The organism is uncultured Barnesiella sp. (assembly GCF_946496565.1).
Taxonomy (GTDB): Bacteria; Bacteroidota; Bacteroidia; order Bacteroidales; family Barnesiellaceae; genus Barnesiella; species Barnesiella merdigallinarum.
The window spans coordinates 1-57,671 of record NZ_CAMMHD010000006.1 but is presented as its reverse complement, the minus strand read 5'-3'; the positions used below and the strand labels follow the sequence as shown (position 1 = coordinate 57,671).

General features: G+C 54.3%; 49 protein-coding genes and 1 tRNA gene (1 of these 50 running past the window's edge). 23 read left to right on the top strand and 27 right to left on the bottom strand.

The window, feature by feature from the left end; translation table 11 throughout:
* Nucleotides 1–163, top strand: the 3' portion of a protein-coding gene (locus Q1K76_RS04590; RefSeq protein WP_300131370.1) for a glycerate kinase. Its footprint begins 983 nt before the window's first position; 163 of the gene's 1,146 nt are visible here — the last part of the coding sequence; its start codon lies beyond the left edge, outside the window; the stop codon is at nucleotides 161–163.
* 164 nt (nucleotides 164–327) lie between these two features.
* On the opposite strand, the gene Q1K76_RS04585 is transcribed toward Q1K76_RS04590, so the two are convergent.
* Together Q1K76_RS04585 and Q1K76_RS04580 are read right to left on the bottom strand one after the other, a co-directional pair.
* The gene (locus tag Q1K76_RS04585; protein ID WP_087409313.1) at nucleotides 328–525 is read right to left on the bottom strand and encodes a hypothetical protein; all 198 of its coding nucleotides are present in this window, start codon (nucleotides 523–525) and stop codon (nucleotides 328–330) included.
* Between the two features lie 143 nt (nucleotides 526–668).
* Complete coding sequence (locus Q1K76_RS04580) at nucleotides 669–2,330, bottom strand: AMP-binding protein (protein ID WP_087409269.1); 1,662 nt, start codon at nucleotides 2,328–2,330, stop codon at nucleotides 669–671.
* 148 nt (nucleotides 2,331–2,478) lie between these two features.
* On the opposite strand from Q1K76_RS04580, the gene mtaB reads away from it, so the two are divergent.
* From mtaB to Q1K76_RS04565, 3 genes are read left to right on the top strand one after another with little or no spacing between them, the layout of a single operon-like run.
* On the top strand, nucleotides 2,479–3,798 hold the full coding sequence (gene mtaB / locus Q1K76_RS04575; protein WP_087409268.1) for a tRNA (N(6)-L-threonylcarbamoyladenosine(37)-C(2))-methylthiotransferase MtaB: 1,320 nt from the start codon (nucleotides 2,479–2,481) through the stop codon (nucleotides 3,796–3,798).
* Nucleotides 3,799–3,808: 10 nt separating this feature from the next.
* Nucleotides 3,809–4,720, top strand: a complete 912-nt coding sequence (locus tag Q1K76_RS04570; protein WP_300131366.1) for a lysophospholipid acyltransferase family protein — start codon at nucleotides 3,809–3,811, stop codon at nucleotides 4,718–4,720.
* A 1-nt stretch (nucleotide 4,721) separates the two neighbouring features.
* Complete coding sequence (locus Q1K76_RS04565) at nucleotides 4,722–5,717, top strand: glycosyltransferase family 2 protein (protein WP_087409266.1); 996 nt, start codon at nucleotides 4,722–4,724, stop codon at nucleotides 5,715–5,717.
* A gap of 50 nt (nucleotides 5,718–5,767) precedes the next feature.
* On the opposite strand, the gene Q1K76_RS04560 is transcribed toward Q1K76_RS04565, so the two are convergent.
* The 9 genes from Q1K76_RS04560 to Q1K76_RS04520 all read right to left on the bottom strand — a co-directional run bounded on the left by Q1K76_RS04560 (nucleotide 5,768) and on the right by Q1K76_RS04520 (nucleotide 17,029).
* A complete protein-coding gene (locus Q1K76_RS04560; RefSeq protein WP_087409265.1) occupies nucleotides 5,768–6,985 on the bottom strand; it encodes a cysteine desulfurase in 1,218 nt (405 codons plus the stop codon).
* Between the two features lie 29 nt (nucleotides 6,986–7,014).
* The gene (gene sufD / locus Q1K76_RS04555) at nucleotides 7,015–8,364 is read right to left on the bottom strand and encodes a Fe-S cluster assembly protein SufD (RefSeq protein WP_300131361.1); all 1,350 of its coding nucleotides are present in this window, start codon (nucleotides 8,362–8,364) and stop codon (nucleotides 7,015–7,017) included.
* A gap of 9 nt (nucleotides 8,365–8,373) precedes the next feature.
* Complete coding sequence (sufC, locus tag Q1K76_RS04550; protein ID WP_087409263.1) at nucleotides 8,374–9,129, bottom strand: Fe-S cluster assembly ATPase SufC; 756 nt, start codon at nucleotides 9,127–9,129, stop codon at nucleotides 8,374–8,376.
* Between the two features lie 71 nt (nucleotides 9,130–9,200).
* On the bottom strand, nucleotides 9,201–10,652 hold the full coding sequence (gene sufB, locus Q1K76_RS04545) for a Fe-S cluster assembly protein SufB (RefSeq protein ID WP_258326721.1): 1,452 nt from the start codon (nucleotides 10,650–10,652) through the stop codon (nucleotides 9,201–9,203).
* A gap of 2 nt (nucleotides 10,653–10,654) precedes the next feature.
* The gene (locus tag Q1K76_RS04540; protein ID WP_300131358.1) at nucleotides 10,655–11,230 is read right to left on the bottom strand and encodes a CvpA family protein; all 576 of its coding nucleotides are present in this window, start codon (nucleotides 11,228–11,230) and stop codon (nucleotides 10,655–10,657) included.
* A 173-nt stretch (nucleotides 11,231–11,403) separates the two neighbouring features.
* On the bottom strand, nucleotides 11,404–14,328 hold the full coding sequence (infB, locus tag Q1K76_RS04535; protein ID WP_258326722.1) for a translation initiation factor IF-2: 2,925 nt from the start codon (nucleotides 14,326–14,328) through the stop codon (nucleotides 11,404–11,406).
* A gap of 92 nt (nucleotides 14,329–14,420) precedes the next feature.
* A complete protein-coding gene (gene nusA / locus Q1K76_RS04530) occupies nucleotides 14,421–15,674 on the bottom strand; it encodes a transcription termination factor NusA (protein WP_087409259.1) in 1,254 nt (417 codons plus the stop codon).
* 1 nt (nucleotide 15,675) lies between these two features.
* Entirely contained in the window at nucleotides 15,676–16,143 is a 468-nt protein-coding gene (gene rimP / locus Q1K76_RS04525; protein WP_087409258.1) for a ribosome assembly cofactor RimP, read from the bottom strand.
* Between the two features lie 175 nt (nucleotides 16,144–16,318).
* Nucleotides 16,319–17,029 (bottom strand): M48 family metallopeptidase, encoded by a 711-nt coding sequence (locus Q1K76_RS04520; protein WP_258326723.1) that lies wholly within the window; start codon nucleotides 17,027–17,029, stop codon nucleotides 16,319–16,321.
* Between the two features lie 434 nt (nucleotides 17,030–17,463).
* Here Q1K76_RS04520 and Q1K76_RS04515 point away from each other — a divergent pair, with 434 nt between their 5' ends.
* Both Q1K76_RS04515 and Q1K76_RS04510 read left to right on the top strand, forming a co-directional pair.
* Nucleotides 17,464–17,790, top strand: a complete 327-nt coding sequence (locus Q1K76_RS04515; protein ID WP_087409256.1) for a PadR family transcriptional regulator — start codon at nucleotides 17,464–17,466, stop codon at nucleotides 17,788–17,790.
* A 15-nt stretch (nucleotides 17,791–17,805) separates the two neighbouring features.
* Entirely contained in the window at nucleotides 17,806–18,879 is a 1,074-nt protein-coding gene (locus Q1K76_RS04510) for a PspC domain-containing protein (protein ID WP_300131354.1), read from the top strand.
* Nucleotides 18,880–18,980: 101 nt separating this feature from the next.
* Here the strand turns inward: Q1K76_RS04510 and Q1K76_RS04505 are convergent, their stop codons facing one another.
* Nucleotides 18,981–19,856, bottom strand: a complete 876-nt coding sequence (locus tag Q1K76_RS04505; RefSeq protein WP_087409312.1) for an NAD kinase — start codon at nucleotides 19,854–19,856, stop codon at nucleotides 18,981–18,983.
* An 8-nt stretch (nucleotides 19,857–19,864) separates the two neighbouring features.
* Nucleotides 19,865–20,521, bottom strand: a complete 657-nt coding sequence (locus Q1K76_RS04500) for a CBS domain-containing protein (RefSeq protein WP_300131352.1) — start codon at nucleotides 20,519–20,521, stop codon at nucleotides 19,865–19,867.
* Between the two features lie 154 nt (nucleotides 20,522–20,675).
* Here Q1K76_RS04500 and Q1K76_RS04495 point away from each other — a divergent pair, with 154 nt between their 5' ends.
* Genes Q1K76_RS04495 through Q1K76_RS04480 form a run of 4 tightly spaced genes read left to right on the top strand, consistent with a single transcriptional unit; the run spans nucleotide 20,676 to nucleotide 23,340 of the window.
* Nucleotides 20,676–21,389, top strand: a complete 714-nt coding sequence (locus Q1K76_RS04495) for a pyridoxine 5'-phosphate synthase (protein ID WP_087409253.1) — start codon at nucleotides 20,676–20,678, stop codon at nucleotides 21,387–21,389.
* Between the two features lie 18 nt (nucleotides 21,390–21,407).
* Nucleotides 21,408–22,109: a MotA/TolQ/ExbB proton channel family protein gene (locus tag Q1K76_RS04490; protein WP_300131350.1), complete on the top strand. Its 702-nt coding sequence runs from the start codon at nucleotides 21,408–21,410 to the stop codon at nucleotides 22,107–22,109.
* A gap of 18 nt (nucleotides 22,110–22,127) precedes the next feature.
* Nucleotides 22,128–22,544 carry a biopolymer transporter ExbD gene (locus tag Q1K76_RS04485; protein ID WP_087409251.1) on the top strand — a complete coding sequence of 139 codons (417 nt, stop codon included), beginning with the start codon at nucleotides 22,128–22,130 and terminating at the stop codon, nucleotides 22,542–22,544.
* Nucleotides 22,545–22,584: 40 nt separating this feature from the next.
* On the top strand, nucleotides 22,585–23,340 hold the full coding sequence (locus Q1K76_RS04480) for an energy transducer TonB (protein WP_300131347.1): 756 nt from the start codon (nucleotides 22,585–22,587) through the stop codon (nucleotides 23,338–23,340).
* Nucleotides 23,341–23,408: 68 nt separating this feature from the next.
* On the opposite strand, the gene Q1K76_RS04475 is transcribed toward Q1K76_RS04480, so the two are convergent.
* The gene (locus Q1K76_RS04475; RefSeq protein WP_300131488.1) at nucleotides 23,409–24,371 is read right to left on the bottom strand and encodes a PCMD domain-containing protein; all 963 of its coding nucleotides are present in this window, start codon (nucleotides 24,369–24,371) and stop codon (nucleotides 23,409–23,411) included.
* A 361-nt stretch (nucleotides 24,372–24,732) separates the two neighbouring features.
* Here Q1K76_RS04475 and Q1K76_RS04470 point away from each other — a divergent pair, with 361 nt between their 5' ends.
* From Q1K76_RS04470 to Q1K76_RS04455, 4 genes are read left to right on the top strand one after another with little or no spacing between them, the layout of a single operon-like run.
* Complete coding sequence (locus Q1K76_RS04470; protein WP_087409249.1) at nucleotides 24,733–25,506, top strand: DUF1295 domain-containing protein; 774 nt, start codon at nucleotides 24,733–24,735, stop codon at nucleotides 25,504–25,506.
* A gap of 4 nt (nucleotides 25,507–25,510) precedes the next feature.
* Nucleotides 25,511–26,761 carry an NADH:flavin oxidoreductase gene (locus Q1K76_RS04465; protein WP_298662785.1) on the top strand — a complete coding sequence of 417 codons (1,251 nt, stop codon included), beginning with the start codon at nucleotides 25,511–25,513 and terminating at the stop codon, nucleotides 26,759–26,761.
* Nucleotides 26,748–27,545, top strand: coding sequence for an SDR family NAD(P)-dependent oxidoreductase (locus tag Q1K76_RS04460; protein WP_300131343.1), 798 nt, complete (start codon nucleotides 26,748–26,750; stop codon nucleotides 27,543–27,545). Before Q1K76_RS04465 ends, Q1K76_RS04460 begins: the two co-directional genes overlap by 14 nt.
* Complete coding sequence (locus Q1K76_RS04455; RefSeq protein ID WP_087409246.1) at nucleotides 27,538–28,407, top strand: SDR family NAD(P)-dependent oxidoreductase; 870 nt, start codon at nucleotides 27,538–27,540, stop codon at nucleotides 28,405–28,407. The genes Q1K76_RS04460 and Q1K76_RS04455 overlap by 8 nt, the downstream gene beginning before the upstream one ends.
* 575 nt (nucleotides 28,408–28,982) lie before the next feature.
* On the opposite strand, the gene Q1K76_RS04450 is transcribed toward Q1K76_RS04455, so the two are convergent.
* The 9 genes from Q1K76_RS04450 to Q1K76_RS04410 all read right to left on the bottom strand — a co-directional run bounded on the left by Q1K76_RS04450 (nucleotide 28,983) and on the right by Q1K76_RS04410 (nucleotide 43,555).
* Entirely contained in the window at nucleotides 28,983–29,981 is a 999-nt protein-coding gene (locus Q1K76_RS04450; RefSeq protein ID WP_087409245.1) for a class II fructose-bisphosphate aldolase, read from the bottom strand.
* A 162-nt stretch (nucleotides 29,982–30,143) separates the two neighbouring features.
* Nucleotides 30,144–31,298, bottom strand: coding sequence for a DUF5009 domain-containing protein (locus tag Q1K76_RS04445; RefSeq protein ID WP_300131339.1), 1,155 nt, complete (start codon nucleotides 31,296–31,298; stop codon nucleotides 30,144–30,146).
* A 27-nt stretch (nucleotides 31,299–31,325) separates the two neighbouring features.
* Nucleotides 31,326–32,945 carry a beta-N-acetylhexosaminidase gene (locus Q1K76_RS04440; RefSeq protein ID WP_300131337.1) on the bottom strand — a complete coding sequence of 540 codons (1,620 nt, stop codon included), beginning with the start codon at nucleotides 32,943–32,945 and terminating at the stop codon, nucleotides 31,326–31,328.
* A gap of 13 nt (nucleotides 32,946–32,958) precedes the next feature.
* Nucleotides 32,959–35,445 (bottom strand): family 20 glycosylhydrolase, encoded by a 2,487-nt coding sequence (locus Q1K76_RS04435; protein WP_300131335.1) that lies wholly within the window; start codon nucleotides 35,443–35,445, stop codon nucleotides 32,959–32,961.
* A gap of 151 nt (nucleotides 35,446–35,596) precedes the next feature.
* A complete protein-coding gene (locus tag Q1K76_RS04430; protein WP_300131332.1) occupies nucleotides 35,597–36,964 on the bottom strand; it encodes a DUF5016 domain-containing protein in 1,368 nt (455 codons plus the stop codon).
* A gap of 33 nt (nucleotides 36,965–36,997) precedes the next feature.
* Nucleotides 36,998–38,479 (bottom strand): RagB/SusD family nutrient uptake outer membrane protein, encoded by a 1,482-nt coding sequence (locus Q1K76_RS04425; RefSeq protein WP_087409240.1) that lies wholly within the window; start codon nucleotides 38,477–38,479, stop codon nucleotides 36,998–37,000.
* A 13-nt stretch (nucleotides 38,480–38,492) separates the two neighbouring features.
* Nucleotides 38,493–41,666, bottom strand: coding sequence for a TonB-dependent receptor (locus tag Q1K76_RS04420; protein WP_343210776.1), 3,174 nt, complete (start codon nucleotides 41,664–41,666; stop codon nucleotides 38,493–38,495).
* A gap of 267 nt (nucleotides 41,667–41,933) precedes the next feature.
* Entirely contained in the window at nucleotides 41,934–42,941 is a 1,008-nt protein-coding gene (locus Q1K76_RS04415) for a FecR family protein (protein WP_300131329.1), read from the bottom strand.
* A gap of 2 nt (nucleotides 42,942–42,943) precedes the next feature.
* Complete coding sequence (locus tag Q1K76_RS04410) at nucleotides 42,944–43,555, bottom strand: RNA polymerase sigma-70 factor (RefSeq protein ID WP_300131327.1); 612 nt, start codon at nucleotides 43,553–43,555, stop codon at nucleotides 42,944–42,946.
* A gap of 405 nt (nucleotides 43,556–43,960) precedes the next feature.
* On the opposite strand from Q1K76_RS04410, the gene speA reads away from it, so the two are divergent.
* The 3 genes from speA to Q1K76_RS04395 all read left to right on the top strand — a co-directional run bounded on the left by speA (nucleotide 43,961) and on the right by Q1K76_RS04395 (nucleotide 47,181).
* Nucleotides 43,961–45,859, top strand: a complete 1,899-nt coding sequence (gene speA / locus Q1K76_RS04405; protein WP_087409236.1) for a biosynthetic arginine decarboxylase — start codon at nucleotides 43,961–43,963, stop codon at nucleotides 45,857–45,859.
* A gap of 114 nt (nucleotides 45,860–45,973) precedes the next feature.
* Nucleotides 45,974–46,729: a tRNA pseudouridine(38-40) synthase TruA gene (gene truA / locus Q1K76_RS04400; protein WP_087409235.1), complete on the top strand. Its 756-nt coding sequence runs from the start codon at nucleotides 45,974–45,976 to the stop codon at nucleotides 46,727–46,729.
* A gap of 11 nt (nucleotides 46,730–46,740) precedes the next feature.
* Nucleotides 46,741–47,181, top strand: coding sequence for an N-acetyltransferase (locus Q1K76_RS04395; RefSeq protein WP_300131325.1), 441 nt, complete (start codon nucleotides 46,741–46,743; stop codon nucleotides 47,179–47,181).
* Nucleotides 47,182–47,184: 3 nt separating this feature from the next.
* Here the strand turns inward: Q1K76_RS04395 and lgt are convergent, their stop codons facing one another.
* Complete coding sequence (gene lgt / locus Q1K76_RS04390) at nucleotides 47,185–48,048, bottom strand: prolipoprotein diacylglyceryl transferase (RefSeq protein ID WP_087409233.1); 864 nt, start codon at nucleotides 48,046–48,048, stop codon at nucleotides 47,185–47,187.
* Between the two features lie 214 nt (nucleotides 48,049–48,262).
* On the opposite strand from lgt, the gene Q1K76_RS04385 reads away from it, so the two are divergent.
* From Q1K76_RS04385 to Q1K76_RS04365, 5 genes are all read left to right on the top strand, one after another.
* Nucleotides 48,263–49,165: a DMT family transporter gene (locus Q1K76_RS04385; protein ID WP_289540001.1), complete on the top strand. Its 903-nt coding sequence runs from the start codon at nucleotides 48,263–48,265 to the stop codon at nucleotides 49,163–49,165.
* Nucleotides 49,166–49,292: 127 nt separating this feature from the next.
* Nucleotides 49,293–49,925, top strand: a complete 633-nt coding sequence (locus Q1K76_RS04380) for a DUF3256 family protein (RefSeq protein ID WP_300131322.1) — start codon at nucleotides 49,293–49,295, stop codon at nucleotides 49,923–49,925.
* Nucleotides 49,926–50,228: 303 nt separating this feature from the next.
* Complete coding sequence (locus Q1K76_RS04375) at nucleotides 50,229–50,546, top strand: helix-turn-helix transcriptional regulator (protein WP_258326737.1); 318 nt, start codon at nucleotides 50,229–50,231, stop codon at nucleotides 50,544–50,546.
* Between the two features lie 297 nt (nucleotides 50,547–50,843).
* Complete coding sequence (locus Q1K76_RS04370) at nucleotides 50,844–51,845, top strand: hypothetical protein (RefSeq protein WP_300131318.1); 1,002 nt, start codon at nucleotides 50,844–50,846, stop codon at nucleotides 51,843–51,845.
* Between the two features lie 125 nt (nucleotides 51,846–51,970).
* Entirely contained in the window at nucleotides 51,971–52,687 is a 717-nt protein-coding gene (locus Q1K76_RS04365) for a hypothetical protein (protein WP_300131316.1), read from the top strand.
* A gap of 197 nt (nucleotides 52,688–52,884) precedes the next feature.
* On the opposite strand, the gene asnS is transcribed toward Q1K76_RS04365, so the two are convergent.
* The 3 genes from asnS to purB all read right to left on the bottom strand — a co-directional run bounded on the left by asnS (nucleotide 52,885) and on the right by purB (nucleotide 57,321).
* Nucleotides 52,885–54,282: an asparagine--tRNA ligase gene (gene asnS, locus Q1K76_RS04360; RefSeq protein ID WP_087409230.1), complete on the bottom strand. Its 1,398-nt coding sequence runs from the start codon at nucleotides 54,280–54,282 to the stop codon at nucleotides 52,885–52,887.
* An 82-nt stretch (nucleotides 54,283–54,364) separates the two neighbouring features.
* Entirely contained in the window at nucleotides 54,365–55,639 is a 1,275-nt protein-coding gene (locus tag Q1K76_RS04355; RefSeq protein WP_087409229.1) for a pseudouridine synthase, read from the bottom strand.
* Between the two features lie 338 nt (nucleotides 55,640–55,977).
* Nucleotides 55,978–57,321 carry an adenylosuccinate lyase gene (gene purB, locus Q1K76_RS04350; protein WP_087409228.1) on the bottom strand — a complete coding sequence of 448 codons (1,344 nt, stop codon included), beginning with the start codon at nucleotides 57,319–57,321 and terminating at the stop codon, nucleotides 55,978–55,980.
* Nucleotides 57,322–57,451: 130 nt separating this feature from the next.
* Here purB and Q1K76_RS04345 point away from each other — a divergent pair.
* Nucleotides 57,452–57,529 (top strand) — tRNA-Val (locus Q1K76_RS04345).
* The last annotated feature ends 142 nt before the right edge of the window (nucleotides 57,530–57,671 follow it).

Sequence of the window (57,671 nt, the reverse complement as noted above, 5' to 3'; positions counted from 1 at the left end):
GGTCGAAGACCGCGATACCCTGCTCCAGGCCGGGTTCCGGGGCATCTTCTGCATACAGTCATCGGCCATGCCGCTCAAGAGAGCCCTGCAGCCACATATTGCCGCCGAGAACCTCAAGCAGACAACCGCACAAATTATTCGCCTGCTTTACCCGCAAGGATAAACTCTCCGCCTCTCCTTCAGAGACTCCCCTTCAACGCAATCTATTGATAAAATAAAAAATTGTTTATCAATAGATTAAATACAAAACTCACCTTAAATTTAAAACAAAAAAAGAGCTAACCCTCACCGAGGGATAGCCCCAATTCTTTTAGTCTTTGCTGTAAATTATTCAGCAACAGCAGCAGCTTCAACTACAGTGTCAGCAGCAGCAGAGTCAACAGCAGCAGAGTCAACAGTTTCAACTGCAACTTCTTCTACAACGGCAGTGCTATCAACAGCTTCAGTAGATTCAGCAGCTTTATTGCCGCAAGAAGCGAAAGACATTGCAAATGCAACAGCGAAGAACAAAACTAACTTTTTCATTTCCTTCAAATTAAAGATAAAACAATATTTTTTTGCTTCAAAAACGCTACAAAGGTATACATTCTTTTTATATGTTGTACTCCTAATCTTATTTTTTTTTCAGAATATTTTGATTTTTCTGGGAAAAATCAACCCCAAAAAACTCAATTATCATATAAATAGCGTTTTATGCTTCGCTTCGGGGTCTTTTCAAACTCATTCGGATAGAGTTGGATACGGGTTATTTGCTCATAGGGAGCCAACATCTTGTTCAGGTTGCACCGCACCTCCTCCATGGTCATGGGCAAATCGTGATTCGAAACGCCGTAACTGTCCATCGCCTCGTAGTCGGGACAGACGAGAGCCACCAGTTTGCCATCACGTTCGACCACCAGGCTCTCCATCACGAAAGGCATGTTGTTCAACTTGGCCTCAATCTCCTCGGGATAGATGTTCTGGCCGTTCGAGGTGAGAATCATCGTCTTGCTGCGCCCCTTGATGTAGATGGTACCGTCGGGGGTCATGGTTCCCATGTCGCCGGTGTGCAGCCAACCCTCTTCGTCGAGCACGGCTTTGGTGGCCTCTTCGTTTTTGTAGTAACCCTTCATCACATGTTCGCCCCGCACACAGATTTCGCCCGGGATATTCTCGGGGTCGAGCGAGTCGATTTTGGTCTCGACATAGCCGAAGAGCGTGCGGCCGGCCGAACCGGGACGGAACTCACGGTGCGACGTGTAGCTCACCAGCGGAGCACACTCGGTCATGCCATAGCCCACGGTAAAGGGGAATTTGATTTTGTGCAGAAACTCCTCGACCTCACGATTGATGGGAGCACCACCCACAATCACCTCTTCGAAGCGGCCGCCGAAGGCATCGATCAGTTTCTTGCGCACCTGCCCGTAGATACGGGTGTCGAGAATGGGAATATTCAAGGCCCAACGCATGGGCGTCTTGTTGAGCAAGGGTTGTATCTGTTTCTTGTAAATCTTCTCGAGAATCAGCGGCACGCAAATAATGAGATTGGGCCGCACCTCCCCGAGCGCCTTCAACAGGATTTTGGGCGAAGGAATCTTACCCAGCAGCGTGATGTGCGTACCCACGGCCAGCGGCGTGAGCAGGTCGAAGGCACACCCGTAGGCATGGGCCAACGGCAGGAACGAGATGCACTTACTCCCCTTGTAGTGCAGGTGCGAACGCACGCCGAACATCACATTGCCCGCCAGGTTGTTGCCCGTGAGCATCACCCCTTTGCTGAAACCCGTGGTTCCCGAGGTGTAGTTGATCAGTATCACCTTGTCGTTGTCGAGGTCGGCATAGCGGATGTCCGACCGGCTGAAGCCGTTGGGATAGGTATTTTTGAACCGGCGCTTCATGTCGCGCAGGCACCGGGCTATCTCTTCGCCGTCGCGCTGTACGAGGCACGAGAAGTCTTGCAGCGAAATGGCGGCACGCACCTCGGGCAACTTCTCCATCTCGATATTCTCCCAGATGTTTTCGCCCACAAAGAGCATCACCGAGTCGGAGTGGTTGATAATGTGGTGTATATCGTGCGGATTGAACTCCTGCAGAATGGGTACCAGTATGGCGCCATAGGTAACCGTAGCCATGAAGGCGATGCACCAGTTGGGGGTGTTTTTCCCCACGAGAGCGATTTTGTCGCCCCGTCTGATTTGGCAATGGCGGAAAAGAATGTGCAGCTTGGCGATTTCGCGCGCCATATCCTGATAGGTATATGTGCGCTGTTCGTTATAGTCGGTCAACGCAGGTAAGTCCCAGTTTTCCCGAAAGCTCGACTCATATATCTTGATGAAATTTTCAGAAATCATATCCCGAATTTAATTAGTTCGGTAGCAAATATACGACTTTGTTTGTAAAATCATTCATTCTTATACAACTATTAAAATAGAGGGGCTACACATTTTTAAATGAAATGAGTAACTTTGTCGCCTATATTGGCATTTCGACCCACCGATTATGATAGACGTCAACACATTCCAGAATAAGACCGCAGCCTACTACACACTGGGCTGCAAACTCAACTTTGCCGAGACTTCCACCATCGGGAAGACCCTCGAGGCTCACGGCATTCGCAAGGCACGACCCGGCGAAAAGGCCGACATCTGCGTAATCAACACCTGCTCGGTGACCGAACTGGCCGACAAGAAATGCCGGCAGACCATCCGTCGCATCGCCCGGCAACACCCGCAGGCCTTTATTGTAGTGACCGGCTGCTATGCGCAGCTCAAACCCGACGAGATTGCCCACATCCCCGACGTGGACCTGATTCTGGGTGCCGAACAGAAGCTCGACATCCTGCAATACCTGGGCGACCTGCACAAGCGACAGGAGGTGGGCGAGGTGATTACCACCCCCACCCGCGACATCCGCAAGTTCTCGCCCTCGTGTTCGCGGGGCGACCGCACCCGCTACTTCCTCAAGGTACAGGACGGCTGCGACTACTTCTGCACCTACTGCACCATACCCTTTGCCCGGGGCCGGAGCCGCAGCGGCACCATCGAACAGCTCACCGCACAGGCCCGCGAAGTGGCTGCCGCCGGGGGTAAGGAGATTGTCATCACGGGGGTGAACATCGGCGACTTCGGCAAACAGACGGGAGAGACCTTCCTCGACCTCATCCGCTCGCTCGACCAGGTCGAGGGCATCGCGCACTACCGCATCTCCTCGATTGAGCCCAACCTGCTCACCGACGAGATTATCGCCTTCGTAGCCCAGTCGCAGCGGTTTGCCCCGCACTTCCACATACCCCTGCAATCGGGCAGCGACACGGTGCTGAAGCTGATGCACCGTCACTACGACACGGCTCTCTTCGCCCACAAGATAGAGACCATACGCCGTCTCATTCCCGACGCCTTCATCGGGGTCGACCTCATCACCGGCGTACGGGGCGAGACCGAAGAGCTGTTCGAGGAGAGCCGCCGGTTTGTCGAGGGGCTCGACATTTCGCAGCTGCACGTCTTCACCTACTCCGAGCGACCGGGTACCCAGGCCTTGAAGATAGAGCCAGTCGTGCCCATACCCGAGCGGCACGAGCGTTGCCGCCGCATGCTCGAGATTTCGGAGCGGAAACTGCACGATTTCTATACCCGGTTCCAGGGCACCACGCGCCCCGTACTGTTCGAGCAACCGCGCAAGGGTGCCCCCATGCACGGCTTCACCGACAACTACATACGGGTAGAGATGCCCTACCGCAAGGAGTGGGTCAACACCTGCCGGCCCGTGCGGCTTGGCGATTTCAACGAGGCCGGCGACGCCCTCATCGCCACCGAGATTTAAACCGAGCGACATGAAAAAAGAGACTTTGCAAAATATCATCTACTCGCCGCTGTACCTCTGGTTCAAGCTGCACGCCCTGCTGCCCATGCGGGTGCTCTACCTGCTGGCCGACCTGCTCTACTACCCGCTCTACTATGTGGTGCACTACCGCCGCCGGCTGGTGCTGGAGAACATGCGCAACGCCTTCCCCGACAAGAGCGAGCAGGAGCTGATACGGCTCGAGAAGAAATTCTACCGCCACTTCTGCGACTACATCGTAGAGACCATCAAGCTCCTGCACATCTCCGACGAGGAAATGCGCCGCCGCATGGTCTTCGAACAGACCGACATCATCGACCGCCTCTTCGACCAGAACCGCTCCATCATCATCCTGCTGGGCCACTTCGGCAACTGGGAGTGGGTACCCTCGGTCACGCTGTGGATACACCACCCCGAGGCCATCTCGGGCCAGATATACCGGCCGCTGAAAAACGAGTGGTTCGACCGCTTCTTCCTGAAGCTGCGCTCGCGTTTCGGCACCATCTGCATCGCCAAGAAAGAGTCGCTGCGGGCCATCTTGCAGATGAAGCGCTCGGGACGCCCCTCGATTACGGGGTTCATGTCGGACCAGACGCCGTCGCCGGCCAACATCCACCATTGGGCCCGGTTCCTTTCGCAAGACTCGCCCATGCTCACCGGCTACGAAAAGATTGCCCGCAAAACCGACTTTGCCGTGCTCTATTTCGATGTCGAAGTGGTAAAACGCGGGTACTACAAAGCGACCATCCGCGAGGTGGCCCTGCACCCCAACGAGCTGCCCGAGTTCGAAATCACCGACCGCTATACCGCCCTGATGGAGAAGACCATCCTGCGCAACCCCTGGGCCTGGCTGTGGACCCACAAACGCTGGAAATACAAACACGAAGATTTCCCCAATACCTGATATGAAAAAGAAAGTCGCCGTCGTCATACTCAACTGGAACGGGGCCGCCCTGCTGCAACGCTTCCTCCCCTCGGTGTGTGCCCACACGCCGGCTCATCTGGCCGACATCGTGGTGGCCGACAACGGCTCGACCGACAACTCGGTCGAACTCCTCACCCGCGAATTTCCCCAGGTGCTCCTGCTGCCCTTCCCCCGCAACTACGGTTTTGCCGAGGGGTACAACCAGGCTCTCGACGAACTGGACTATGAATATGCAGTGCTGCTCAACTCCGACGTGGAGGTGACGGCCCACTGGCTCGAGCCGCTGCTCGAGTTTGTCGAGAGTCACCCCGACGTGGCTGCCTGCCAGCCCAAAATACGGTCGCTGCGAGAACCCGAGAAATTCGAATATGCCGGAGCCGCCGGCGGATTCATCGACCGCTACGGCTACCCCTTCTGCCGCGGGCGCCTCTTCGGGACCCTCGAGACCGACTGCGGGCAGTACGACGACCCGCTCGACATCTTCTGGGCCAGCGGTGCGGCCCTCTTCGTGCGCACCGCCGTCTACCGCGAGGTGGGTGGTCTCGACCCCGGTTTCTTTGCCCACATGGAGGAGATAGACCTCTGCTGGCGCATCCACCTGGCGGGCTACCGCATAGCCGTCGTGCCGCAAAGCCGGGTACACCACCAGGGCGGGGCCTCGCTCGATGCGGCCAATCCGCAGAAGACCTACCTCAACTTCCGCAACAACCTGCTCATGCTCCACAAGAACCTGCCCCGACAGGAGGGGAAAAAGGTGCTGTTCATCCGCCGGCTCTACGACACGCTGGCTTTCGCCCGGTTCGTTGCCCTGGGACAGATACCTCATGCCCGCGCCATTCTGAAAGCACACAACGACTTCCGCAAGATGCGCAAGCAATACACCCGTCACCCCCAGGAGAACCTGTTGAACACCTTCCCCGAAGCCCGGCGAAACATCACGATGGAGTACTTCCTGAAGGGCAAAAAAAAATTCTGAGGCAACCGTCGGCCGCCTCAGAATGCTGCTATTGCAAGTGAATATTTTCGTTATCGAAACATCTGTACTACCCGTTTCAAGGCGGCGATGAAGGCGTCGGCCTCGGCCTGGGTATTGTACACGGCAAACGACACCCGCACCGTGCCCTCGATACCGAGCGAGGTCATCAGCGGCTGGGCACAGTGGTGACCCGTGCGGACGGCAACACCCAGCTTGTCGAGCAACATGCCCATGTCGTAGTGGTGGATACCGTCGACCAGAAACGAGATGACCGAACTCTTGTGCGGCGAGGTGCCGAAGATACGCATTCCCTCGATCTGCTCCATCTGCGCGGTGGTGTAGCGCAACAACTCGTTTTCGTGAGCGGCGATAGCCTCCAGCCCGATGCTGTCGACATAGTCGAGCGCCGAGGCAAAAGCGGCCGTACCCACATAGTCGGGCGTACCGGCCTCGAACTTGAAGGGCAGTTCGCCGAAGGTCGTCCCCGAGAAGTCGACATGCGCAATCATCTCGCCACCTCCCTGATAGGGCGGTATAGCATCGAGCCACTTCTCCTTGCCATAGAGGATACCTATCCCCGTGGGACCATATACCTTATGAGCCGAGAAGGCGTAGAAATCGGCATCGAGCTCCTGCACGTTCACCCGCAGGTGAGGGATGGCCTGAGCCCCGTCGACCAACACCGGCACCCCTTGTGCATGGGCGTAGGCAATCATCTCGCGCACCGGGTTGATGGTGCCCAGCACGTTGGAGACGTGAGCCACACACACCAACCGCGTGTGCTCGTTGAAGAGCTGCTTGTAGACCTCGAGTTCGAGTTCGCCCCGCTCGTTGATGGGGACCACCTGCAACTTGATTTTGCGGCGGCGCTGCAAGAGCTGCCACGGCACAATATCGGCATGGTGCTCCATGACGGTGAGAATCACCTCGTCGCCGTCGTGCAGGAACTCGTCGCCAAACGACGAGGCCACCAGATTGATGGCTTCGGTCGTGCCCCGCGTAAAGACAATTTCGGCGGGCGAAGCGGCCCCGATAAACTGCTGCACCCGGCGACGGGCCGCCTCGTGGGCATCGGTAGCCTCCTGGCTGAGGGTATGCACCCCACGATGCACGTTGGCATTCACCCGATAGTAGGTATCGGCAATATGGTCGACCACGCAGCGGGGGGTCTGCGAGGTGGCGGCGTTGTCCAGATAGATGAGCGGACGGCCCGACACCTCACGTTTCAGAATGGGAAAATCGGCTCTTATCTTCTCAATATCCAACATAGTGGAACTCCTTTCTTCTTTTCTTCATGTTAACGGCAGGCCTGGCAACCCGAACATTTGGCCAGCTCGCCGCGGAACCGCTTCTCGACCAACTGGCGCAAGCGATCCTTGAGGGCGTCGAGACGCACCTGCTCGATGACATCGTTGGTAAAGGCAAACATCAGCAGCATGCGGGCCTCGGCCTCGGTGATACCGCGCGACCGCATGTAGAACAGGGCGTTCTGGTCGAGCTGCCCGATGGTGGCTCCGTGGCTGCACTTCACGTCGTCGGCATAAATCTCGAGTTGCGGCTTGGTGTACATCTTGGCCAGCGGCGAGGCACACAGGTTCTTGTTACCCTGATAGGCCTCGGTCTTCTGGGCTCCGTGGCGCACCAGAATACGGCCGCAGAACGACCCGCGGGCCGAGTCGTTAAGCACATATTTGAACAGCTCGTTGCTGTGGCAATGCGAAACGGCGTGGTCGATATAAGTATAAGTGTCGACCGACTGCTCCTTGTCGACGATGCCCATGCCGCAGAGCGACAGTTCGGCGTGCTCGCCGTCGAAGGTCGAGTAGTAGTTGCTGCGGGTCACCCCGTTGTGCAACACGATGCCGTTGACCAGCACGTTCGACCGGGCCCCCTGGCGCACAAACACCGAGGCCACCTTGGCCGTATTCTCCGACGACTCTTCCATGTCGTAGTAGTCGAACACGGCATCGTCGTCGACAAATATCTCGCACACCTGCGAGGCGAGGAAACGCACCGACGACTCGTCGGAGTGGTCGCACACCAGCAGTTTGGCCTGGGCACCCTTGCCTACGACAATGAGCAACCGGCGGTTGACCATGAAGTCGACGTTACCCCGCAGTATATTCACCAGCTGGATGGGCTTCTCGACCACCACCCCGTCGGGGATATAGAGGAAGAATCCGTCCTGGGCAAAGGCGGTGTTGAGCGCCACCGTGCCGTCGCGTTTCATGTCGGCGGCCTTCCCGTAGTAGCGGGCTACCAGTTGCGGGTATTGCCGGGCCATCTCGCACAAGCTGCCGGCCACGACACCCTCGGGCAACTTGGCCGCAGCGGGCTGTGCCTGGGTGTAGAAGGTATCGTTCACGACAAAGTAGAGCAATGTGCTCAGGTTGGGCACATCGCAACGGAACACCTCGTAGGGATTGATTTCGATATTGACCCGGCCCAGGTTCAACCCGTAGTCGGGGGCATAGAGGGCCTCGATGTCGGTGCGGCGATACTCCTCGTCCTTGAGCGTGGGCAACCCCTTGCTCTCGAGCAGAGCCATCGCCTCGTCGCGCAAGGCATTCATCACCGGCGACGAATGGCCCGCAATCAAGTCCTTCTGCGAATGGTATAAATCTATATATTGCTGTACTGCACTCATAACGGTCTCTTAAATTTCGCCCAACTCTTTTTTAATCCAGTCATATCCGCGCTCCTCGAGCTCCAGAGCCAGTTCGGGCCCGCCCGACTTCACGATGCGGCCCTTGTAGAGCACGTGCACGAAATCGGGAGCGATGTAGTCGAGCAACCGTTGGTAGTGGGTGATGACGATGGTGGCATTCTTCTCGCTCTTGAGTTTGTTCACACCCCCGGCCACGATGCGCAGGGCATCGATGTCGAGACCGCTGTCGGTCTCGTCGAGAATCGAGAGGCGGGGCTCCAGCATGGCCATCTGGAAAATCTCGTTGCGTTTCTTCTCACCGCCCGAGAAACCCTCGTTGACCGAGCGGCTGGCCAGCTTGTTGTCGAGCTCGACAATCGCCCGTTTCTCGCGCATGAGTTTCAGGAAGTCGGTAGCCGAGAGGGGCTCGAGTCCGCGATACTTGCGCTGCTCGTTCACCGCCGTACGCATGAAGTTGACCATGCTCACACCCGGGATTTCGACCGGGTACTGGAAACTGAGGAAGAGCCCTTCGTGCGAACGGTCTTCGGGCGAGAGGGCCAACAGGTCCTTGCCGTAGAACTCGACCGAACCGCGAGTCACCTCATAGGCGGGATTTCCGGTCAGTACGGCCGAGAGCGTGCTCTTGCCCGAACCGTTGGGACCCATAATGGCATGCACCTCGCCCGGTTTCACCACGAGGTCGATGCCTTTCAATATCTCTTTGCCATTGATACTGGCATGCAAGTCTGTAATCTTCAACATAGATATCTGGTTTTATTTTTTTCTGTTTTACTATTCGGCCGCAGCCTGTCGCCGATGTGGGGTACGGCTGTTTATCCTACCGAACCCTCGAGCGAAATCTGCAGCAGTTTCTGAGCCTCTACGGCAAACTCCATGGGCAACTTGTTCATCACCTCCTTGGCATACCCGTTGACGATAAGGCCCACGGCATCTTCAGTAGGGATACCCCGCTGGTTGCAATAGAATATCTGGTCTTCGTTGATTTTCGAGGTGGTTGCCTCGTGCTCGACGATGGCCGTATCGTTCTGAATATCCATATAGGGGAAGGTGTGTGCCCCGCAATCGGAGCTGAGCAGCAGGCTGTCGCACTGGGTGAAGTTGCGGGCGTTCTCGGCACCGGGCAGCACCTTTACCAGACCGCGGTAGCTGTTCTGGCTGCGACCGGCCGAGATACCTTTCGAGACGATGGTACTGCGGGTATTCTTGCCGATGTGTATCATCTTGGTACCCGTGTCGGCCTGCTGGTAGTTGTTGGTCACGGCCACCGAGTAGAACTCGCCCACCGAGTGGTCGCCGGCCAGTACGCAGCTGGGGTACTTCCAGGTAATGGCCGAGCCGGTCTCGACCTGGGTCCACGACAGTTTCGAGTGGTCGCCCTTGCACATGCCGCGCTTGGTCACGAAATTGTAGATACCGCCTTTGCCCTCCTTGTCGCCTGGATACCAGTTCTGTACGGTCGAGTATTTCACCTCGGCCCGGTCGTGCACCACAATCTCGACGATGGCGGCGTGCAGTTGGTTCTCGTCGCGCATGGGGGCGGTACACCCTTCGAGGTAGCTCACATAGCTGTCGTCGTCGGCCACGATGAGCGTGCGCTCGAACTGGCCGGTGTTGGCCGCGTTGATGCGGAAGTAGGTCGAAAGCTCCATGGGACAGCGCACCCCCTTGGGGATGTAGACAAACGAACCGTCGCTAAAGACGGCCGAGTTGAGGGCGGCAAAGAAATTGTCGCGATACGACACGACCGACCCCAGGTAGCGTTTCACCAGGTCGGGGTAGTCTTTCACCGCCTCGCTGAACGAGCAGAAGATGACACCCAGCTCGGCCAGCTTCTCACGGAAGGTGGTGCGCACCGACACACTGTCCATCACGGCATCGACGGCCACACCCGAGAGCTTCATCTGCTCTTCGAGCGAGATGCCCAGCTTGTCGAAGGTCTTGCGCAACTCGGGGTCCACCTCTTCGAGGCTCTTGGGAGCCGCCTTGGTCTTGGGCGCAGCGTAGTAGCTGATGGCCTGATAGTCGATTTCGGGAATCGTCAGGTGAGCCCAGTGGGGCATCTCGAGGGTTTTCCAGTAGGCATACGCCTTGAGACGGAAGTCGAGCAGCCACTCGGGTTCGCCCTTCTTCTGCGAGATGTGGCGAATGATCTCCTCGCTCAAACCTTTGGGGATAATATCGGTTTCGATGTCGGTCACGAAACCGTATTTATACTCATTTGCGGTAACGTCGCTTAATATTTCATTCGGATTATCCTGTTTCATTTTCAATCGGCTTTACAATTTTCACAACAGAGATAGGAGTCGTCGCATATCGTACAAGGTGTTAACAACCGGAGAGCGGGTTTGTTTTCGGCCGAGAGCTGCTCCTGAGCTATGGCAAAAAGAGCCGGAGCAATGCGCAAGGCATATCCGTAGAGATGCGAGGTGGATACCTCGCGGGCCGGGAGCATTCGCACTTTGGGATCGATGATATGGACGAGATTCAACAGTATACTAAAGATAACCAGGTATTTGAGGGCACCAAACAGAGCTCCGGCCAAGCGGTCGAGCCACCCCAGCGCCACCTGCTGGGAGATGTGGTGGATGAGCCGCATCAACTGCAGGCAGATGAGATAGACCAGCAGGAAGAGCAGCGAGTAGGCGGCTATGCGGCTTACACCGGCAGGCAAGTCGAACATCTGTTGCAGCAACGAGGCGAACGAACCGCCGAACAACCGCGAGACCAGCACACCCGCTACGAAGCCCCCCAACGAACCCAATTGGCGGAACACCCCCTTGATGAGTCCGTACAAGGCACCTATAAGGACAATCAGCACTATGATAAAATCGATATAGTTCATCGCTTCGGCTCGCGTTTGGTTAATGGTGCAAAATTACTTTTTTTATTTTGAATAGCAGAGTTTTCGGTCTTATTATCCGTTAAAGAGGGATAACACACATGAAGCGGGAAAACAAAGGCCGCCCCGTCTCCCGGAGCAGCCTTGTCTATCTCATTTGCCCTGGGCCTGACGGCTTACAGGGTTTTCTTCACTTCTACCTCTTCGTAGGCTTCGACGAGGTCACCCACTTTCACATCGTTGTAGTTGGCAATGTTCAAACCACACTCAAAGCCGGTAGTCACCTCTTTGACATCGTCCTTGAAGCGTTTCAACGAGCCCAGGTCGCCGCTGTAAATAACGATACCGTCGCGAATCAACCGTATCTTGCTCGAGCGTTTGATCTTGCCCTCCTTCACGATACAGCCGGCTACCGTGCCCACCTTGGTGATGTGGTAGGTCTCGAGAACCTCGGCCGTACCCAGAATCTCTTCTTTGATTTCAGGCGACAACATACCCTCCATGGCGGCCTTCACCTCTTCGATGGCATCGTAGATGATGGAGTAGAGACGGATGTCTACGCCCTCTTTCTCGGCCAACCGGCGGGCGGCTACCGAGGGACGCACCTGGAAGCCGATGATGATGGCGTTGGAGGCGGCGGCCAGCGTAATATCCGACTCGGAGATTTGACCCACGGCCTTGTGCAGCACGTTGATCTGAATCTCGGGGGTGGAGAGTTTGATGAGCGAGTCGCTCAGAGCCTCGACCGAACCGTCTACGTCGCCCTTCACAACCAGGTTCAACTCCTGGAAGTTACCTACGGCAATACGACGGCCTATGTCGTCGAGCGTAAGCAGCTTGTGGGTACGCAGGCCCAGCTCGCGTTGCAGTTGCTCACGCTTGTTGGCAATCTCGCGAGCCTCTTGCTCGGTATCCATCACGTGGAAGGTATCACCGGCCTGCGGGGCACCGTTCAAGCCCAGTATCTGTACCGGGGCCGACGGACCGGCCGACTCGATGCGGGCATTACGCTCGTTGAACATCGCCTTCACACGGCCGTGGTTGGTACCGGCCAGCACCACATCGCCCTTGTGCAGGGTTCCGTTCTGTACCAGCACGGTGGCTACATAACCCCGGCCCTTGTCGAGGGTCGACTCGATAATCGTACCCGTGGCCTTGCGGTTGGGGTTGGCCTTCAGGTCGAGCAGCTCGGCCTCAAGCAGCACCTTCTCCATGAGTTCGTGCACTCCGGTACCCTTCTTGGCCGAAATCTCCTGCGACTGATATTTGCCGCCCCAGTCTTCGACCAGATAGTTCATATTGGCCAGCTCCTCCTTGATTTTGTCGGGGTTGGCATTGGGTTTATCGATTTTATTGATGGCAAAGACAATGGGCACACCGGCAGCCGAAGCGTGGTTGATGGCCTCGACCGTCTGCGGCATCACGTTGTCGTCGGCTGCCACGATGATGATGGCAATATCGGTCATCTGGGCACCGCGGGCACGCATGGCGGTGAAGGCTTCGTGACCCGGCGTATCGAGGAAGGTGATGCGACGGCCGTCGTCGAGCTTCACATTGTAGGCACCAATGTGCTGCGTGATACCACCGGCCTCGCCGGCAATCACGTTGGAGTTGCGGATGTAGTCGAGCAACGAGGTTTTACCGTGGTCTACGTGACCCATCACGGTAACTACCGGCGGACGCGACTGCAGGTCTTCCTCCTTGTCCTCCTCTTCGTGAATGGCTTCGACTACCTCGGCACTCACATACTCGGTCTTGAAACCAAACTCCTCGGCCACGATATTGATGGTCTCGGCATCGAGGCGCTGGTTGATCGACACCATCATGCCAATGCTCATGCAAGTAGCAATTACTTCGTTCACCGGCACATTCATCATCGAAGCCAGGTCGTTAGCCGTCACAAATTCGGTCAATTTCAATACCTTGCTTTCGGCCTCTTCCATTTCGGCGAGTTCGCGCTCGCGATTCGAGAAGGCCTCGCGTTTCTCCTTACGCCATTTGGCCGACTTCTTCTGACCCTTGGTAGTCAGGCGGGCCAGCGTCTCCTTGATTTGTTTCTGAACGTCCTCTTCGCTCACTTCGGCTTTGATGGGACGTTGTTTCTGCTTATTCGGTTTGTTGCCGCCACCGTTGTTCTTACCGTTTCCGCCCCGGGCCGGCTGGTTGCCACCCATCGACGAAATGCTCTTCGAGATGTCGACTTTCTCCTTGTTGATGCGTTGACGTTTACGACGTTCGCCGCCTTGCGAGTTGGCATCGTCGCCACCGCCGGCAGCAGCCTTGTGAGCTTCCTGACGCTGTTTCTCCTTGTTCTCACGCTCTTTGCGTTTCTCCTCCTTGCTCTTTTTCTTCGGGCGAGTCTGCTGGTTCAACGCATCGAGGTCGATACGGCCTACCACATTGATGCTCGAGGTGAAGGCAGGACGACCCAGCGTAAAGACTTCGTCGTCGCGCTTTTCGACCGTTTCGGGAGATTCCTGGGCAGGAGCAGCGGGAGATTCCTGGGGTTTTGCCGGCGCGGCCGGAGCTTCGGCAGCCGGTGCGGGCTCGGGCTTTTGGGGCTCGGCGGGAGCAGCAGGCTGCACCGGTTGAGCCGGTTGCACAGGCTGAGCGGGCTTCTCGACCTGAGGCTTGGGAACCTCGAGGGCAGGAGTTGCCTCGCTCTTCTTCTCTTCGACCGGTTTCTCGGCAGGCTTGGGCTCCTCTTTCTTCTCGACAGGCGTCTCCCGAGGCTTGCTGTGGTCGGCCGACTTGGGTCGATTGAGGGCATCGAGATCAACATGGCCCACCACTTTGGGACGCTGCGGCTCGGGGATAACCGTTTTCACCTCTTTCGGCTCCTCTTTGACCGGAGCCGTTTCGGGTTCGGCCGAAGCCGCGGCTTTCGCTCTCTCCTTATGCCGCTCAAGGCTGATACTTTCCGACTCGAGTTTCAGACTTTTATCCTTACTGAACTCCTTAACGAGCAGGGCATACTGTTCGTCGGTTATCTTGGCGTTGGGGTTGGCCTCTACCGTGAAACCTTTCTTTTGAAGGAATTCGACAGCCGTCTGAATTCCCACATTCAAATCTCTTGCTACTTTATTTAACCTTATCGACATACTCAGTTTTAGTTTATAAATAATGGAAGAATGAAAAGGGGCCTTTCGCCCCAGGGGCGCGAGGCCGCACACCATGGCGGCCCCGAAGCGGATTATTCTTCAAACTCCGCTTTCAGGATAGAGAGCACCTCGTCTACGGTGTTCTCTTCGAGGTCTGCTTTTTCGATCAAGGTCTCACGCGGCAAGGCCAGCACACTCTTGGCCGTGGCGCAACCGATACCCTTCAGGGCCTCGATTACCCAGTCGTCGATCTCGTCTCTGAACTCGTCGAGGTAGATATCCTCCTCTTCATCCTCGTCGATGTCGCGATATACATCGATGTTGTAGCCGGTAAGCATGCAGGCCAGCTTGATATTCAAACCGCCCTTACCGATGGCCAGCGAAACCTCCTCGGGCTTGAGGAATACCTCGGCCTTCTTCTCCTCCTCGTTCAAGCGGATGGACGAGATTTTGGCAGGGCTCAGGGCACGCTGGATAAACAGCGAGGGGTTGGAGGTGTAGTTGATCACGTCGATATTCTCGTTGCGCAACTCGCGCACGATACCGTGGATACGCGACCCCTTCACACCCACGCAGGCTCCTACGGGGTCGATGCGGTCGTCGTACGACTCGACGGCTATCTTGGCACGCTCGCCCGGGATGCGGGCAATGGCGCGGATGATGATGAGCCCGTCGTGAATCTCGGGCACCTCGAGTTCGAACAACCGGCGCAAGAAGTCGTTCGACGTACGCGAAACGATAATCTTGGGATTGTTGTTCTTGTTATCGACGTCGAGCACCACAGCCCGCACGGTCTCGCCCTTCCGGTAGAAGTCCGACGGAATCTGCTCGGTCTTCGGCAGCAGCAACTCATTGTTGTCGTCGTCGATGAGCAACATCTCTTTTTTCCAGATCTGGTAAACTTCGGCGCTTACCAACTCGCCGATTTTATCCTTGTATTTGTTGTAAATGGCATCTTTCTGCAAATCGAGAATCTTCGAAGCCAGCGTCTGACGCAGGTTCAGAATGGCACGACGGCCGAACTTCTCGAAGTGAACCTCGTCGGTCATCTCCTCGCCCACCTCGAAGTCGGGGTCGGTCTTGCGGGCCTCCGAGAGCGATACCTGCAGGTTGCTGTCGGTCACGGCACCATCCTCCACGATTTCGCGGTTGCGCCATATCTCAAAATCGCCCTTGGTGGGGTTCACGATTATATCGAAATTTTCGTCGGTCCCGAACATCTTTGCCAACACATTCCGGAAAGATTCTTCCAGCACACTGATCATCGTGGTTATCTCGATGTTCTTCAACTCTTTGAACTCAGCAAAGGTATCGACCATGCTTACGGGTTCCTCTTTTTTTGCCATATTATTTAAATCTGATTAGATATTTTGTATATTTTACTTCGTCGTATCCCAGAACGATGTCTTCCTCCACCTCGACTTTGCGTTTGCTGGTTTCGCTCTTCACCTTCCGGGTTACCGTCACGACAAACCGGTCGGCATCGGCGCTCTTCAATACGCCGGTCAGCTTGCGGCCGTCTTTGGTCAGCACCTCGACCTCGTTGCCTATATTCTTCTTGTACTGCCCCAAGACCTTGAAGGGCGAAGTGATTCCGGCCGAGCCTACCTCCAGTTCATAATCCTCGACATCGCGATCGAGTTTCGATTCCAAAAAACGGTGCAGGGCCACACAGCGGTCTATATCTACCCCCTCTTCGTTATCAATCTCTACGGTCAATACGTTGTCGGGACTCACCTGTACATCGACCAGAAAACAGTCGGTACCGGCCAACCCCTCCTCGACCCATGTCGCTAACTCTTTTTTGTCTATCATAACGGTTATTGTAGTGAAAAAAACGAGGGGACATCATTGCCCCCTCTTCCATTCCTATCGCCACAAAGATAGTACAATATTATATAATACACAACTCTACCGGCCTGACAGCCCTCGAAATAGAATATTTCGCGCCTATAATTTAAATATTTTTTGCATTATATAATCTTATTTATTAGAACAAAAAGGTGAATGCCTGCAACTGTTTGCGCAGCGCAAGCTCTTCGCCGCCACAATATCGGTTGCACAGCGCGTGAAACTGTGGCCCGTGATTCATCTGTTGTAAATGAGCCAGTTCGTGACAGATGACATAGTCGATCAACGGCTCGGGCAGGAACATGAGACAATACGACAACTGTATCGACTTGCTGCGGGTGCAGTGCCCCAATTTACGCCGGCCCCGCCCGATGGTCACCTCTCTCGGCGAGGCGCCTACCCGACGGGCCACCTCGGCCAACCGACGAGGCAACACCTCCTGAGCCCGCCGGTACATGAGGCGGCAAACCCCGCGCGAGAGCTGCTGCCGCACCCGGGGCTCGTTCAGGTCGGTACCCGGCGGGCAGAGCACCTGCAAGGTAGTACCCTCGTATCGGAAGAGAATACAGTCGGGCAACCGACCGGACAACAGCTCGATATGACCGCCGTAGCAGGGAATGCGGTCGCCCACCGTGAGCTGCCGCCGTTGCTGCACCACCTCGCCCCGGACCATCAGCCGCCGCAGCCGCTCCCGATTCTCGTCGACAATCGTCTGCACCCGCCCCAGCGAGTATCCGGTCGGACAGGTAATCTGCATCACCCCCTCCTTCACGCGAAATATCAGACGTCGGGCCCTGCTGTCGGGCCGAACCTGTACCGTACCGAACTCTTCGTCGTCAAATGTCTCCATCGGAACAAATCTCCTTTTCCCGACAAAGATAGTGCAACGGCTATACCCAAACAATACATAGGGCGTTGCAAAAATACGAATGCCGCCTCCACCCCAAACCATCCCCCAACCATGCCATAAGGCCCCGCACAGGTTCACCCCCTCCTGCTACTTCTACCGACATACAATCCCAAACCGCACATAAACCGCCACAGAAATCCACCCCGGTCATACCCCTTACTCCCGGACCATTCGACCTCCAGCGACACATGAGCCACTGCCACCACCGGCCTTCCCCGCCCACCCTACCTCACTCCGCTCCCAATCCATCCATACCAAGCCGGCAAACACCCCTACACGTACTATCCATCGTGTTAAAATATATTATTTTATAAGTACTATGTAATACAAGTTACCATACTATACCTATATTTGTGTCGTAAAAGGTACTAAGCATGAATACAGACAATGTAAAATCGCAGATGCGAAAAGGGATACTGGAATATTGCACGCTGCTCATCCTGCAAAAGCGGAGGGCCTACGTGTCGGATATTATCCAATCGCTCAAAGCCTCGAAGCTCATCGTGGTCGAAGGTACCCTCTACCCGCTGCTTACCCGGCTCAAGAACTCGGGGCTGCTCACCTACGTGTGGGAGGAGTCGACCCAGGGCCCTCCCCGCAAATACTACGAGCTTACCCCCGAAGGGGAACACTTCCTCCAGGAGCTCGACACCGCCTGGAACGAACTGAACCAGGTTGTCGCCCACATCAAAGAACAATAAAAACCAGACTGTCATATGAAAAAGACCGTAACCATCAATCTCGACAAGACCATCTTCAACATAGACGACGATGCCTACGAACTGCTCGAAGCCTATCTGCAATCGCTCAACGAGCACTTTGCCCACGAAGAGGGCGGACAGGAGATTCTGAACGACATCGAAAGCCGCATTGCCGAACTCTTCAAGGAGCGGCTGGGATTCGGCATGCAGGTGATTACCCGCCAGGAGGTGAACGAGGTGATTGCCATCATGGGGCGCCCCGACGAGATAGAGACTCCTCTCGAGAACGAAACTTCCGACGAAGGCGAAACCTCCGGGGAGGCCACCTCGGCCTCGTCACCCGCCGATGAGAACAACGTCGGCAACACACCCGAACCCAATCGGCGCAGCCGCCGGCTCTACCGCGACCCCGACAACCGCGTACTGGGCGGTGTAGCCTCGGGCATTGCCTACTACATCGGGGTCGACGTAGTACTCGTGCGCGTCATTCTGGTTCTGCTGCTGCCTTTGTGGGCTTCGTCGATATGGATTTATCTGCTGTTGTGGATTTGCGTTCCCGAGGCCCGCACCACGGCTCAGAAGCTTGAGATGCGGGGCGAGACGCCCACCGTCGACAACATACGCCGTGCCGTCGAAGAGGAGCACACGAGCGGACAGTCGACCGGCAGCTCGCTGAGCAGCACGGCAGGCGAGATTTTCCGCAGCATATTCAAGATTTTCTTTATCGTCATCGGTGGCATCATTGCCCTCTCGATTATCGCGACACTGGTTGCCTGCATCGTCAGTCTGCTGGGTATCTTCGTCCTGGGCACCACAACCATCACCACACCATTCATCTCGATTTTCCCCGGAAACATCGAAGCCCTCAACGGCCACTGGGAACTGGTGCTGTTCACCGTCTCGCTGCTGCTCACCTTCGGGATACCTCTCTACGCCATCCTGCGGCTGGTACTGGGCTCCATCTTCCACTGGCAACCGCAATCGTCGGCCCTCAACATCACGCTGCTGGTGCTGTGGCTGCTCTCGCTGGCCGGACTCTTCTTTGCCACCTTCGTCGCCTTCCCCGAACACGCTTTACTCGTCATATAACAATAGCTTCCTAAACACCCGAACGCCCCGGCAACCGGATTCAAACCGGCTGCCGGGGCGTTCGCTATTTCATTCGGTCGAAGATAATAAAGCGCAACGACTCACTCGCGCTTGTCGACCCCCCACATCAGCTTGGCCCGCAACGTCTCGGCAAAGCTGTGACCCAGCCGCTTCACCACCCGGATGGGGAAAGGAGCCTTGCGCAGCACCACCTGCGTATCGGTATCGAGCATGATGGAGCGGCCGTCGAGACTCAGCAGATAGCTGTGGTTGCGGCTGTCGACCCGCAGGGTAATGCAGGCGTCGTCGTTCACCACCAATGGCCGCACGGTGAGGCTGTGAGGGGCTACCGGCGAAATAACCCAGTTGGCCGCCTGCGGCATGAGAATGGGGCCGCCCACACTCATCGAGTAGGCCGTAGAGCCTGTGGGGGTAGCCACGATAAGGCCGTCGGCCTGATAGGTATTGAGATAGCTCTCGCCCACCGTCGTATGAATCGAAATCATCGACGAGGTATCCTGCTTGAGCACCGCCACCTCGTTGAGGGCATAGGGCCAAAAGCCTTCGGGCAATCCCGACAGCTCGACCTGCAGCAGCGAGCGCTCCTCGATTTTGTACCGACCGGCCACAATCTCGTTCATGACCCGCTCGGTCTCTTCGGCCGGTACATCGGCCAGAAAACCCAGACGACCGATATTGACCCCCAATACCGGGATACCCCGGTCGCCTATCTTTTCGGCAGCCCGCAAAAAGGTGCCGTCACCCCCGATACTCAAGGCCATGTCGGCCGGGTAGTCGCGGCAACAGTCAATCGGCTCGATACCCCGGCACACGTCGGGAAGCTCGCGCGAAAGAAGTTCGTAAAAATCGCGATGCGCCGCCAACGAAGCCTCGGTGCGCGACAAGACCTGCAACACCCGGTGTACCTGTGCCAGGCGGGCTCCCTGGTAGTTATGGCCAAACAACAATATCTTCATCATCCCTCCTACATTCCCAGATAATACATCAACTCCTTGATACGCTGTTCGATGCGGTCGTCCATAGCACTGTGCAACTGGTAGCAACTCAGCACCCGGTAGTCGAACCGTTCGAGCGAGCGAAGCACCGGCGTGGCATCCTCGCGGTCGATACGCAGGCAAGCCCGCCACATGCCCGACTCCTCGTCGGGACGTATCATCAAATTCATCACCCGACAATCATTGTCCTCGACCAGGCGGGTAAGTTCGGTAGCCGAATAGTCGGCCCGCGGAATCTCCAGCTCGATGATGGCTCCCGGCGACGACGTCTGGCACAACCGGGCCACAGCCACCATAACCGCATGGATGGGGATAGCCCCCACGTAGCGGCGATGCTGATCGACCACGGGGAGCACATCGTCGGTGTATTGGGCAAACTGATTCACCACATCGAGCAGGTGCGTCTCCTCACGCACGGCCGAACGTCGCCAGTTCTCCCGCCCCACGGCCTCTTCGCCGTTCACATCGGCCAACTCCCCGGCCTGAAGAATGCCCACATACTCGCCCGCGTCGACCACCGGCAGACTCGACCAGGCCGAGCTTTCCAGCGCCGCACGCGCCTCGTTCACCGACATCGTGGCCAGCAAGACGGGTATTTCGGGCAATATCATATCTTTTGCTTTCATTTATTGCGCATATTTCTGTAATTCGTATTATTTTTGCACGAAAGTTATACAAAGATAGCTATTTTTTTCGGTTGATACTGCAGCCCGTTTCTTTTCATTGAAACCGAGCGACAAAGTGCCACACCGGAAAAAGCGATTAGGGTAAAAAGAGAAAATGACCAAGTTAAGTGTTAATGTCAACAAAATAGCTACCTTGCGCAACGCACGAGGCGGCAATATTCCGAATGTATTGAAAGTCACGCTCGATTGCGAATCCTTTGGAGCCGAGGGCATCACCGTGCACCCGCGCCCCGACGAGCGGCACATTCGCTATGCCGACGTGTACGAGCTGAGGCCGGCCGTCAGCACCGAGTTCAATATCGAGGGATATCCCTCCGAAAAATTTCTCGACCTGGTGCTCAAGGTGAAGCCCGACCAGGTGACGCTGGTGCCCGATGCCGAGAATGTCATCACCTCGAATGCCGGGTGGGATACGCGGGCACACTTCGACTTCCTCTCCAAGATTATCGACCGCTGCAAGGCGGCCAACATTCGCACCTCGATTTTTGTCGAGCCCGACCTCGAGATGGTCGAGTATGCCGCCAAGACCGGCACCGACCGAATAGAGCTCTACACCGAACCCTATGCCGCACACTACGCACAAGACCGCGAAGCTGCCGTGGCTCCCTTTGTCAAGGCAGCCGAACATGCCCGCAGCCTGGGGCTGGGCGTGAATGCCGGCCACGACCTCAACCTCGAGAACTTGCGCTTTCTTCACGAACGCATCCCCTTCCTGAGCGAGGTCTCCATAGGCCACTGCCTCATCTGCGACGCCCTCTACCTGGGGTTGAAAGAGACTATCAGACAATACAAAGAGTGCTTGAAATAACCGATTAAACGCTATATCATGAATCTGCTTACGTTGCTTCTGCAAACTACCGACACAATCGTGACGCCTCCCGTACTTACCCCGGTCGAGGCCGTCAACGACTTGAACCTCTGGGACCTTGCCTGCAAGGGAGGAATCATCATGATACCCCTGTTGCTCCTCTCCCTGCTCTCGATCTATATCTTCGTCGAGCGACTGCAAGTCATCCGACGTGCCGCCCGTGAAGACAACTCGTTCATGGAACGCATCAAAGACTACATCCACGAAGGGAACATCGACAGTGCCCTGAAGCTCTGCAAGAAGACCAACACCCCCTACTCGCGCCTCATTGCCAAAGGTATCTCGCGACTGGGTCGCCCCATGAACGACGTACTGGTAGCCATCGAAAACGTGGGCAACATCGAGATTGCCAAACTCGAAAAGGGTTTCCCCTGGCTCGCCACCACCGCAGCCGGTGCTCCCATGATCGGATTCCTCGGTACCGTAACCGGTATGGTACGGGCCTTCTACAACATGGCTTCGGCCGGTAACAACGCCGACATCTCCACCCTCTCGGGCGGTATCTACGAGGCTCTGGTCACCACCGTAGCCGGCCTTATCGTGGGCATCATCGCCCTCTTTGCCTACAACTACCTGGTGTCGCGCGTCGACGGCGTGATGAACCAGCTCGAGTCCAAGACAATGGAATTTATGGACCTGCTCAACGAGCCGGCCGAATAACCCGAGGGAGACACGACCATGGCACTGAAACGAAGACACAAGATAGAGGCCACATTCAGCATGGCATCGATGACCGATGTCATCTTTCTGTTGCTCATCTTCTTTATGATTACCTCGACGATTGTCTTTCCCAACTCCATCAAGGTGAACCTGCCGCAAAGCAACCAGCAGGCGGCAGCCAAGCCCCTCACCCGGGTAGTAATCGACGAGCACAACGACTACTACATCGCTTTCGGCAACGAGGCCCCGCAGCCCGTTACCTACGATCAGCTGGTGCAACGGCTCGCCGAAACGCCCCAGCAGGATAGCGAGCGCTACATAGCCCTCTATGCCGACGAGACGGTACCCTATCGCGAGATTGTCAAGATACTCAATGTCGCCAACGACAACCACCTGAAGATGGTACTGGCCACCAAACCGGTGCGTAACCCGTAAACCGAACACCACCTCAAAAACAGAATCGAACACCCCACCCATGGAACCACAGAAAAGAGATAAGATACAAGCCATTGCCGCTACCGTTGCCGTGCATCTGGTAGTGCTGCTCGTCTTGTGGTTTACCCTGCTGGGACCCGAGCCCATGGGGTCGGGCAGCGGCGTGCTGGTACAAGTGGGACTGGTCGACGAAGCCTCGGGCATGTTCGAGTCGAACGCCACCGAGCCGCAGCGGCCACAGGCCGAGCAACCGCGCGAAAACGACGACGAGCTGATAACCCAGACCGACGAGGAGAGCATCCAAATCGAGAAGAAGAAAAAAGAGGAGGATAAAAAGAAAAAGGCCGTTCAGGAAAACAAAAAGGACGACCGCATTGCCAATCAGGTGAAGAACGCCTTTGGCAAAGGTGTGTCGAACGACGGCAGCCGCGGCGACAGCGACAAGGGCAGCGGCACACAGGGCAACCCCTTCGGCAACGCATCGACCGGCGAACTCACCGGCGTGGGCGGCTACGGCGGCTACAACCTGGGCGGCCGCGGGCTGGTTGGCTCCCTGCCCTATCCCCAATACGACAACAGCAACGACGCCGGCACCATAGCCATTTCGATTACAGTCAACCCCCAGGGACAGGTCATCAGCGCCATCGCCACCGTCAAAGGCAGCGAAGGCACCGCCTTCTCCAACCCCAAACTGCGGGCCTCGGCCGAAGCGGCCGCCCGCCGCTCGCGATTCGAACGCAGCAACCGCTCGTCGAACCAGACAGGGGTTATCGTCTATATCTTCAAACAGAACTGAACCACACAAAAAAAGGGCCCGAATCCAATCCATCCGAGCCCTCTATATCTCCATAAACTCTTACTAGCCTAATACCCCAGAGCGATATTGTCGATCCAGAGGGTACTGCCCAATCCGCCCACATAGGCGGTGCCGCAAGTGGCCGAAGCCATCACAAGCATGTGCGTGACCGGCTCGTCGGGCTTGCCCCAGCCCACCTCGATTACGGGCACCATCTTGCCCTTGCTGTTGCGGCAATAGTACGAACTCTCTTCGGGAATAAGCCCCATGTACGATTTGTAGAAGGGCTTGTCGGTGATGTCGCCATAGTGAATGGTAAGGCTATGACCATTCACCCAACCGGCAGTACTCTTGCCGTAGCGCTCACGCCCGGTACCTACCCGGTGAGCGTACACATTGCCGTCGGCATCTTCCCAACGGTGCTGCAACAGAATATAGACCTCGCCATTGTCGCGACCGGGCAACTGCTTGCGCGAGCTGAAACCGGTCGACTGGGTACGGAAGTTGTCGGGCGAAGCCTGATACTTGTAATCGAAAATCAACCGGGTGGGCCGCTTGGTAAAGGGAATACCCATTTCCATCTTGCTGTACGGACTGTTGGTCGAGCGGATAGGCTCGTCGACCTCGCCCAGGAAGATACTGCCGCTCACCAGCACGTGCAGATTCATCATGCCCAGCACGCAGCAATCCTCAATCACGGTCTCCATGCGGGCACAGGTGCCTCCCCCCTCGCGTTTCTCGGGGCGGACGGTATTACTGGTCTTCACCACCCCCATCACGTTGGCCATTACATTCGACGAAGCCCAGGGCGAACCGCCCATGTTCCGATAGGCTTTGTTTCCCTTGATGTGTTGGGTAGGAGCTATGGCATAGACTGTCTTGGTCTTGCCTCCCAACAGGGCCGACTCTTTGATTTCGCGGGTTACCCAATGTTCAAAATCGGCAAAAGGCAGCGGCTCTACACGCTGGGCATAGGCACTGCTCACCGGCAACAGGCTGCACAGAGCCATCCACAGTGTTGTTTTTTGCATCTTCTTCATATCCATTTTCACAAATTCAGATGGTGCAAAATTAAACGCTCCGCCGATTTATTCGGGGTAATTATCTATTTTTAAATATTTATCCACCCGCTTCGCATGCAAAACCCCCTCTCTCCGCTTATAATAAGCGGCGAAATGTTTCTTTATGTAAAAATACAGAGCTTTTAAGAAAAGTATTTAAATGCAAACGTATCTCCCCGATTTTCACTATCTTTGTTACTCAAAGACAAGATGGGGGGGGTCGACATGGTCAAATGTTGAGAACTTGGTTTTCCAGTTGTCTCTGCCCTTACCTTTTACTATCTTTGTCTATTGATAAACATATAATAATCAATTCATTTTTCAACCGCCCATGGAAACCGCCACATTCAATATCTTTCTGATCGTGATGGCCGTCACGGCTCTCATCGTGTTCATCGCCCTCCACTTCGTAAGTGCCGGCTACGGCATGCTCTTCGACCGCAAGTGGGGAATCTCCCTCTCCAACCGCATCGGGTGGGTGGTGATGGAGGCACCGGTATTCGTCGCCATGCTCGTGTTGTGGCTGCTGGCTCCGGCCGAATACCGCTACGACCCGGTGCGCATCGTCTTTCTGGTGCTGTTCGAGTTGCACTATTTCCAACGCTCGTTCATCTTCCCCTTCCTCATCAAGGGCAACAGCCGCATGCCGCTCAGCATCGTGAGCATGGGCATCGTCTTCAACCTGCTCAACGCCTTCATGCAAGGCGGCTGGATTTTCTACATCTCGCCGCTCGACTACTATACCCCGGCCTGGTTCACCTCGCCTCAGTTTATCATCGGTGTCATCGCCTTTGCGGCCGGCATGTTCATCAACATCCAGTCCGACTCCATCATACGCCATCTGCGCAAACCGGGCGACCGCAAGCACTACATACCGCGGGGCGGCATGTTCCGCTGGGTATCGTCGGCCAACTACTTCGGCGAGTTTCTCGAGTGGGTAGGCTTCGCCATCTTCACCTGGTCGTGGGCCGGAGCCGTCTTTGCCTGGTGGACCTTTGCCAACCTGGCTCCCCGTTCGGCATCGCTCTACAAACGCTACACCCAGGAGTTCGGCGAAGAATTTACCCGCGAAAAACGTAAAAAGATAATCCCTTTCATCTATTGAAATCATGAACAACGATACTGCTCCCAAAGAGTCCATACTCTTTACACCGGCCTCGATAGGGCCCGTCACCCTGCGCAACCGCACCATACGGTCGGCCGCCTTCGAAGGGATGTGCGACAACAACGCCCCTACCCAAAAACTGTATGACTACCACCGCAGCGTGGCTGCCGGCGGCATAGGCATGACCACGCTCGCCTACGCCTCGGTTACCCGCAACGGGCTCTCGTTCAAACACCAGTTGTGGATGCGCCCCGAAATCGTGAAACCGTTGCGCCGCATCACCGACGCCATTCATGCCGAGGGAGCCAAAGCCTCCATCCAGCTGGGACACTGCGGCAACATGTCGCACCGCAGCACGGCCGGGCAGATACCCATCTCGGCCTCGACCGGATTCAACCTCTACTCGCCCACCTTCGTACGAGGCATGCACAAGGACGAAATCGAGGCGATGGCCCGTGCCTTCGGCGAGGCGGTCAACAACGCCCGCGATGCCGGATTCGATGCCGTAGAGATTCACGCCGGACACGGCTACCTCATCAGCCAGTTCCTCTCGCCCTATACCAACCACCGTCGCGACGAGTACGGCGGTTCGCTCGACAACCGCATGCGCTTCATGCGCATGTGCATGGAGCAGGTGATGAAGGCGGCCGGTAACGACATGGCTGTCATCGTCAAGACCAACATGCGCGACGGATTCAAAGGAGGCATCGAAATCGACGAAGGCATCCTCATCGCCCGCGAGCTCGAGCAACTGGGGGCCCATGCCCTGGTATTGAGCGGCGGTTTCGTGAGCAAGGCCCCCATGTATGTGATGCGGGGCGAGATGCCCATCACCACCCTCACCTACTACATGAAGACGTGGTGGCTCAAATACGGCGTGAAGCTGGCCGGACGGTTCATGATTCCGACCGTTCCCTTCCGCGAAGCCTACTTCCTCGACGATGCCCTCAAGTTCCGCGAAGCGCTCAGGCTCCCCCTCATCTACGTGGGCGGTCTGGTATCGCGACCCACCATCGACAAGGTGCTCGACCACGGATTCGAGTTTGTGCAGATGGGACGTGCCCTCATCAACGAACCCGACTTTGTCAACCGCATGAAAAACGAAGAGGAGGTGCGCTGCGGATGCGACCACACCAACTACTGCATAGCCCGCATGTACTCCATCGAGATGGCCTGTCACAAACACCTCGAAGGGCAGCTGCCCCCCTGTATCGTCAAAGAGATAGAAAGGATACACCGCCATGATGCGAAATAGAGATCTTGCACCGGGCACGGCCCTCGTGACCGGCGCCAGCTCGGGCATCGGCCTCGAGTTTGCCCGGCAACTGGCAGCCTGGGGAGCCGCCCTCGTGATGGTGAGCATCGACCGCGACGACCTCGAGCGCGAAGCGGCCCGCATTGCCACCGACTATCGGGTGCCGGTCGAGACCCTCTGCATGGACCTGGCCCGCCCCGAAGCAGCCAACGAACTCTATCGCTATTGTTGGGAGAAGGAGCTGACCATCGACATTCTCATCAACAACGCCGGCATCTTCTCCTTCCGCGAGGTTGCCCGCACCGACCCGGCCAAAATCGAGACCATGCTGCAGCTGCACATCGGCACCGTCACCCGGCTGTCGCGACTGTTTGCCGCCGACATGTGCGCCCGTCGCCGCGGCTATCTGCTCAACATGTCGTCGCTCTCGTGCTGGACACCCTATCCCGGCATCGCCCTCTACACGGCTACCAAAGCCTACATACGGGTATTCACCCGGGCCCTGGCCTGCGAACTGCACGACTATGGCGTGCATGCCACCGTCGTATGTCCCGGCGGAGTAGCCACCGGGCTGTACGGCCTGCCGCCCCGGCTGTTGAAACTGGGGGTACGGCTCGGGGTACTCATGACTCCCGAACGCCTCGTGCGAAAAGCTCTCAACGCCCTCTTCCGAGGGAAAAAACAACTCATCCCGGGCCTGTTCAACCGCCTGCTCATCCCGCTGGCGGCCGTCATGCCCACCCGGGTACGTCTCATAGTCAAACACCGCATGCTCGATGAATAAAGAGTATTACATCATCACCGGAGCCAACGGCAGCATAGGGCAGGCTCTCACCGAGGCCATCGCTGCACAAGGGCAGCCCGTAATCATGGCCTGCCGCAATCTGGCCAAATCGCAACCCGTGCAACAGCGCATCATCGAAAAGACGGGCAATACCGACATCACCCTGCTGCCGCTCGACCTCGCCTCGTTTGCCTCGATTATCAGTTTTGCCGAACACCTGTCGCAAGAGTCCATCTCGATACAGGCGCTACTCAACAATGCCGGCGTCATGAACCAGCATTACAGCCAAACGGCCGACGGCTTCGAGTCGACCATCGGGGTCAACTACATAGGCACCGTACTGCTCACCCGCATGCTGCTCCCCCTCATGCACCCCGGCAGCCGCATCGTCACCACCACCTCGCTCACCCGCTACATCGGCAAAATCGACGATACCTTCTTCGGGGCACCGCCGCACAAGTACAAACGGTTCGAGGCATACAGCAAGTCGAAACTCGCCCTCACCCTCTATACCGCACGCCTGGCTCAGGAGCTTCGCCCGCGGGGCATCTGGGTCAATGCCGCCGACCCGGGGGTAGTCGACACCGACATGATCACCATGCACTCGTGGGTCGACCCGCTGGCCAACCGGTTCTTCCGCCCCTTCATCAGCACCCCGCAAGAGGGAGCGTCAGGAGCCCTCTATGCCGCCACCGCCCCCGAAGCCTATGGCGTCACCGGCGAAATATTCAAAAAGCGGAAACACACCCCCATTCCTCCCCGGGTCGTTCATCTGCCCAAGGCCCTGTGGCTATACGAGGAGACCGGGAAAAGAATCACCGAAGTCCTCGCCAAGCAGCCTACAAGCGCTCCCAAAATATAAAATTACAAAACACTTGTATTTTCTTATTAACGCAGACAAGCGATTATACCGATTCCATCGGGCCGATAACGCCCGCGATAAGGGAGTGACAATTATTTAGATACACCTCTCCCGGTTGGGGTGAATCCTCCGTAAAAGGCCGTCCCGACGAGGAAAGAAAAAATTTTTATTCATGCACAGAATCCAAATATAATTTTGTTTTATCATTTGAAAATACTATCTTTGTCTCGGATTCAAAATCGCGATACTCCCTTTCAATAAAGGGAAAGAGCGAAAAAAGATGCGAAATATTTTTTACTGAATATCTATACAGTTCTGCCGGAAAAAACAACGATGTGAATCGTTATACTATCAGTCCCCTTTTTTTATGATATCGAGATTCCTGCAGAACTTTTTTTTTAAATCCTCACACACTCCCCGACCCAAGCAATCTCTCATTCTTGCCCAACAGACGAGACATGTGCCGGTGTCATCAGACCTACCGCAACTCTGGCCTCTTGCCCCTAAGTGAAAAAAAACCGCCGATCTCCCTGACGGAAATCGGCGGCCTTTATAAAGCCTATTCGAACTATCGATTAGAGTTTGCCGGCGCTACCCAATACATTCTCGATTTTGTGAATGTAGAGTTTCTTCATGTTTTCACGAGCCGGACCCAGGTATTTACGAGGATCGAACTCGGCGGGTTTCGTAGCGAATACCTCGCGGATAGCAGCGGTCATGGCCAGACGGCTGTCGGAGTCGATGTTGATTTTGCAAACGGCCGATTTGGCAGCTTTACGCAGCTCCTCTTCGGGGATACCGATAGCAGCTTCGAGTTTGCCTCCGTATTTGTTGATGGTGTCGACCTCTTCTTGGGGAACCGACGAAGAACCGTGCAGTACGATGGGGAAGCCCGGGAGTTTCTCCATAACGGCGTCGAGAACGTCGAAAGCCAAGGGAGGAGGTACCAGACGACCCGTAGCGGGGTCTACGTGGCATTGCTCGGGTTTGAACTTGTAGGCACCGTGCGAAGTACCGATCGAGATAGCCAGCGAGTCGCAACCCGTGCGGTGTGCGAAGTCGATAACCTCTTCGGGGTTGGTGTAGGTGTGGTGTTCGGCCGAAACCTCATCCTCAACACCGGCGAGAACGCCCAGCTCACCTTCAACGGTTACATCGAACTGGTGTGCATAGTCAACTACTTTTTTCGTGAGGGCTACATTCTCTTCGTAAGGCAGGTGAGAACCGTCGATCATCACCGAAGAGAAACCTGTGTCGATACACGATTTGCACAATTCGAACGAATCGCCGTGGTCGAGGTGCAACACGATTTGAGGATGTTCGCAACCCAACTCTTTGGCGTATTCTACGGCGCCTTGTGCCATATAACGGAGCAACGTCTGGTTGGCATAATTACGAGCGCCTTTCGATACTTGCAGAATCACAGGCGATTTCGTTTCTACGGCTGCTTGGATAATTGCCTGCATCTGTTCCATGTTGTTGAAGTTGAAAGCAGGGATAGCATATCCGCCTTTGATAGCCTTGGCAAACATCTCTCTGGTGTTTACCAATCCTAATTCTTTGTAGCTTACCATCTTATTATAAATTATTGGTTAGTAAATTCTACCGCAAAGATAAACATTTTTAGCGACTACCTCTATCTACAAACTTAAAAAACATATACACGGCTCACTTTTTTATTAAAATTTAGCCGCTATTTTAATACAACTACCCAAAGGATACTCGACTTCCAGGTGTTACACCTTGATAAATATCTCTTTTTTCAGCAGCACACAGGCCAGTAATCCGTTGAAAGCCACATACACCAGTGCATAGATGAGCGACGCCAACTGAGGCACGACGGCCCACCCGGCTATCCACATGTACACCTGATCCTTAACCGACAAGCCGCCGCAGGGAATCGTCTCCAGCACAATGGCCAGGAAACTGGCAAAGACATAGATAAACAACGGATTGCACCCGAATGCCCGGAACGGATAGGTCCAGCGTTGCATCTTGCGCACATCGATAATCCACATCAGCAAGATGAGGGTGAGCATGGCAAAACCACAGGTAACCAGTACATACGACGGGCTCCACACCTTTTTGTTGATCGGGCAACCATACCCCAGCAAGAACCCGACGATGAGCAGTGCGGCACACGCCACGGCCAGGTCGGCCATCTTCTCGTTCAAGGATTTCGAGCTCAACAAAAGACGTCCGCAAAAGAATCCTATCAACACATGCGCAATACCCGGCAACGTGCTGACAAGCCCCTCGGGGTCGAACCTGATGCCCCCCCCGTCGGGCAGCCACTCGAGATACATGTGACTCTCGCCTACCAATGCCCGGTCGACGACGGCTATCACATTGGCCGTAGACAATTCAAATCCATGCCCCCAGGCCAAGACCAGCCCATAGAGCAGCAAAATACCGGCTACGACACAGCCCAGCACCCGCCTGTTACGCACCGTAACCACCAGCAGGGAAGCAAAAAAGTAAGAGAGTGCCAGGCGTTGCAATACGCCCCAGACGCGCACCTGCTCGAAGGGGAAAAGTATCTGGCTCCACGACATCGTTCCTTCGGGCGACATCCATCGCGACAGCACGAGCGAAACCCACGAAAGAGCTACACCCAGAAGGAACAGAATGGCCGTACGCTTAACCAGCTTGACCACAAACTCCCGAGTAGGCCGGTAATCGAATTTCCGGAACGAAAAGCACATGGAGACACCCATTACAAACATAAAAAACGGGAACACCAGGTCGGTGGGCGTAAGCCCGTTCCACTCGGCATGTTTCAGCGGGGCATAGATATGCCCCCAATCGCCGGGGTTATTGACCAGAATCATACCGGCCACCGTGATACCCCGTAACACATCTAACGACATTAACCGTTCGGTTTTCATCATCTCTCTTTTTTTAACGGGTCATTCATTCTATTTGATAAAGCCGGGAGTTCTGTAATGCAATCCGTTTCGGGTGAGCCATTGCAAGTGCCACGGCAAGTTTTTCGTGAACCGGCTCCAATCGCGCTTGCTTCCCCAAGCCACTTCGCTGAATGCCTGACATGCCGGGAAGACGTGTTGTCCGAACTTGCGCTCGTTGGGTATCATTTCGGTCCACACACAAGCCTGGAAACCCTGGACCTGCGACTGTACAATGCCGGGGAACTGAGGCTCGAAGGTAAACTCGTAAAGCGACTTCAACGACTCGTCAGAGGAGTTCCCGCTCAAATAGAAACGGCCCCACTCCATAAATATCAGCGGATGTCCGCTCTGGGTAATATCGGCCGGCTGCTGCGACTCCCAGTCGCGCCAGTAGGTATAGAGCAAGTCCAGCGGCCTGTTCTTGTAAAAGGCGTCGTCCCAAGCCATCACCTTGCGCCCCTTGCTCTTGACATAATCCGACATCTGTTCTACAAAATAGTTCTGCAACTCGGTCACATTCATCAGCCCCTTGTCGCGAATCATCTGCTGGCAATAAGGGCAACTCTTCCAGTTATCTTTCTCCACCTCGTCGGCTCCGATGTGGATATATTCGCTCGGGAATACACTCAGCACCTCGTCCAGAATATTCTTCAAAAATTCATAGGTCTCGGGCTTCCCTACACAGATGGGATATGAAAATTCGGTCCCCCAACCGGCCTCGTTGGTACAGGAGAGACTGGGAAACGCCCGAATAGCCGCCGAGAAATGGCCCGGCATATCGATTTCGGGAATAATCTCGATACCGCGCTCCGAAGCGTATGCGACCAACTGCGACAGCTCCTCCTGGGTATAATAGCCCCCATATTCGCTGTTGTTGCGAATGAAGCGGGTGTCGATTACAAACGAGGCGTCGGTCTGGGCCAGCTCCTGACAACGCTTGTCGTACTCGTCGAACTCGCGCCAGGCGCCTATTGTCGTCAGTTCGGGGTATCGCTTAATCTCCATGCGCCAACCCTGGTCGTCGGTCAAGTGCATCTGCAACTTGTTGATTTTGTAGAACGAAAGCATATCGATTACCTTCTTCAGATAGTCGATGGTAAAAGCATGACGAGCTACGTCGATATGGAATCCCCGCCAACTCTTTTCGGGTTTATCGGATAATGTGAGCAACGGTAACACACGCCCGCCACCTTCATAAGCCGAACTCTGGAGCAAGATTTGACGCAGGGTCTGGACACCCCACAACAGTCCTCGTGACGACGCATACTCAAGGGTAATGCCGTCGAGCGTTGTCTTTATCTTATACTCCTCGTCTTGTAGCGAAGCATTGGCCACAAGCCGAATAAAGGCCTGGCCGCCAGACTGCCGAACCAATTCGCCCCCCAACGAGGTTACGGTCGACTCCAACAAGGCATAGGGCCCGCCGGTCAACTCGTCGCTTACCGATACCGACGAAGGCACAACCATACCACCCCCGTCGTAGATGACCGATTGCGGTTGCGGAATAAACGCTATCGAAGCAGCGTTTACCGGCCGGGAGAGATCATTTTGCGACTCGGAACATGAAGAGGCCACGGAGCCCCAACTCAGTACACTAATCACACACAAACACACTATGTATCTTTTCATAACCTTTTCTTTTTTATTTATCCGACTTCGTATCGGTCGGGAACAAAACAGTTGTTACACTCTCTTTTCCTAAATAGTACAGCCGAGCCTTGACCACACGGCCCGCAGGATAGACTACCGGGCCCCGCCACACGGTCGATTGAGTGCCGGGCTCGCTGCCGTCGGTAGTATAGCGAATCACGGCCGACGACAACGGACTGTTGGCGTAGAGACGGCCGTCGATTACACACAACCCTACGTGAGGCAACCGCACATTTACCCCGGAATGAATCAGGTAGGGATATTCCTGCATATCCAACTGCCGGTAGAAACGAGACACATCTTGGCAGAAGGCTTGCTGCTCGACCTCGCCCCGTAAGCTCTCCCAACGCGGATGCGCATTCCACCCGCGCTCTACCAGACCGAGAATCTTGGGGAAGATATAGTACTCGGCCCATTGAGGTCCACGCACCGTCTCGGAGAACAACTGAGCCTGCACACCCACGATTTTCGACAGACTGTCCAACCGGGTTTTCCCCTCGTCGGCCCGGTCCAAATCGACCGGATTGTCGTGCAGGTCGCATCGAGCCGAACGGTATATCGAGAAAGGCAACATCGAGAACGACTTCACCTCGTCGACATACCCGGCCCAGGAGTGTCCCCGCTCTTCGTAGTGAGAGCTATAAGCCAGGTCCATATAGAAATTGTTTACGTTGCACAGCACTACGGGATACCCCTTATTGGCTATCCGATAGGGAATCTCGTCGCCACCCCATTCGGGCACCGTGTTCCAGCAATAGATGTTGCTGGCCACCTGTTTCAACCGACTGTCGGTCGTCGCCCGGTTGTGCAGGGCAGCCTCTTGCCAGGCCGCCAGCTTCACGCCTTGCGCCTCTACCAGGCCGGCCATGCGGCTGTAAAAGTATTCAAACAGGTCGTGAGGGCCCTCCATCCGATTGTCGCGCATGAGTTTGGCACAAGCTGCCGAACCCAACCAGGCCCCCTCGGGAACTTCGTCGCCACCCAGGTGTATCGTATGCAACGCTACACCAGCCTCGGCATACATGGCCGCGATTTCGGTCACCACCTTCTCCATAAAGGCATAGGTCGACGGCAAAGCCACGTTGATAACATTGTCGGTATAAGACTGGGCCGACACGTATTTCGACGTATCGCCCGGCTCGCTCAACAGGTATTCTCGAGCTTTCGCTTCGTCGGTACCGGCATACTTGCGATAACGGGCTTTCATAGCCACAATAGCTGCACGAGCATGGCCCGGAGCCTCGACTTCGGGGACTACCGTCACATGCCGGCGTGCTGCATAACGCAACAAGTCGACAAACTCGTCGCGAGTATAATAGCCGTTACCCGTACCCTCCGTAACCGAATAGGAGCCGTCGTAACCCGGGTATAGGCAGGTCGACTCGTCGGTCGTATGACCCCGATGGCCACCGACCGCAGTCAGCTCTTCCAAACCGGGAATCTCGATACGCCAACCTTCATCGTCGGTCAAATGCAGATGCAGCACATCGATCTTGTAAGACGACAGAATATCGATCCAGCGTTTCACATCGGCAGCCGGAATAAAGTTGCGCGACACATCGAGCATGAAGCCGCGATAGGACAAATCGGGATAATCGATAATCGTTTGCCGGTCGAGAGTATGGCTATTTCCCCTCAGCAAGGCCAGGAGAGTCTGTATACCGTTGAATACGCCGTGCGGCGTAGCCCCCACGACAGCAATCTGGCGATTGTCTATGTCCAGCCTATACTGTTCGGGGTTGCATGTATGGCCAGCGGCTGCCAGGTCAAGCTCGATGTGCATCGAAGCACCCTCGGTGACAGCTATTCCATACTCCTGCTCCAGCTTCTCTTGCAACAGACGTGCCTCATCGACCAACTCTTGATTATACAGCAGTGATACCTCGGCAGGGACCGATACCCGGCCCCCCTTCGCAACCGCCTGCTTGACCGATGGCAACACGGCCGGAGCCGTCGAATCAAACGGGCAGGCATAACTGGCATTGCGACGATAAATAGCCTCAGCCGAGAGGTCGCCCATACGTTCCCGATCGGAGAACGGAACGATTGCCAACTCGACCGGGAGCGGAGTATTCTGCCCCTTTGCTACCCAGTAGCATCCCTCGGGTTGCCGCGACAGGTTGACAGCCCGGCTATCGGCATAATAGACGACCACCAGCGAATCGTGCGGCGGGATATTCCGGTACCGGTCGGTCGGAGCCATTTTATAATAGTTGGCATTCACGGCCGTAATACAAACCGGTGATGTCGAATCGTTGGCGACACGTACCGGCAACTGGGAATAAAAGATTTCCCAATCGCCCGCCAGTTCCCGGTCGGTCTTATTTCTGACAACAAACCGATGACGATACATCTGGGTCGAAGCATCGTATACCCCGTTTTCCCAGACCAGTGCAACCGGAGCCTCGCCCTTGTGAGAAGTAGTGCACGAACACCACAGCGAAACGGTTGCGACCGAATATAAAATCCATTTTTTCATAATCATAAGCATTTAATGAACCTTTTACCCGCCCGGCAGAGCAGGAGCTAAACAGAGAGATAGAGACGAATGCACCGGGAAAGGATACATTCGTCTCGTCTCTCCTCATCTAAAATTTACCTATTCAGCACGTAATATTTTCGAGCCGATCTCAATCGGACAATCGCTCTACATTCATCTTTTCGTTACCAACTCCGCCCGAGGTATCGAAGGTCAGGCGGTAATAGCCCGGCACAAAGTCGGCCGTGTTGGTAAAGCCGTTGGACATCGAGACGGCAAATCCCGTGGCATCGCCCGTAATAGAGCCCTCTTTCAGCTCCATACCCAGCGTTTTGTTCCACAACCGGTCGCTGTAAATCTCGATTTCGAACGACTCCCATTCGTGGGTATTGCTCAGATAGAGAGTCGTTTGGTAGGTATTATCGGCAATCTTGACCACATAGCCCAGACGCGACACATCCTCGGTATCCCAACCGCCCGTATTGTAGTCGTCGTTCCAAACCGGAGCCGATGTAAAGCCATGACCTACCAGCCAGTAGGCTACAGGAGCCTCATCGTCGAGACGCATTACCCACATGTAGTTATACTTGCTCGAGTAGTATACCTCCCACTTGCCGCTCTCGCGCAAGAAGGAGAGTTTGCCGGTCTCGGCATTGTACTCGAAGAAGTCGCGGTTGTAGGCATTGGCGAGATCCTCAAAGCCGGTTACTTCGACCTCGGCACCCTGAGTAAACTGGATAGCCGCCCGATAATAGCCCGCACTGGCTTCGAGCTCTACGCCGTCGATTGTAAACACCTGATACTCACCGATAGCGCCCACCTTGAAAGTCATGACATCGAAAGTAATCTGTTCGATTTCCCAGCCTTGATAGTCAAAGGTGAAGCCTACCCCCGTCACACTCGACAACTCGGCATAGTTGGCCGTTTCGGAGTAGCCCCATATCAGCTCCGAATCTTCGAGCGACTCACTCGTCGATACTTTGCCGGTAAACTGGGTGATGTAGCTGCCCGTCTCCGTAGCATACAAATAGGGATTATCGGCCTGACGTTTCATGGGAATCACCTGCTCCTCGATGTGCAGATACATGGTTTCGGGCAATTCGGGACGCCGAATCTTGAGATCGAAGTTCCGGGAAACTTCGCTACCCTCTACGTTGATAGCCGTGAGGGTAAGCCGGGCCTCCTTGTTGTCTTCCAGACCGGCGGTAAAGGGGATAAAGATTCCATGATTCTGAATCGATGCCGACATGCCCTTGGTACGTATCGACTCGGTAAAAATCGACTCTTCGCCCGAAGTCAGCGAAACCTCGAGGGTCGAAAGCGGGGTCTGCTCATCCTTAATATCGACCGAGAAATAGAGAGTATCGTTGGCCATGACATATTCGGTAGACGACAGGTCGACCTCCGACATCTCGGGGCAGGAATAGGGATAGACCACACGGCCCGTGCCATCTTCGCATGCTGTCAGGAGGACAGATGCACAGCACAAGAATGTAAATATATGATTGCTAAATTTCATAATCGTACTATTATCAAAACATTAAACAATAGGTTAATACCCTTCATTTTGCGTAAGGTTGTTGTTCTTGTCGATTTCCTCCTGCGGCACAGGCCACTTCTCTCTGAACGATTGCAGGTCGCTGAAGATATACTGACCTTTCTCGTCCTTATGCTTGCGCATGACATCGAGCATACGGTCGTTTCTCAACAAGTCGTACCACCGCTGAGCCTCCATATAGAGCTCGAGCTGGCGCTCGTTCTCCACAGCCAGACGGGCATCGGCCTGCGACATGTTTACATCCAATGACGAGGGGCCGAAACCGGCACGCTCGCGAATGCGATTGACGATGACAATAGCGTCGGAAACCTGGTTCAGCTCGACCAAAGCCTCGGCCTTCATCAACAGAATATCGGCCAGACGCATCAGGATAATATCGGAGTTCTTCTCGCGAATCTTGTAGGAGAAGGGATAGTTGTCGGCCGGGAAATAGGTGTCGTACGGAGCCTCTTTCCACAGAATGCTCGAGGTGTAGCGTACATCCTTCTCGGTGTCGAACTTGGCCAGCAGGTCGTGCGTAGGGGTACAGTAGCGACGCCAGGTTACCGAGCCGTCGTCCTCCTTCAACAGACACCAGTAGGCCCAGTTGGGCGAATCGGCGGTATAGTAAACCTCGAAGATACTCTCGGTAGTAAACTTGTTGTCGGGGTTCCACAAGTCGTCAAAGTTGCTTACCAGTTGATACCCCTCGGCGATAGTCTTGTCGGCATACTCCACTACCTTGTTGTAGTCGCGGCTCTCTTTGGGACCCATGGTAGCCCACACCTTCGACAACAAACCATAGGCAGCACCTTTGGTGGCCTGGAATGCACCCACGCTCTTGCTGTCGAGATACTGTATGGTACCCTCTTCGTCGAGGTCTTCCAATATCTGTTTATATACCTCATCTTCGGTACTGCGTGCCGGATACATCACCGGGTACCAGGTGTCGAGGTTATCGGCCGTAATGGTGGGTATCAACTGCAGGACCATAGGCAATCCGCCCCACAGGCGCACCATATCGAAGTAGGCCCAGGCTCGGATAAACTTGGCTTCGGCCATCACCTTGTTTTTCTCGGCTTCGGTAGCCGACTCGGGAGTCATCAGCTTCACGTTCTCGATTACATTCGTAGCAGAACCGGCCATGGCCAGATATTGCGACCATACCAGCGAAACCTTGTAGTTGGTAGCCGTGATTTTGAGCAGGTCTTCTTCTATATCGTACACACCGTCGCTACCGGCATAGCAGTTGTCGGACTGAATGTCGTTGATCGTATAGTTCTCGAGCTGATAAATGTCGTTCTTGAAACTGTTGTAAGCGCCCTGCAACTCGGCTTGCGCATCTGAAATGGAGAGATACTCCGATACCAGCGCCCCGGCCTCGCTACCCTCCTGGGTAAAGTCGGACTGAGGTCTTTCGTCCAGAAAATCGTTACATGCACTGAATCCCAACCAGGGCAATGTAAAGCATATCGTTCTTATTATTAACTTTTTCATTTTCGTTCATCATTTAAAATTCAACATTCAGACCAAAGATCACAGCTTTCGATTGAGGATAAGTTCCGTAGTCTACACCCAGAGCTACCGCATCGGCACCATAGGCATTTACTTCGGGGTCGTATCCGCTGTAATTGGTGAAGGTCAACAGATTTTGCCCGGTTACATAGAACTGCAGTTTGGAGAGGTGCATCTTGCGCAGCAGCTTCCGGTCGAAGTCATACGACAGAGTCAAAGTCTTCAACCGCAGATACGAACCGTCTTCGACAAAGCGAGTCGAGTTGTGGCTGTTGTCGATAGAGCCGGCACGGGGTATATCGGTAATCATACCCGGACGTTTCCAGCGGTCGAGCACGGCCTTCGACTGGTTGCGGAAGTCGAACATACCCTCGGTATCGATACGCGAGGCATTGAAGATGTCGTTGCCTTGGCTTCCCTGCAAGAAAATCGAGAGGCCTATCCCTTTGTACGAAAAGGTATTGGTCATGCCATAAATAAAATCGGGTTGTGCGCAACCGATAGTCGTACGGTCGCCCGGGTCGAACACACCGTTGTTGTTCAGGTCTTTGTAGATGATATTTCCCGTTTCGGGGTCGACACCCTCCGATACATAGCCGAAGAAGGTACCCAGAGGCAAGCCCTCTTTCAAGATGATGGCATTCTCTTTGGTCTCATACATCTCGGCATAGTAGTACACCTTGTTCAGGCCCAGCTTGGTCAGCTTATTTTTGTTGAACGAAATATTGAAATCGGTATTCCATTGAAACTCGCCTCTGAAGTTTTGAGAAGAGAGGTTCAACTCAATACCTTTGTTGGTCATCTCACCATCGTTGCGGGTAATACCGCCGGGGAGGTTCACGTTGTCGGGCAGGCTCACGGTGAGCAGCAGGTCGGTCGTGCGCTTGTAGTAGGCATCGACCGACAGGGTCAGGCGCGAATCAAAGGCCGAGAAGTCGATACCGGCATTCCACTGCATGGTCTTCTCCCAGGTAAGCTCGGTATTGGCGGCCGAATAGGGCGTGATGGCCAATCCCGGATAGAGATTGTCGGTCGTGGGGGCTACCTTGCTGGCAGTCATACCGGCCAGATAGGCGTAGTTGCCTATCCCGCTCTGGTTACCGTTCATACCCCAGCCCACACGTATTTTCAAATCGTCGACCACGTCGGCAAGCGACTCCATGAACGATTCGCTCGACATGCGCCATCCGGCCGAAACCGAAGGGAAGTAACCCCAACGATGACCCGGAGCAAAGCGCGAAGAACCATCGGCACGGAAGTTCATGGTCAACAGGTAGCGGCTGTCGTAGTTGTAGGCAACACGACCCAAAAACGAAGCCAACGTCCAGGCCGAAGCCGAAGAGCCAGTGGCATCCTTGTCTATCTGGTTGGCGGCAGCTATCGAATGAAGGTCGGGGTAAGAGTCGGGAAGGTCGAATCCGGCCAGCCAGGCTCCATTGTATTGGGAGCGTTGTTGGGTAGCACCACCCATCAACGAGAGGTTGTGTTTGTTGATCGAGCAATCATAGGTGAGAATGTTTTCGAACAGCCATTCGAAATTACGCGAGTAGCTCTCTTCGACACGACCTTTGGTCGAACGTCCGTCGGAGGTAGAGCGGGGATCCAGATAAAAATCCCAACGGGTATTGGTCAGGTCGATACCAAACATAGTTTTGAATTTCAACCCTTTGTACAGGTCGATAGTAAGAGCCAGCGACCCTTTCAGATAATCGGTCGAAGTCACGTTGTCGGCAGCATTGGCAGCCAGCGGGTTCAGGATGCGGGAACCATAGGCCGACTCGTCGTATTGACCGGGATTCTCGGGGTCCCACTCCTGCATGAACGGCGGGGTATTGATGACCGAAAGAATAGAACCCGCACGCATGGAGCTGCGGCTCTCGTAAACCTCGCGCCCCTCGGTATTGGAGTAGGCCAGGTTGAGGGCGATATTCAACCAATTGGTCTGTTGGCTGTCGATATTGCTACGGAAATTGTAGCGTTTGAAATAGGCTTTATTCACGATACCTTTCTCGTCGGTATATCCGCCCGAAATGAAATATTTCAGTTTGTCGGTTCCGTTCGAGACCGATAATTGATAGTTCTGATTGATACCGGTTTTGAAAAACATGTCGGTCCAGTCGACATAGCGGTGCTCATCCTCGGGAATCGTAGGGGCTACGTTGGAATATTTCTTCAACTCCTTCATCAAATCCTTATACTCCTCGGTATTGAGGGCGTCGATCTTTTTCCCCAGCCGGGAGATACCGGCATAGGCACTGAGTTTGACCTGAGGTTTGCCTATCTCGCCCCGCTTGGTGGTAATCAATACGACACCGTTGGCGGCCCGGGCTCCGTAAATGGCAGCCGACGAAGCATCTTTCAGTACCTGCATGCTCTCGATGTCGCCCGGGTTCAGACCCGATATATCGTCGCTGGGCATACCGTCGACAATATACAATGGTTCGTTCGAAGCCTGTACCGACGTAGCACCACGCACACGAATGCTCATGCCCGAACCGGGAGCACCCGAAGGTTGCACTACCTGAATACCGGCCGCTTTACCCTGGAGAGCCTGTGCTGCGTCGACAATGGGGCGCTCGTCAATATCGGAAGTCGATACGACCGATACGGCCGTGGTAATATCTTTCCGTTTCATCGAACCGTAACCAATCACCACCACTTCGTCGAGCAGTTGGTTGTCTTCGCTCATCGATACGGTATAGACATCTTTGCTGCCGACTCTCAACGTGTGGGTGTTATAGCCGATGTACGAAAAGGTCAAGAGGCTGCCCTCGGGGGCCTCGAGTTTCCAGTTTCCGTCTACATCGGACATGGTTCCACGCGTACCGTTGTCGACGGCAATCGAAACCCCAATCAAGGGGTTACCCTCCGTGTCGACAATCTTTCCGCTTACAGACTTGTTTGATTTTGCTTTTTTCAAAGTCGACTGCAGGGAGAGCACGACCTGTTTGTCGCCTTCGATTTTATAAACGATATTCGTACCTTTGAACAGGGTTCTCAATACATTTTCTATATTCTCGTCGTGAAACGACAAGTTGACCTTACGATTCAAATCCGACAGCTCATCGGAGTAGAAAAAGCTGTAATCGGCTTTTTCCTCAATCATCTCGATTACCTCTTTGATAGACTTATTCGAGGCATTAAATGTGATTTGGGCTTTTACATTCATTACCGATACGAGGGTAATGAAACTCAATAAGCATATTCGTAATGCCCAGTTGGTGTGTTTCAACATTACTAATTAAAATTTCGATATTAGACATAGGATAACAATACACTCTATCCACAAAAAGCATTTGTGATGGTTTTAACCGACTGCCTGGCAAACGGTTATCGCCCCCAATCGGGGGAATGATTCCAATACATATTCATGGTAAAACAGTATAAAAGATTATTCGTCAAACAATTATATGGTAACATAAATGCTCGAACAGGGTCACTGCTTCAGTCCTATCTTCACGACATCGCGATCGATTTCGTAGGTGAGCGGATAGGTGAGGCTGATGATGTAGAAGGCATTCGTGAGACTGTTGTTGCGAATGCTTCCCGAGAAGGAGATGTTTTTCAATTCGTCCGACTCGAACTCTACCGAGACTCCGTAGAGTCGTTCCATGGTCTTGGCTATCTCGGCCAGCGTAGCCGAGCGGAAGTAGAGGATATTCCGGCGCCAGAAATCGACTTGCCGGCTATCCTCGATTTTCGATTTGGCAAACACCAACTTCGTTTTGTCAAACGATGCCTCCTCGCTCGGAGCAAGCAATACCGACTGATTTTGGTGCGAAACCCGCACCGAACCTTCGATCAGCGAGGTCGACACCATAGCGTCATCGTCATAGCCCTTCACGTCGAAAGTGGTACCCAGGGCCTCGACCTCCACGCCCTGGCATGCGACTACAAATTTCTTATCGGGATTCTTGGCCACCTCGAAGTAGGCCTCGCCGGTCAGGAATACCCGCCGATCGTCCCGATTGTACGAAGGATAATAGCTCAGTTTGCTGGCCGAGTTGAGCCACACTTTGGTCCCGTCGGGAAGAGTCATGCTGGCCTTTTGTCCCGAATCGACGACAAACGAGAAGGGTGTGGTATCGCTCTTGGCCTGTCCGCCCTCGTAATAGGCGACCACGGCAAGAAATACGGCTACGGGCAACAATACGACCGACGCAATCTTACAAATTGTTTTCATCACCCGCCGACGGCCTATCGCACGCTCCTCCCGGATATGTTGCGACAGGTTCTGCCACATCTCGCTGCGGGTATCGCTATCGAGTTCGGGCGAAACCGAGTGCCACAAATCGGTATACTTCCCGTCCAGGGCACGCTGCATCCGAGACGTCCCGATCCATTGCGACAGTTCGACCTTCTCTTCGTCTGTCGCTTCGTGGCGAAGGTATCGCTCCATCATTTCGATAAACCGCTCCGAGTCCATATTTTCCATTCTCTTCATACTTAAAAAACTCTATCTAACACTTCAAAAAACGTATCACACACTACACTCATCAGCAACAACCCCAAGGCTACATAACGCATCTTCGACCGTAAGAACTGCAACGAGCGTTGTACCTGAGTAGCCACCGTTTTCTCCGAAATCGACAACTGCCTGGCAATCTCCATATAGTTGAGCTCCTCTTTCCAGTACATCATGAAAATGCGGCGGCGCGACTCGGGCAACTCACGGATCAATTTCAAAATATACTCTTCGAGCAACAGATTGTCCAATTCGTGATCGGCATCGTCTTTCTCCTCGAGCGACTGCTCCTTGGCCTCGGCCTCGAAGTATTGCTGAATCCACATCTCCCGCTTGATGTAATGATACACCCTATTGCGGGCAATAGTGAAGATATAGGAATCGAAATTCCCGTCGCAGAGTATGCCTCTGCGTTTATCCCAGATTTGCATAAACACGTCTTGAGTCAAATCTTTAGAGAGAATACGATCTTTTACTATGGAGTTGATGAAATTATACACCCTCCCCGAATAGTATTGATATATCGATTCAAAAGAGGAAATCTTACCCTCCTTCAATCCTTTTAAAGTCTCACTATCCACTTCCTTTTTCATAGAACCTTCTCTTACCAATCAAAGACTAAGGTCAAAACGTGTATGCTCGATAAAGAATCTTCTTTGTTGTTGTATAGCCTCAAGGGGTCCGAAAAGACTACAACAAATTTTAGAAATAACACATTTTAACACATTAGTCTCGTCTTGAACCTATCGAAACTTTTCTCTTTTTCCAAACCTTTCGACCACTCCTCCCGGAAGGAGACGGAGGGGGGCCGACACACCACTTATATTATATATATGCAAAAACAGGCATATTACCCGAAATTCCCGACAAGTATACAAAAAAACCTTATCACCGGGAACAATGTACGCCCTTTTCCATTTTCTCTATTCAATTATTATCCGTATTTTTGCTCACTGTATGTTTTTTATAATACCTTTTATTCAACCTGTTTATAAGAAATGAGAAAATGGCGTATTGAGGACTCTGCCGAACTGTACAACATCAACGGTTGGGGCCTGAAATATTTTTCAATCAACGAAAAGGGTCACGTGGCTGTAACGCCCCGCGAGGGTTATGCCTCGGTCGACCTGAAGGAGCTGATGGACGAGTTGCAGGTGCGCGACGTAACGGCACCCGTTCTGCTGCGTTTCCCCGATATTCTCGACAACCGTATCGAGAAAATCTCGAAATGCTTCAAACAGGCGGCCGACGAGTATGGCTACACGGCCCAGAACTTTATCATCTATCCCATCAAGGTGAACCAGATGAGACCGGTGGTCGAGGAGATCGTGAGCCACGGCAAGAAATTCAACATCGGGCTGGAGGCCGGTTCGAAACCCGAGCTCCACGCCGTGCTGGCCATCAATACCGACAAAAACTCGCTCATCATCTGCAACGGCTACAAGGACGAAAACTACATCGAGCTGGCCCTGCTGGCCCAGAAGATGGGACGCCGCATCTTCCTCGTGGTCGAGAAGATGAACGAACTGAAACTCATCGCCGACATTTCGAAACGGCTGAAGATTCGCCCCAACATCGGCATCCGCATCAAGCTGGCCAGCTCGGGCAGCGGCAAGTGGGAAGAGAGCGGCGGCGACGGCAGCAAGTTTGGCCTCAACTCCAGCGAACTGCTCGACGCTCTCGATTTCCTCGAAAGGACCAAGATGACCGACTGCCTCAAGCTGATCCACTTCCACATCGGTAGCCAGATAACCAAAATACGTCGCATCAAGAATGCCCTGAAAGAGGCTTCGCAGTTCTACGTACAGCTCCAGAACATGGGCTTCCACGTCGAGTTTGTCGACATAGGCGGCGGTCTGGGGGTCGACTACGACGGCACCCGCTCTTCGTCGAGCGAGAGCAGCATGAACTACTCGATACAGGAGTATGTGAACGACTCGGTTTCGGCGCTGGTCGATGCCTGTGTCAAGAACGACCTGCCGCAACCCAACATCATCACCGAGTCGGGCCGCTCGCTCACCGCACACCACTCGGTGCTGGTATTCGAGGTGCTCGAGACTACCTCGCTCCCCATCTGGGACGAGAAGGAGGAACTGGGCGAAAACCCGCACGAACTGGTAGATGAACTCTATAAAATCTGGGACAACATGAACCAGCCGCGCCTGCTCGAGTCGTGGCACGATGCCTTGCAGATTCGCGAGGAGGCACTCGACCTCTTCGGCCTGGGACTGCTCGACCTGCGCACCCGGGCCCAAATCGAACAACTCTTCTGGTCGGTAGCCCGCGAGGTAAGCGAAATCGCCTCGGACATGAAGCATGCCCCCGAAGAGTTGCGCAAGATTTCGAAGCTGTTGCCCGACAAATACTTCTGCAACTTCTCGCTCTTCCAGTCGTTGCCCGACTCGTGGTCGATCGACCAGCTGTTCCCCATCATGCCCATCAGCCGGCTCGACGAACGTCCCGACCGCACGGCTACCATACAAGATATTACCTGCGACTCCGACGGCAAGATCAACAACTTCATCTCGCCCCACGGCTCCAACTCGCATCTGGCCGTGCATGCCCTTAACAACAAGGAACCCTATTATATAGGTGTATTCCTGGTAGGTGCCTATCAGGAGATTCTGGGCGACATGCACAACCTCTTCGGCGACACCAACGCCGTGCATGTGAGCGTGTACAAGGACCGCTACGAAATCGATCAGGTAATCGACGGCGAGACCGTGGCCGAGGTGCTCGACTACGTACAGTTCTCGCCCAAGAAACTGGTGCGCAGCGTAGAGACATGGGTTACCTCGTCGATGAAGGCGGGAGTCATCACCCCCGAAGAGGGTCGTGAGTTCCTCTCGAACTACCGCTCGGGCCTCTACGGATATACCTATCTCGAAAACGATTAAACTCAACCCGATGGATTATCGGCCGGGGAGGGGCCACAGAGCAAGGGGAGACACTCCTCATGCTGTCACTCTCGAACCCCGCCCGATAATCCATCTCTATTTTTTTAGACCTTCATGCCACGCTACTTCATCTACCTATCGTTCAACGGTGCCCGCTACCACGGCTGGCAGATACAGCCCAACGGCATCACCGTACAGGCCGAGCTCGAAAAGGCGTTGGCTACCCTGCTGCGGCGCGAGACGCCGGTCACCGGGGCGGGCCGTACCGATGCCGGAGTCAACGCCCGGCTCATGGTGGCTCACTTCGACACCCCGGCTCCGCTCGACAATCCCGCCGAGACAGCCGACCGCCTGAACCGGGTGCTCCCCCCCGACATGGCCGTGTACGACATACGGCCTGTTACCGACGAGGCTCACAGCCGTTTCGACGCCCTCAGCCGCACCTACAAATACTACCTCATCGACCACAAGTCGCCCTTTCTCGAGGCGTTTGCCTGCCGCTACCGCGGCACGCTCGACTTCGACCGGATGAACGAGGCGGCCGAGCAACTCTACCGATACACCGATTTTACCAGCTTCAGCAAGCTGCACACCGACGTAAAGACCAACAACTGCCGGGTGACCTTCGCCCGCTGGGAGCGCGAGGGGGAACAACAGGTATTCACCATCACGGCCGACCGATTCCTGCGTAACATGGTGCGCGCCATCGTAGGCACCCTGCTCGACGTGGGGCGCGGCAAACTCACCGTCGAGGGGTTCTGCCGCATCATCGAACAGAAAGACCGCTGCGCCGCCGGCACCTCGGTACCGGGCAAGGCGCTGTTCCTGCACGACATCACCTACCCCGACAACCTGTTTCTGCCCCGATAAAGAACCGACTCGTGGAAATCAGACACATAACAAACCGGAAGAAAGATTTTCTCGACCTGCTGCTGTTGGCCGACGAAAGCGAAATGATGATCGAGCGCTACCTCGACCGGGGCGAAATGTTTGCCTTGTACGACGAGGGGTTGAAGAGTATCTGCGTCGTCACACAAGAGGGGCAAGGACTTTACGAAATCAAGAACCTGGCTACCTGTCCCCCGTTCCAGCGTCGAGGTTATGCCCGCAAACTTATCGAATATGTGGAAAGCCTCTATCCCAGCGGAGCGACCTTGCAAGTTGGTACAGGCGATTCACCCCTCACCATCCCCTTTTACGAACGATGCGGATTCCGTTATTCGCACCGGATACCCGGATTCTTTACCGACCACTATCCTCACCCCATCTTCGAGGGGGGCCGACAGCTCGTCGACATGATTTATCTGAAGAAAGAGATTTAGCGACTATTTCGAGGATTTTCTCTGTCCCGGTTGCGACAATCGGCCACCAGCGGGATTATTCCACCGCGTAATCACGAAGTAGAGCCCCAGCACCACAAACGGGATGCTCAACACCTGACCCATGTCGATAGGCATGGCGCTTTCGAAATCGACCTGGCGCTCCTTGAGGAACTCGATGAAAAAGCGGAAGAGGAAGATGAGCGTGATGCAGAGCCCGAAATAGAAGCCCCGACCGCAACGGTCGCGCCGGAGCCAGGCCACCCACACCATCACTCCGAAGAAGATGAAATAGGCCAGCGCCTCGTAAAGCTGTGCCGGATGACGAGGCAACATATCCACCCGTTCGAAGACAAAAGCCCAGGGCACATCGGCCGGCATGCCTATGATTTCGGAGTTCATCAGGTTGGCCAGCCGGATAAAGCCGGCAGCCACCGGTGCGGCTACACCCATCATGTCGAGAATATCGAGGTAGTGTATCTTGGTCTTGCGGCAGAAGAGGGCCAGAGCGATAATCAACCCCAGCGTGCCCCCGTGACTGGCCAACCCCGCATAGCCCGTGAAGCGCCACCCGCCATCGGGCAGAGCGCGTATGGGCAGAATGATTTCGAGCGGATGGCTCAGGTAATAATCGGGTTCGTAAAAGAGACAATGCCCCAGCCGGGCACCGATGAAAATACCCAGAAAACTGTACATGAACAGGGTCTGAAACGTATCCATCGGGAGCCCCTTCAGCTTATACAGTTTGTAGACCACCTGGCAACCCGCCCAAATGGCGATGAGCCAGAAGATACTGTACCAACGTATAGCGATGCCCGCTACCGAAAAGAGCACCGGGTCGGGATTCCAATGAATGTAAAGCAGCTCCATAATTCTATTCTCTATCGTGGCATCGTTGCCACACGCGATGCAAAGATAACACAAATCTAGGTTTACAGAGATGATACAGAGAAAAGAATAACTACCTTTGCACTCGCAAACCGCCCCACCCCGGTGGTGGCAGAAAGGCGGTCCCCGACCATCCCCGCCCAGGCGGAGAGGCATCGAAGGGTCCAACGTCAATAGACTTAAAAGGTAAAAAAAGATGTGGTTATCGCTTGCTTTTCTCTCGGCCTTTCTGTTGGGCTGCTACGAGGTATGTAAAAAAACGTCGCTCAACGGCAACGCCGTCATTCCCGTGTTGTTTCTCAACACCCTTTTCTGCAGCCTGCTGTTCCTCCCGCTCATCATCCTCTCCTACGGGTTTCCCGATCTGATGCGCGACTCGATGTTCTACGTGCCCCCTTCGACCCTGCGCGAGCACCTCTTCATCATCGGCAAGGCGGCGCTGGTACTCACCTCGTGGACCTGTGCCTACTTTGCCACCAAGCACCTGCCCATCACCATAGCCGGCCCCATCAAGGCGTCGCAGCCGATACTCACCCTCATCGGGGCGTTGCTCATCTTCGGCGAACGGCTCAACTTCTACCAGTGGATAGGTGTGCTGCTGGCCATCGTCTCGTTCATCATGCTCTCCTTCTCGGGAAAGAAAGAGGGCATCAACTTCCGCCACAACCTGTGGATACTCTTCATCGTGCTGGCCACCATCACGGGAGCCGCCAGCGGACTGTACGACAAATACCTCATGTCGCACGGCTTCGACCGCATGACCGTGCAGGTGTGGTACTCGTACTACCAGATGGCCATGATGGCCATCGTACTGCTGGTGCTGTGGTATCCGCAGCGCAAGCACACGACCCCGTTTGTGTGGCGTCCCTCGATATTCTTCATCTCGCTCTTTCTCGTCTGTGCCGACTTTGTCTACTTCTACGCCCTCAGCTACCCCGACTCGATGATTTCAATCGTCTCGATGGTGCGTCGCAGCAGCGTGGTGGTAAGCTTCATTGCCGGTGCCTTCCTGTTCAGGGAGAAGAATATCCGCAGCAAGTCGTTCGACCTGATACTGGTGCTGCTGGGTATGTTCTTCCTCTATCTGGGCACAAAATAGCCATCGGGTTTCTTGCTCTTCAAAATGAAATAGCTACTTTTGTAGAAGAGAGGATAGGGCTCGGCAAAAGTTCAAGTAAACTTGACTTTCTGCGCTCTCCTTTCACTACTTTGTTCAAACCATTGTCATGAAACTAAGAAGACTGTTTTTCCTCTCGGCCGTGGCTACGGCGCTGATGTCGCAGGCTGTTGAACCGGCGGCACAACTTTTTGCGGCCATGCCCGACTCGCTGATACCCTCGCTCGAAGTCAATCGACGCAAAGACCTCATCGACCTCTTCCACGCCGGGCAGTCGGCACAAGTCACCACCAAACTCGGTGGGAAGGCCCAGATGACCGAGTTGCAGGAGCAGAGCCTCGTCATCGCCCTCTCGGAGCAGAGCCGAATGGCCCTGTACCTCTACACGACTACCGGCAACGACTCTGTCGTTGCTCTGGTCAACACGGTCTATGCCCCGGCCGGCGACAGCCGCATCCGGTTCTTCGACAGCGCCTGGCGTGAGCTTCCCGCCTCGAAATATATCGAGCAGCCCACCCGCGACGATTTCTTTCTCTTCCCCGACAGCCTCTCGAAAACCCAACGCGAGGAGCTGATGCGACCGGTCGACATCTGCCTGGTAGAGTATACCTTCGAGTCCGATGGCTCGATATGCGCCAGCCAGTCGTGGGAGAAGTATCTCGACCGCGAAACCTACAACCGCCTCAAGCCCTACCTGCGCGAGTCGATTACCCTGCACTGGAACGAGAGACAGTTTGAATAGCAACAAAAATATATTTATAACCAACATAATAGAACAGAAAAAGAAAGAATGCCATAAAATAACAAAAATAACATAAGCGTTAGCTTCGTTCTCCGCCAATAGAAACTTCGCAACTTTCACACAAGCATCGAGAACATGTAGCGAGCGTCCATGTAGATATATCTACGTGGGCTTGTTCGTGTTTGTATGCTTGGGCAATGCGAAGGCCTCTATTGGACAAACTCTGGGCAGGACCACGTAGTTTATTTAACTCCTACCCTATCCTCTCGAGAGCCGGCCAATGCTTACATTTCGCCGAACGACATGAGGAACATACACATTGGTCATATCATTCACGAACGCTTTAAGGAGAGCGGACTCTCGATTGCAGAGTTTGCCGCCCGTATCAACCGCACCCGCGGTACCGTCTACGACATATTCTCACGTAAGAGTATTGATACCGACCTCCTCGTTGCCATTTCGGAAGTGCTGCATTATGACTTCTTCCAAGAATACTATACCCCTGAAATACAAACTCATACACCTCCAGTTCCAATCTACCAAATCAGTCTTCAAGTCGAGGGCATTGTCGATGCACAACTCCTGTGCCAGCACCTGTCGCAATATAAAAAGAAGCGATAGCAGCCTTGTTTATGTTCAACTATTTCGACATATCCGTACAATTATCCCGACATTCATCAAAAGAAATTTTCGCTCTATTTTGATTTCTTTGTGCTAATAATCCTTAATCAAGATTTCCAATACCTAAAGATATCGGAATCATCATCGCAAGTCTCTTCGTCATTGCCCCATCTCGCAATGTACCCAGACTGTGAGTAACCATCTCTTCACACCAAGAGAATAGCAGACCGGTCGATGACCTTTTTTAAGGAAGCTCTAAAACAACATTGACAATACAAACACACTTAAACCATGTTCATGATGAATAGAAAAACGACACTTTTCGGCTGGGGGCTCTTGTGCATCTGGCTATTTTCACAATGTACAACCACTCAAATCATCTACTCCAACGTATCAGTTCCCGAAGAAGGAGGTATCCGTTTCGAGAAACTTACCGACGAAAATCGAGACATCGTCAACGGTATATCTACCCGCAACGAATACGGTAAATTCGAATGGTGGGTCAATCCGTGTGTAGCCATCTCGCCAGACGGCCGTAAGATGGCCTACCTCTCCTATAAAAACAAGCAGACCAATATCATGGTGGCCAGCACCGAACGAGGCGGAAGCGGTGCCACGCAACGCACCTTCCGCAACTGGGTGACCGACCTCTCCTGGTCGCCCGACGGCCAATATATCTATTTCTCGGAACAACGCAACAACACCAGTTCGATATACAGCATCAATGCCGAAGCCGGAAGCGTGCTCAACCAACTCACCTTTGGCAACACCTATGATGCGGCGCCCAAAGCCTCGGCCAATAATCCCAACATCGTATTCTTCTCCCGACAGGAATACGGACGATCCAGCATTTGGAGCTACAACCGCGAGAATAACCTCTTTACCAACTACTCCAACGGCTGTACTCCCGAACCGATAAAGGACGAACCCGACGCCTTCCTTTGCACCAGATTCAACGACAAGGGAATAGGTGAAATCTGGAAGATAAACTACCAGACCGGAATCGAAACCCTTATCCTCTCGCGTCAGGACCAGAGTTTCACCACACCCCGTATCTCACCCGACGGACAATGGATTGTGTGTATGGGCAACAGTTTCAATCCCAACAACAAACGCGTCCAAAACCTCGACATCTTTGTAATCCGCATCGATGGAAGCCAATTCACCCAACTGACCTTCCACCCCGGTAACGATGGCTGCCCCGTGTGGTCGCCCGACGGCCGCAGCATCTACTTCCTCTCGCAACGAGGCACGGCCAAAGGTCTGTTCAACGTATGGCGTATGAACTTCAATCTTTAAAAAATAAGCTCATTCAACATCAGCTTAGGTCTGAACTTCAATATCAAGGTCAGGAGGAAATAAGAGACTTATAGAGGCTGAACATAATCTGGAATACATACATCAACACTAAAACACACTCATTCATGAAAAAATCGATTCTTATTATCATGATACTCCTCATCGGCTCACTGTCGGCATCGGCCCAATGGAGCAGCGCGGGAAACGATACAGGAAACAGCCCTTCCCACGACAACAGTAGCAAACCCGCCGGAGGATTCATACGGGTAGGAGGAGCCATCTCGTTCAACACACTCGGCGGCTCATACTTCGAAAATCAGAGCAACGTCTCAGGAAAAACGACCGGCATCATTTCGCTTTGTCAAGCAGGAGCCTATTTCGGGAAAAACAAGAACTTCTATGCAGGTTTAGGCATGGAACTCCCCTTCAAAGGATGGAAAGAAGAGGTAGAAATAAACGGGAGAACAATAACAACCTCTTACAATACCATGGGGTATCGTATCCCGGTTTTTATCGGATACACCTATCGATTTACTCCGAAAATCAGTCTGTATGTGCAGACTGGTATCAATTTCGATTTCGATTTCGCCGGGTATTGGGGTACCATCGAATACAATGGAGAGAAAAAAGATTTGAAAGATACTCTAAACGATGACTACTTCAATATCTTCAACAGCTCTTGGGCCGTACAAGCCGGTATCGTGCTCCACAAAATTCATTTGGGATTGAACTACACATTGCCCTATACCGACATATTCAACCATAAATATGTGGACGATGACATAAACGGCAACTTGGGAGCTGTCAATCTTTACATAGGTCTGGCATTTGACCTCAAATAAGGTCACGCACGGGAGGAAAAAATCGAATAACCGCATCTCACCGTCACGTGTATACAATCCTTGATATTCTATCGAGTAATCTAAAGACCAATATATAGAGAAAACCATTATCAACATGACCAAACAAGAGAGCCGCCCCGGGAATCTCCCGAAGCGGCTCTCTTGTTTGTATGGTCTTGCGTTGTGCAGGCCCCGGCTTAGAACTCGGCGTTCTTCGGCGTACGGGGGAAGGGTATCACATCGCGGATGTTGGTCATGCCGGTTACGAAGAGTACCAGACGCTCGAACCCGAGGCCGAAGCCCGAGTGGGGTGCGGTACCGAAACGACGGGTATCGAGGTACCACCACATATCTTTCATGGGGATATGCAGCTCTTCGATACGCGAGAGCAGTTTCTCGTAGTTCTCCTCACGTTGCGAACCACCGATGATTTCGCCAATGCGGGGGAAGAGCACATCCATGGCGCGCACGGTCTTGCCGTCGTCGTTGAGTTTCATATAGAAGGCCTTGATCTCCTTGGGATAGTCGGTGAGGATAACCGGTTTCTTGAAGTGCTCCTCGACGAGGAAGCGCTCGTGCTCGCTCTGCAGGTCGGCACCCCAGTAGACGGGATACTCGAACTTGTGGCCCGACTCTTCGAGAATCTTCACACCCTCGGTGTAGGGCAGGCGCACGAAGTCGTTTTCGACGACAAACTTCAGACGCTCGATCAGCTCCGAGTCGTACATCTGGCTGAGGAACTCGAGGTCGTCCTGGCAGTTGTCGAGAGCGTAGCGGATAAGGTATTTGAGGAAGTCCTCGGCCAGGTCCATGTTCTCTTCGATTTCGTTGAAGGCCACCTCGGGTTCTACCATCCAGAACTCGGCCAGGTGACGCGGCGTGTTGGAGTTTTCGGCGCGGAAGGTGGGACCGAAGGTGTAGATGGCACCGAGCGACATGGCACCGAGCTCACCCTCGAGCTGACCCGATACGGTGAGGCTGGTGGGTTTGCCGAAGAAGTCGGCGCTGTAATCTACGGCACCATCTTCGGTGCGGGGCACGTTGTTGAGGTCGAGCGTCGTTACCTGAAACATGGCACCGGCTCCCTCGCAGTCGCTGGCCGTGATGAGCGGCGTGTTCAGATAGAAGAAACCGCGGTCGTTGAAATATTTGTGAATGGCGTAGGCCAAGTGGTGACGGATGCGGAACACGGCACCGAAGGTGTTGGTGCGGGGACGCAGGTGGGCGATTTCGCGCAGGAACTCGAGGGTGTGTCCCTTTTTCTGCAAGGGATATACATCGGGGTCGGCACCGCCGTAGAGCTCGATGCTCTCGGCCTGAATCTCGGCCTGCTGACCTTTGCCCTGCGACTCTACCAACGTGCCTATCACACTGATGCAGGCACCGGTCGTGATGGGTTTCATCTCGGCCTCGGTAAACTTCGAGAGGTCGACTACAACCTGTATATTCTTAATGGTAGAACCATCGTTGAGTGCAATAAAGTTGACATGCTTATTGCCCCGGCGCGTACGCACCCAGCCTTTCACATTGATCTTCGTCCCGTAAAGAGATGCGTCGAAGGCATCGACGACTTTGGTCCTTTTCATTGTTTCCATACTCTTTCAATCTATTAGTTTAAGCACCACCGCCCCGAACGGTTTTCCCGAGCGGGGCGTGCGGCTATTTCGGTTATATTACTTATTCAAACGAACCCATCTGCAGCATGTTCACCTCTTGTTGCGTGAGGTAACGCCAGCGGCCGCGTTGCAGGTTCTTCTTCGTGAGACCGGCAAAATAGACCCGGTCGAGTTTGACTACCCGGTAACCCAGCGCCTCGAATATACGACGCACGATGCGGTTGCGGCCCGAGTGTATCTCGATGCCCACCTGGTTCTTGTCGGTATCATTGGCATAGCTCACAGCATCGGGTTGTATGGGGCCATCCTCCAACTCTATACCGTCGGCGATACGTTGCATGTCCTCTTCGTTCACGTCGCGGTCGAGCCATACGTGATAGATTTTCTTCTTGATGAACTTGGGGTGCGTGAGCTTCGAGGCCAGGTCGCCGTCGTTGGTGAGCAGCAGCACACCCGTGGTGTTGCGGTCGAGACGGCCTACAGGGTAGATGCGCTCGGTGCAGGCGTTGCGCACGATGTCCATCACGGTGAGGCGGCCCTGCGGGTCGTCCGATGTGGTGACGCAGTCCTTGGGTTTGTTCAACAGCACATAGATTTTGCGCTCGAGCGTAACCACCTTGCCACGGAAGGTCACCGTGTCGTTGCGGGTAATCTTCGTACCCAGCTCGGTCACCGGCTCACCGTTTACCAGCACCTCGCCGGCCTGGATATACTCGTCGGCTTCACGACGCGAGCAGATACCGGCATTGGCCATGTACTTGTTGAGACGAATCGGTTCGTTGGGATCTACCTCGGGCAACTCATACTCGATGCGTTGCGGACGGCTGTTGTAGTTCTTGTTGCGGCGTTGTTGCGGCCGGTTCTGGTTGTAACGGTTGTTGCCATATCCGCCCTGACGGTTCTGATTGTAGCCGCCCTGGCGATTCTGTTTGGGATAGTAGGGGCGCTCGTTGTCGCCGTAAGAGCGCGGTTGATAGCCCTCACCCCCTTCGTTGTTGCGATTGTAATCCTGGTTGTACCGCGGCCCGTTGTTGTAGGTATTGCGGCGATTGTTGCCATATCCGCCCTGACGGTTCTGATTGTAACCACCCTGACGATTCTGGCCATAGCCTCCCTGACGGTTCCCATAATTGTTGGGACGGTCGTTGGTATAGGAGCGATTGCCTCCTTCACCATAGTTGTTACGGGAGTAATGAGGTCTTTCGGTATTGGCACCATACGAGGTGTGACCCTCTTCTCCACCTCTTTTGTACTCTACTTTCTCATATCGTTCGGTCATGCCTTCACGGTTCGATACCCCGATACGAGGGCGCTTAGCTCTTTTTTCGCTTTCCATAGGAATTGTTTGTAATTAAAAAATACAAGCCTCTCGGCCTAACTAAAAAAATTCTATTTTCTTATCGATTGTTTTTTACCTTATTTGCCGGCAAAGATACAAATGATTTTTCATTTCATCTCTTTCACAATCAAATAAGTTATCGTTTTCTTCTTAAAAAAAACAAAAGCCCGGGGCGTTTGTTCGCCCGCCCTTGCCCCAACGGTCCAAAACGACGATTCTTCGGCTCCGCTCACCAGGTAACGATAAACGGGGAAGCCGAAGAATCGGGAATATTTCGGGGTATTTTCAAGTCGGTCCCGACAAAGCCTGCAAGGAGTGCCGGCCGGCGGTACCTGTTAGAACCCGGTGTAGGTGTGCGGCGTGATGCGGCGCAACTCCTCCTTGACCGACTCCGACACGTTGAGGGTGTCGATAAACTCGCGTATCGACTCGGCATTGACTACCGAGTTGGTGCGGGTGAGGGCCTTCAACGTCTCGTAGGGGTGCGGATAGCCTTCGCGGCGCAGAATCGTCTGGATACCCTCGGCCACCACGTTCCACATCTGGTCGAGGTCGCGGTAGATGGCCGTCTCGTTGAGCAACAGCTTGTTCAACCCCTTGATGGTGCTGTGGAAGGCAATGAGCGTATGAGCCAAGGGCACACCCACGTTGCGCAGCACGGTCGAGTCGGTGAGGTCGCGTTGCAGACGCGAGATGGGCAACTTCTTGGCCAAGTGCTCGAAAATGGCATTGGCCAGGCCCAGGTTACCCTCGGAGTTCTCGTAGTCGATGGGGTTCACCTTGTGAGGCATGGCCGACGAACCTACCTCGCCCTCTTTGATTTTCTGTTTGAAATACTCCATCGAGATGTATTGCCAGAAGTCGCGGTCGAGATCGATGACTATCGTATTGATGCGGCGCAGGGCGTCGAAGAGGGCGGCCAGATTGTCATAGTTCGAAATCTGGGTGGTCCAGGCTTCGCGCTCGATACCGAGGCGTTCTTTCAGGAAACGGTTGCCGAAGGCAGGCCAGTCGATGTCGGGGTAGGCAAAGTGGTGGGCGTTGAAGTTACCCGTGGCACCGCCGAACTTTCCGCTCACGGGCACAGCCTTGAGCAGCTCGATCTGTTTCTCGAGACGGTATCCGAAGACCCGAATCTCCTTGCCCAGACGGGTGGGAGATGCCGGTTGACCGTGCGTCTTGGCCAGCATGGGAATATCTTTCCACTCCTCGGCATAGTGGTTGATGAGCGACAGCATCTCGTCGAGTACCGGCATGTAGCAGTCGTGCAACGCCTCTTTTATCAACAGGGGCACCGACGTGTTGTTAATATCTTGCGAGGTGAGGCCGAAGTGGATGAACTCCTTGTAGGCCTCGAGGTGCAACTCGTCGAACTTCTCCTTCAAGAAATATTCGACTGCTTTCACGTCGTGGTTGGTGACCGACTCAATCGACTTTACCCGGGCGGCATCGGCCTCGGTAAAGTTTTGATAGATGGCCCGCAAAGCCGGGAAGAGGTTGTGGTCTACCCCCTTGAGCTGAGGCAGAGGCAACTCGCACAACGCGATGAAATACTCGATTTCGACCCGTACCCGGTACCGGATAAGAGCCCACTCCGAAAAATAAAGCGACAAATTTTCCACCTTGTTGCGGTAGCGGCCATCGATAGGCGATATAGCCGTGAGTGATGATAATTCCATAATCCTGTGATTTGAATGAAACAGAGCACAAAAATACGATTTCCTGCGTAATTTTATCGAATAATTTTCGTTTTTGTTTTGCAAATAAAAAAATTGTATTACCTTTGCATCGCTTTTCGGAAAATAATCCGGGCGTTTAGCTCAGCTGGTTTAGAGCATCTGCCTTACAAGCAGAGGGTCGGCGGTTCGAATCCGTCAACGCCCACCACCAAGGCCGGACAACCGAGAGACAAAAAAAATCGTTTGACGGTCGGAGATAATCCCTGCGTGGCGGTCACAAGCCGCAACAAAACAGGGGCGTTTAGCTCAGCTGGTTTAGAGCATCTGCCTTACAAGCAGAGGGTCGGCGG

Coding starts and splice junctions, on each gene's coding strand:
- Q1K76_RS04370 (WP_300131318.1), top strand. CDS start 50,844: ATGATGAATAGAAAAACGACACTTTTCGGCTGGGGGCTCTTGTGCATC.
- Q1K76_RS04485 (WP_087409251.1), top strand. CDS start 22,128: ATGGCACTGAAACGAAGACACAAGATAGAGGCCACATTCAGCATGGCA.
- Q1K76_RS04505 (WP_087409312.1), bottom strand. CDS start 19,856: ATGAAGATATTGTTGTTTGGCCATAACTACCAGGGAGCCCGCCTGGCA.
- Q1K76_RS04465 (WP_298662785.1), top strand. CDS start 25,511: ATGAACAACGATACTGCTCCCAAAGAGTCCATACTCTTTACACCGGCC.
- Q1K76_RS04450 (WP_087409245.1), bottom strand. CDS start 29,981: ATGGTAAGCTACAAAGAATTAGGATTGGTAAACACCAGAGAGATGTTT.
- Q1K76_RS04440 (WP_300131337.1), bottom strand. CDS start 32,945: ATGAAAAGATACATAGTGTGTTTGTGTGTGATTAGTGTACTGAGTTGG.
- sufB (WP_258326721.1), bottom strand. CDS start 10,652: ATGAAACAGGATAATCCGAATGAAATATTAAGCGACGTTACCGCAAAT.
- Q1K76_RS04585 (WP_087409313.1), bottom strand. CDS start 525: ATGAAAAAGTTAGTTTTGTTCTTCGCTGTTGCATTTGCAATGTCTTTC.
- Q1K76_RS04460 (WP_300131343.1), top strand. CDS start 26,748: ATGATGCGAAATAGAGATCTTGCACCGGGCACGGCCCTCGTGACCGGC.
- sufD (WP_300131361.1), bottom strand. CDS start 8,364: ATGAGTGCAGTACAGCAATATATAGATTTATACCATTCGCAGAAGGAC.
- Q1K76_RS04355 (WP_087409229.1), bottom strand. CDS start 55,639: ATGGAAAGCGAAAAAAGAGCTAAGCGCCCTCGTATCGGGGTATCGAAC.
- Q1K76_RS04475 (WP_300131488.1), bottom strand. CDS start 24,371: ATGCAAAAAACAACACTGTGGATGGCTCTGTGCAGCCTGTTGCCGGTG.
- Q1K76_RS04510 (WP_300131354.1), top strand. CDS start 17,806: ATGAAAAAGACCGTAACCATCAATCTCGACAAGACCATCTTCAACATA.
- Q1K76_RS04495 (WP_087409253.1), top strand. CDS start 20,676: ATGACCAAGTTAAGTGTTAATGTCAACAAAATAGCTACCTTGCGCAAC.
- Q1K76_RS04455 (WP_087409246.1), top strand. CDS start 27,538: ATGAATAAAGAGTATTACATCATCACCGGAGCCAACGGCAGCATAGGG.
- Q1K76_RS04410 (WP_300131327.1), bottom strand. CDS start 43,555: ATGAAAAAGGAAGTGGATAGTGAGACTTTAAAAGGATTGAAGGAGGGT.
- mtaB (WP_087409268.1), top strand. CDS start 2,479: ATGATAGACGTCAACACATTCCAGAATAAGACCGCAGCCTACTACACA.
- Q1K76_RS04435 (WP_300131335.1), bottom strand. CDS start 35,445: ATGAAAAAATGGATTTTATATTCGGTCGCAACCGTTTCGCTGTGGTGT.
- Q1K76_RS04570 (WP_300131366.1), top strand. CDS start 3,809: ATGAAAAAAGAGACTTTGCAAAATATCATCTACTCGCCGCTGTACCTC.
- Q1K76_RS04445 (WP_300131339.1), bottom strand. CDS start 31,298: ATGATGAAAACCGAACGGTTAATGTCGTTAGATGTGTTACGGGGTATC.
- speA (WP_087409236.1), top strand. CDS start 43,961: ATGAGAAAATGGCGTATTGAGGACTCTGCCGAACTGTACAACATCAAC.
- Q1K76_RS04500 (WP_300131352.1), bottom strand. CDS start 20,521: ATGAAAGCAAAAGATATGATATTGCCCGAAATACCCGTCTTGCTGGCC.
- purB (WP_087409228.1), bottom strand. CDS start 57,321: ATGGAATTATCATCACTCACGGCTATATCGCCTATCGATGGCCGCTAC.
- Q1K76_RS04560 (WP_087409265.1), bottom strand. CDS start 6,985: ATGTTGGATATTGAGAAGATAAGAGCCGATTTTCCCATTCTGAAACGT.
- Q1K76_RS04365 (WP_300131316.1), top strand. CDS start 51,971: ATGAAAAAATCGATTCTTATTATCATGATACTCCTCATCGGCTCACTG.
- nusA (WP_087409259.1), bottom strand. CDS start 15,674: ATGGCAAAAAAAGAGGAACCCGTAAGCATGGTCGATACCTTTGCTGAG.
- Q1K76_RS04385 (WP_289540001.1), top strand. CDS start 48,263: ATGTGGTTATCGCTTGCTTTTCTCTCGGCCTTTCTGTTGGGCTGCTAC.
- asnS (WP_087409230.1), bottom strand. CDS start 54,282: ATGGAAACAATGAAAAGGACCAAAGTCGTCGATGCCTTCGACGCATCT.
- Q1K76_RS04565 (WP_087409266.1), top strand. CDS start 4,722: ATGAAAAAGAAAGTCGCCGTCGTCATACTCAACTGGAACGGGGCCGCC.
- Q1K76_RS04425 (WP_087409240.1), bottom strand. CDS start 38,479: ATGAAAAAGTTAATAATAAGAACGATATGCTTTACATTGCCCTGGTTG.
- Q1K76_RS04375 (WP_258326737.1), top strand. CDS start 50,229: ATGAGGAACATACACATTGGTCATATCATTCACGAACGCTTTAAGGAG.
- Q1K76_RS04480 (WP_300131347.1), top strand. CDS start 22,585: ATGGAACCACAGAAAAGAGATAAGATACAAGCCATTGCCGCTACCGTT.
- infB (WP_258326722.1), bottom strand. CDS start 14,328: ATGTCGATAAGGTTAAATAAAGTAGCAAGAGATTTGAATGTGGGAATT.
- Q1K76_RS04515 (WP_087409256.1), top strand. CDS start 17,464: ATGAATACAGACAATGTAAAATCGCAGATGCGAAAAGGGATACTGGAA.
- sufC (WP_087409263.1), bottom strand. CDS start 9,129: ATGTTGAAGATTACAGACTTGCATGCCAGTATCAATGGCAAAGAGATA.
- rimP (WP_087409258.1), bottom strand. CDS start 16,143: ATGATAGACAAAAAAGAGTTAGCGACATGGGTCGAGGAGGGGTTGGCC.
- Q1K76_RS04470 (WP_087409249.1), top strand. CDS start 24,733: ATGGAAACCGCCACATTCAATATCTTTCTGATCGTGATGGCCGTCACG.
- Q1K76_RS04580 (WP_087409269.1), bottom strand. CDS start 2,330: ATGATTTCTGAAAATTTCATCAAGATATATGAGTCGAGCTTTCGGGAA.
- Q1K76_RS04380 (WP_300131322.1), top strand. CDS start 49,293: ATGAAACTAAGAAGACTGTTTTTCCTCTCGGCCGTGGCTACGGCGCTG.
- Q1K76_RS04420 (WP_343210776.1), bottom strand. CDS start 41,666: ATGAATGTAAAAGCCCAAATCACATTTAATGCCTCGAATAAGTCTATC.
- Q1K76_RS04415 (WP_300131329.1), bottom strand. CDS start 42,941: ATGAAGAGAATGGAAAATATGGACTCGGAGCGGTTTATCGAAATGATG.
- Q1K76_RS04490 (WP_300131350.1), top strand. CDS start 21,408: ATGAATCTGCTTACGTTGCTTCTGCAAACTACCGACACAATCGTGACG.
- lgt (WP_087409233.1), bottom strand. CDS start 48,048: ATGGAGCTGCTTTACATTCATTGGAATCCCGACCCGGTGCTCTTTTCG.
- Q1K76_RS04430 (WP_300131332.1), bottom strand. CDS start 36,964: ATGAAATTTAGCAATCATATATTTACATTCTTGTGCTGTGCATCTGTC.
- Q1K76_RS04540 (WP_300131358.1), bottom strand. CDS start 11,230: ATGAACTATATCGATTTTATCATAGTGCTGATTGTCCTTATAGGTGCC.
- Q1K76_RS04520 (WP_258326723.1), bottom strand. CDS start 17,029: ATGGAGACATTTGACGACGAAGAGTTCGGTACGGTACAGGTTCGGCCC.
- truA (WP_087409235.1), top strand. CDS start 45,974: ATGCCACGCTACTTCATCTACCTATCGTTCAACGGTGCCCGCTACCAC.